Below are 57,671 nucleotides of genomic sequence, written 5' to 3'. Positions count from 1 at the left end.
CGGCCGCCATGTCCGCCTCACTCTTTGGCGGGTTTCAGGGCGTGTCGCCCGGCGATGCCGACCCGGTTCAGCCTCACGAACCCCTGGCTTGCGGGTCCGCGCTTGAAATAGCCCATTAGTATGAGTAAACCCAGAATCATATATGATCGCTGACGACGGCGACGCAGGAGGGACACAGCGATGCTGAAGACGTTTGGACGCTGTATGGTCGTCGCAGCCGCCCTGTTGAGCGCGGCCCCGGGCGGCGCCGCGGAAGACGCTCCCGGCGCGCAGATGACCCTTCACGCCGATCGCCCCGGCCCGGTCATCGATCGCCGCATCTTCGGGCAATTCGCCGAGCATCTCGGCACCGGCATCTACGGCGGGGTCTGGGTCGGCCCGGATTCGCGCATTCCCAATGTGCGCGGCATCCGCAAGGATGTCGTCGCGGCGCTCCGCAATCTGCAGGTGCCCGTCGTCCGCTGGCCCGGCGGCTGCTTCGCCGACGAATATCATTGGCGCGAGGGCATCGGCCCGCGCAACAAGCGCCCGGTCAAGGTCAACACCCATTGGGGCGGCGTCACCGAGCCGAACAGCTTCGGCACCCATGAATTCATGGACTTCGCCGAGCAGATCGGCGCGGATGCCTATATCTCCGGCAATGTCGGCAGCGGCTCGCCGCAGGAAATGGCGGAATGGGTCGAATATATCACCGCGCCGGCCGGCAGCCTCGCGGACGAGCGCGCGCGCAACGGCCGCAAGGCGCCGTGGAAGCTGCCTTATTTCGGCATCGGCAACGAGCTGTGGGGCTGCGGCGGCAACATGCTGATCGATTATGCCGCCGACGTCACCCGCCGTTACGCGACCTTCATCAAGGTGCCCGCCGGCACCCGCACGATGAAGCTGGCCAGCGGCGCGACGGCCAATGACAGCGCCGAAAAGAACCTCGTCTGGACCGAGGGGATGATGCGCAAGGCCGGCGACGTGATCGACGGCTTCGGGCTTCATTACTACACCTTCCCCGACGGCATGCGGAACAAGCAGTCGGCGACCGAATTCGACGAAGCATCCTGGGCGCGGACGATCGGCACCGCCCTCAAGATCGACGACTATCTCAAGCAGCACATCGCGATCATGGACAAATATGACCCGGCGCGGCGGGTCGAGCTGGCGGTCGACGAATGGGGCACCTGGTTCGCGCCGACACCGGGGAGCAATCCCGGCTTCCTCCAGCAGCAGAATACGATGCGCGACGCGGTCGTCGCGGCGGTGACGCTCGACGTCTTCACCAAATATGGCGACCGGGTGAAGATGGCCAATATCGCCCAGATGGTGAACGTCCTCCAGGCGATGATCCTCACGGACGGGCCGAAGATGGTGCTCACGCCCACCTATCATGTCTTCGAGATGTACAAGCCCTTCCAGGACGCGACCCGACTGGCGCTCGATGTGAAATCCAGCTGGTACGCCAAGGACGGCTGGTCGATCCCGGCGGTCAGCGCCACCGCGGCGCGCGCCAAGGACGGAATGATCTATGTCGCGCTCACCAATGTCGATCCGAACCAGCCGGCGCCGGTCACGGTGAGCCTCGCCGGCGCCACGGCCACGACGGTGACCGGCCGCGTGCTCACCGCGCCGACGATGCAGTCCTATAACGACTTCGATCGGCCGCAGCAGGTGGCGCCGGCCCCTTTCACCGGCGCCACCGTCGCCAACGGCACGCTGACGGCGACACTGCCGCCGCATTCGGTGGTCGTCCTGTCGCTGCGCTGAGGAGCTGAGCGTGAAAAGGCAACATGTCCGACCCGTCCTCGCCTGCCTCCTGATGGCGACGATGGGGACACCGGCGGGCGCGCAGGCGGTGACCAACAGCCCGCCGGCCGTACCCGGCGCGCCGGCGGTGACGCTGGAACATATCAAGGTCCACGCGCCGAGCATCGAGGGCAATCTCGAAGGCGAGGCGGCGGATCGCGACGTGATCGTAGCGCTCCCGCCGAGCTATCGCACCAGCCCGGGGCGCCGCTACCCGGTCCTCTATGCGCTCCACGGCTACTCGATCGGCGCGGCCCAGTGGTTGCAGGAGATCCACGCCCCGCAGACGATCGCCAACGCCTTCGCCAAGGGCGCGCACGAGATGATCGTCGTGTTCCCGGATGCCAAGACCATCCACAACGGCTCGATGTATTCCAGCTCGCCCACCACGGGCGACTTCGAGACATTCGTGGCGCGTGATCTGGTGCGCTTCATCGACGGCCATTACCGCACCATCGCTGATCGGATGAGCCGCGGCCTCGCCGGCCATTCGATGGGCGGCTACGGCACCAGCCGCATCGGCATGAAGCATGCCGACATGTTCGGCGCCATCTACATGATGAGCCCCTGCTGCCTGTCGCCACGCGACCCCCGCCAGCTCGACCCGGCGGCGCTGGCGCCGTTGGCGCAGGTCAGGTCGGCGGCGGATTCGGCGGCGCTGCCGTTCGGGCTGCGCGCGCAGCTGGCGAGCGCGGCCGCCTGGTCGCCCAATCCGAAGAACCCGCCCCTCTATCTCGACCTGCCCGTGACGGACGGCGCGGTGCGGGCGGATGTGGTGGCCAAATGGGCGGCCAACGCGCCGCTGTCCTTCGTCGACCAGTATATCGGGGCGCTGCGTCGCTATCGGGCGATCGCCATCGACGTCGGCGACGAGGACGGGCTCAAGGTCGATGCCGGCAAGCTGCACGCCGTGCTCGATTCCTACGGCATCGCCAACCGGTTCGAAATCTACCCCGGGACGCATGTCAGCAACGTCGCCTTCCGCTTCCAGGACCACGTGCTGCCCTTCTTCAGCCAGCATCTCGCTTTCCCGAACGGCCGCTAGCGCCGACGGCGCTTCAACAGGGGATTATCGCAATGCCCGGATCAGCAGGCAGGACTATTCGCATGATGGCGCTGGCCGGCGCCGCTCTCATCCTGGCGCAGCCCCTGCCCGCCGCAGACACGGCGCCGCGCGCGGCGGCCGACGCGCTCGCCGCCGGCATCGTCGCCAGGATGACCGAGGACGAGAAGGTCAACCAGCTCGTCAATGTCGCCCCGGCCATCCCGCGGCTCGGCATTCCGGCCTATAACTGGTGGACGGAATCGCTGCACGGCGCGATCGGCGTGGTGCCGACCACCAACTTCCCCGAGCCGATCGGGCTCGCCGCGACATTCGACGCGCCGCTGGTGCATGAGGTGGCCGGGGTCATCAGCGTCGAGGTCGCCGCCCTGCACACGCTCGGCCGGCAGACCGGCAAGCTCGGCAAGATCGGCACCGGGCTCGACACCTGGTCCCCGAACATCAACATCTTCCGCGATCCGCGCTGGGGGCGTGGCCAGGAAACCTATGGCGAGGACCCCTATCTGACGGCGCGGCTCGGCGTCGCCTTCGTCACCGGCATGCAGGGCCCCGATCCCGAGCACCCGGCAGTGATCGCCACGCCCAAGCACTTCGCAGTGCACAGCGGGCCGGAGCCGAGCCGCCATGTCGACGACATCTGGATCTCGGACCATGACCTCGAGGATACCTATCTTCCGGCGTTCCGCGCGGCCATCGTCGAGGGCAAGGCCGGCTCGATCATGTGCGCCTATAATCGCGTCGCCGGACAGCCGGCCTGCGTCAGCGACGTGCTGCTCCGCCAGCATCTGCGCGGCGCGTGGGGCTTCACCGGCTATGTCGTGTCGGACTGCGACGCGGTGGTCGATATCTACGATCATCATCGCTATGCCCCGGATGCCGCGACGGGCGTCGCGGTGGCGCTGAAATCCGGCGTCGACAATGAATGCAATACCAGGACGCTCGGGGGCGCGACCAATCTCGGCGACCGCTACAAGGAAGCGCTGCAACGCGGCCTGATCACCCAGACCGATCTCGACCGCGCGCTCGTCCGCCTGTTCTCGGCGCGGCTGCGCAACGGCGATCTGCCCGGCGTACGCCCGGTCAGTGCCGTGCCGGTCGCCGCCATCGGCACCCCCGATCACCAGGCGCGCGCGCTTCAGGCCGCTGCCGAGAGCCTGGTGCTGCTCAAGAATGACGGCGTGTTGCCGCTGAAGACCGGGGCGAAGGTGGCGCTGGTCGGGCCGCTCGCCGACGCGACGCGGGTGCTGCGCGGCAACTATTCCTCGACCCAGTCAGCGCCGCCGGTCTCGGCGCTGGAGGGCCTGCGTCAGCGTCTCGGCGCCGGCCGCCTCATCCATGTGCCGTTCGGCACCTCGATCACCGATGGCGACCCGGTGCCCGGTTCCGCCTTCCGCACGCCTGACGGCAAGCCCGGCCTCAAGGCGGAATATTATTCGATGCGCGGCGCAGCGCCGACCGCGCCGGGCATGAGCGCCAGCTATGATCCGCAGCCGACGGTGACCCGCGTCGAGCAGGCGATGATCTCCACTGCCGCGCGCGGCGCTCAGCTCAGCGAGGAGAACAAGGTCGTCTGGAGCGGTTTCCTCGTGCCGCCGGAAACCGGCACCTATCGGATTGCGGTCACCGGGGTGAAGGGCGAGCTGACGGTCGACGGCCGTGCCGCGATCGCTGCCACCGACTATGCGCGTCGGGACGGACCATTGCAGATGACCGAGGTCCGGCTGATCAAGGGGCAGCGTTATCCGCTTCGCTTCCAGTCGGAAGGCAGCCGCGCACAGGCGGGCATCTTCTGGAAGCGCGTGTCCACCGATCCCGATCGCGACCTCGCCGCCGGCGTGGCCAAGGCGGATGTGGTGGTCGCCGTGGTCGGCCTCACCTCGGACCTCGAGGGCGAGGAGATGCCGGTCAAGGTGGAGGGGTTCGCGGGCGGCGACAAGACTTCGCTCGATCTCCCCGCAGACCAGCGCGCCCTGCTGGAAAAGGCCAGGGCGCTCGGCAAGCCGCTCATCGTCGTCGTCATGAATGGCAGCCCGGTGAACCTCGCCTGGGCCAAGGCCAACGCCTCGGCGATCGTCGAGGCGTGGTACCCGGGCCAAGCGGGCGGCCTCGCCATTGCCGACGCGCTCACCGGGCGCAGCGATTTCGGCGGGCGGCTGCCGCTGACCTTCTATGGCAGCATCGACGATCTGCCGCCCTTCAACGATTACACGATGAAGGGGCGCACCTATCGCTATTTCACCGGCACGCCGGTCTACCCGTTCGGCTATGGCCTCAGCTATACCAGCTTCGGCTATGCGCCGCTCAGGCTCGAGCCGGCGGCGAGCGGGCCGGAACAGGGGCTTCGCGTGACGACCGAGATCACCAACACCGGGCAGCGCGCGGGCAGTGAAGTGGCGCAGCTCTACCTGAACTTCCCCGACGAGCCCGGCGTGCCCCGCGTGGCATTGCGCGGCTTCCAGCGGCTGTCGCTGAAGCCGGGCGAGCGCCGCACCGTGACGTTCGATCTGTCTCCGCGCGATCTGAGCAGCGTCGCGCCGGATGGCACGCGGCGGGTGGCGGTCGGACGCTATCGGGTGACGGTCGGCTCGGGTCAGCCGGAGAGCGGCGTCGCCGGGCAATCGGCCAACTTCACGACCGCCGCCGCCGTGGTGCTGCCCAAATAGCCGCGTCCGGCTGGTCGGACTATTTTGACCAGCCGGCGCCCGGACGCATGCCGTTGTGCGTCGTTGACATCGCCTGGGGGAGTTGCGATCCACTCAGACAATAGGATGCGGGGTGGATCCGATGGCGTGCCGCAACGGCAACGGCCTCATGCCCGCGATTGACCAGCGACGAGCAAGAGGAGCGAGGCATGCGGCCGGGCTGGAAGTGGGTCTCAGTGGCGCTGCTGACGGGCACCGCGATCGCCCAGGCGCCGCCACCGCCCACAGGCAATCACGATCTCGGCTTCACCGACACGCCGATGCAGCCGGGTGGCAAGTGGCACGTCCACGATCCCGCCCGCCCCGCGCCGGCCGTGGTGACGCCCGGCGCCACCGCTGCCTCGCCGCCCTCCGACGCGATCGTCCTGTTCGACGGACGATCCGCCGACAAGTGGAAGCCCCTCGGCAAGCCCTGGCTGGTCGCCAACGGCGCGCTCACCGTCCCGCCGCGCGACGGTGGCAAGGGCGGCAACGACCTCGCCACGGTGCAGGCCTTCGGCGACGTGCAGCTGCATCTCGAGTTCCGGTCGCCATACCCGCCGCAGCGCAGCTCGCAGAATCGCGGCAACAGCGGCATCCAGTTCATGCAACGCTACGAGCTGCAGGTGCTGGACGGCTATCAGAACCCGACCTACGCCGACGGCACGCTCGGCAGCGTCTATGGCTGGAAGCCGGCGCTCGCCAATGCCGCGCGCAAGCCGGGCGAATGGCAGACCTATGACGTCGTCTTCGAGCGGCCGCGCTTCAACGCCGACGGCTCGCTGAAACGCCCTGCCTACATCACCGCCATCCTCAACGGCGTGCTGGTGCAGAACCATCAGGCGATGCTGGGCACGACGGCGTGGCGGCAGGTATCGACCTACACCGCCCACGAGGACGCGCTGCCGATCCAGCTGCAGGATCATGATTCCCCGGTGTCGTTCCGCAACATCTGGGTACGGCCCCTGCCCGCGGCGGCGATCGAACAGGATCTCACTGGAGAAAAGCCATGATCGACCGGCGCGGCGCGCTCCTCACCATGGCGGCGTTGTTCGGGTCGCAGCTGTTCGCGCCGCTGGCGCGCGCGGCCGGTTTCGTGCCGGGCGTGCGGACGCCGATCAACACCGGCCCGGTGTCGCCGCCGGTGTTCACGCCTGACCAGCGCGCGCTGGTCACCGCGCTCTGCGAGCGGGTGATGCCGACCACGGACACGCCCGGCGCGATCGCCGCCGGCGTTCCCGACTATATCGAGCACATGCTGTCCGACTGGGCGGTCGACGACGATCGCGCGACGATCCTCGACGGGCTCGCCGCGATCGAGGCGCGCAGCCGGCGCGATTATCGCGCCGGCGCCGCCAGCGCCTCGCCCGAACAGCAGGACGCGCTGCTCACGCTGGCGATGAACGGCGCGCTGCCCGGCGGCGCCGCTTTCTTCGAGAATTTCCGCCAGCTGGTGGTCACCGGCTATTTCACCTCGGAGATCGGCATCACGCAGGAACGCGAATATCTGCCGGTGCCGGGCCGCTATGACGGCGCCTATCCCTATTCCAGCGTCAACAAGGTGTTTTCGGCATGATCGCGACCCGCCGCACTTTCCTGTCCGCGAGCCTCGGCCTCGCGTCCCTCGCCGGCCTCGGCCCGCTCGTCGGCCGCGCATCGGCGGCGAAGGTCGATCGCATCGGCCTGCAACTCTACACCGTACGCCAGATCTTCCAGAGCGATCCGGTGGGCACGCTCGAAAAGGTGCGCAAGGCCGGCTACACCCAGGTCGAATTCGGGGGCGGCGGCTTTGACGCGATGGACCCGGCGATGCTGCGCAAGGCGATGGATCGCTTTGGGCTGACCGCGCCTTCGCTCCACGTCGCCTACGACCTCCTGCTCAATGATTTCGACAAGGCGCTGGCGATGATCCGGACACTCGGCGCCGAGACGGCGGTGCTGCCGCATCTCGGCGAGCCGTTCCGCAACGCACCCGCCTGGACCGAGGCGGTCGCCAATTTCAATCGCTTCGCGGAGAAGCTCAAAAAGGCCGGCATCGGCTTTGCCTATCATAATCATGATTTCGAATTCCTGGTGAAGCCGGACGGCGTCTCGCTGTGGGATCGGCTGGTCAAGGATCGCGACGCGGCGCTCGTCCGCTTCGAGCTGGACCTCTACTGGGCGATCAAGGCCGGGCAGGATCCGAAGGCGATGATCAGGACGCTCGGCGGGCAGATCTATTCCTACCACGTCAAGGACATGACCCCGGACGGCCGCATGGCCGCGGTGGGCACCGGCACCATCGATTTCGCCAGCATCTTCAAGCTGGACAGCGTGGCAGGCGTGCAGCGTTATTATGTCGAGAATGATCAGGCGCCCGCGCCCTACATCCCCGACATTACCACCAGCTTCCGGAACCTGCGCACGCTGCTGGCGAGCGGCTGAGGGGCAGGACATGGCATCGACCGACCGTTTCGACGCGATCGTCATCGGCTCCGGCGTCAGCGGCGGCTTCGCCGCCAAGGAGCTGACCGAAAAGGGCCTGCGCGTGCTGATGCTCGACCGTGGTTTCATGGTCGAGCATGGCGAGGGCTACACCTATGACGGCAAGCCCCCCTATGAGATCCCGGCGCGGGACACGATGCCGCGCGCGCTGGTCGAGAATGAATATTTCATCGCCAGAAACGGCTATCCGTCGCCGAGCAACCTCGCTTTCTACAATAACGACAAGATCAACCCCTATGATTACGATGCGCCGAACAAATTCTATTGGGTCCGCCCGGCGGCGGTGGGCGGCAAATCCCTGATCTGGGGTCGCTGGTGCTTCCGCTGGAGCCCCGCGGATTTCGAAGCGAACAAGCGCGAGGGCGTCGGCATCGACTGGCCGATCCGCTATGAGGATCTGGCGCCCTGGTACAGCTATGTCGAGAATTATATCGGCGTTTCGGGCTCGCGGGAAAACCTGCCCTATCTGCCGGACAGCGAATTCCAGCCGCCGATGCCGATGAACGTCGCGGAGAAATGGCTGAAGGCGCGGCTGGAAGCAGAGTTCCCCGGCCGCAAGCTGATCAACACCCGGCTCAGCAACATGACCGAGGACAAGCCGGCGCAGAACCGCAGCAAATGCCAGATGCGTAACCAGTGCAGCCGCGGCTGCCAGTTCGGCGCCTATTTCTCGACCCAGGCGGTGACGCTGCCGGCGGCGCGGGCGACCGGGCGGCTGACGTTGCGGCCGGATTCGGTGGTCAGCAATCTCGAATATGACAGCGCGACGAAGCGGGTCACCGGCGTGCGGGTCGTCGATGCCAAAACCGGGCTGGCGGAAGTGATCCCGGCGCGGCTGGTCTTCCTCTGCGCGTCGGCCATGGCGTCGAACCAGATCCTGCTCAACTCGCGTCCTGCGGGCAGCGGCCGGAGCCATTTCGACAGCAGCGGCAGGCTCGGACGCGCGGTGATGGACCACATTCTGCGCGTCAGCGTGTCGGGCGATATCCCCGGCATGGAGGAATATATCGAATATGGCCGCCGGCCGGGCGGGGTCTATGTGCCGCGATTCCGCAATATCGACGGTGACGAGGGCCTCGGCTTCAGGCGCGGCTACGGCTTTCAGGGCGCGGCGCGGCGCGATCCGGCCAGGCCGGTCGGCTTCGGCGCGTCGATGAAGGAAGGAATGCGCCGCTATGGTCCGTGGCGCTTCGGGATGAGCGCGTTTGGCGAATGCCTGCCTTATGACGACAACACCGTCTCGCTTTCCCCCGACAAGCTCGATCGCTACGGCATTCCGCTGGTGCGCTTCGACGTCCGCTTCCGTGACAACGAGATCCGGATGATGGACGACGCGCAGGAGCAGGGTATGGAGATGCTGCGCAGGGCCGGCCTCACCAACGTCACCAGCAGCCGGCGCGAGCATGTGCCGGGCGACTGCATCCACGAGATGGGTGGCGCCGGCATGGGCCATGATCCGCGCAACTCGGTGCTCAACAAATGGAGCCAGGCGCATGATGCCGCCAATCTGTTCGTTACCGACGGCGCGCAGATGCAGTCCGTGTCCAACGTCAACCCGTCGCTCACTTTCATGGCGCTGACGTCGCGTGCGGCGGACACCGCGGTGAAGCAGTTCAGGGCCGGCGCGATCTGAGCCGGCCAGGGAGGTTGAACATGGCGGAACGACCCTTGCGGCTGGGCATGGCCGGCGGCGGCCCAGGTGCCTTTATCGGCCCGGTCCACCGCATGGCGGCGCGGCTCGACGACCGCTTCGCTGTCGTCGCCGGCGCGCTCAGCCGGTCGATCGGCAAATCCCGCGAACAGGGCGCCAGATGGGGCATCGCCGCCGATCGCCTCTATGCCAGCGCCGAGGAGATGATCGCCGCCGAGGCGGCGCGCGACGACGGCATCGAGGCGATCGCGATTACCACCCCCAATGCCAGCCACGCGGCGATCACCATCGCGGCGCTGCGCGCGGGAATCGCCGTGATCTGCGACAAGCCGATGACCGCCACGCTTGCCGAGGCCGAGGCGGTCGCCGCCGTCGTCGCCCAAACCGGCGTGCCGTTCGCGTTGACCCATGCCTATACCGGCTATGCGATGGTCCGCGAGGCGCGGGCGCGGATCGCCGCCGGGGCGATCGGCCCGGTGCGCAAGGTCGTCGCCGAATATCCGCAGGGCTGGCTGTCCGAGCCGATCGAGGGGACGAACGCGCAGGCCGGCTGGCGCACCGATCCGGCCCTCGCCGGCGCGGGCGGTGCGATCGGCGACATCGGCGTGCATGCGCTGCAAATGGCCGAATATGTCAGCGGGCTGCGCGTCACCGAGCTCTGCGCTGCGCTCTCGCGCGTGGTGCCGGGGCGGCGGCTCGACGATGATTGCAACGTGCTGCTGCGCTTCGGCAGAGGCGTGCCCGGCGTGCTGATGGCCTCGCAAATCTCCGCCGGTGAGCGCAACGGCATCCGCGTCCGCGTTTATGGCGAACGCGGCGGGTTCGAATGGGCGCAGGAAGTGCCCGATCGGCTGATCCTGCGCGACGCAGACAATTCGCTGCGCATTCTCCATGACGGCGCGCCGGGCCTGAGCGACGCAGCCCGCGCCGCCACCCGGCTGCCGCCGGGGCATCCCGAGGGGCTGATCGAGGCCTTCGCCACCCTCTACCGCGACTTCGCCGACGCGATCGGCGGCGTGCCCGGTATCCTCGATGGCCGCCTTCCGGGCATCACCGACGGCCTGCGGGCAATGCGGTTCATCGAGCTTGCCGTGCGCTCCAGCGAGACGCGGCGCTGGCTCTCGTTCGACGGAGAGACGCTGTGAAGACGATCAAGGGCCCGGCGATCTTCCTCGCCCAGTTCGCCGGCGACGACGCGCCGTTCAATTCGCTGCCGGCGATCGCCGATTGGGCGGCGGGGCTGGGTTATCGCGGCGTGCAGATCCCGAGCTGGGACGCACGCCTGTTCGATCTCGCGCGCGCCGCCGAGAGCCAGGATTATTGCGACGAGGTGCTCGGCATCCTCGGCGAGCGCGGCCTCGCCCTCACCGAGCTTTCCACCCATTTGCAGGGCCAGCTTGTCGCCGTGCACCCGGCCTATGATGCGCCGTTCGACGGCTTCGCCGCGCCCGAGGTACGCGGCAATCCGGAGGCGCGGCAGCATTGGGCGGTACAGCAGATGCGCCACGCCGCGCGCGCCAGCCGGCGCCTGGGCCTGATGGCGCACGCCACCTTTTCCGGCGCGCTCGCCTGGCCATATTTCTATCCCTGGCCACAGCGGCCGGCCGGGCTGGTCGACGAGGCCTTTGCCGAGCTGGCACGGCGCTGGCGCCCGATCCTCGACGCATTTGACGAGCAGGGCGTTGATGTCGCCTACGAGATCCATCCGGGCGAGGATCTGCACGACGGCGCCACCTTCGAGCGTTTCCTCGCGCTGGTCGACGATCATCCGCGCTGCAACATGCTGTTCGATCCCAGCCATTTCGTGCTTCAGCAGCTCGATTATCTCGCCTTTCTCGATATTTACCACGAGCGGGTGAAGTGCTTTCACGTCAAGGACGCGGAGTTCCGGCCAAATGGGCGGAGCGGCGTCTATGGCGGCTATCAGAGCTGGGTCGATCGGCCCGGCCGCTTCCGCTCGCTCGGCGACGGGCAGGTCGACTTCAAGGCAATCTTCTCGAAGATGGCGGCCTATGATTTCCCCGGTTGGGCGGTGCTCGAATGGGAATGCGCGCTGAAGCATCCCGAGGATGGCGCGCGCGAGGGCGCCCCGTTCATCCGCGATCACATCATCCGTGTCACCGAGCATGCCTTCGACGACTTCGCCGCTGGCGGCGCGGACGAAGCGGCAAATCGGCGAATGCTCGGGCTCTAGCGCCCGGGCCTCAATTGCCCGGGGCGAACGGCAGCGTGATCGACTGATAATGTTCGAGCGGGTGGGCCGGCGCAGGCACGCCGGCCGGCAGGGGGCGCCTGGACAGGCTGCTCCAATAAGCGAGGCTGGCGTCACGCCACCATTCCGCGTCATGCTGCTCCCTGGTCAGGAATGCGGCCGTCTTGGCGAAGCGCTCCTCGTCGACATAGGGGCGCAGCGCCGCCCATTGCCGCCGCATCGCCGCGACCTCAGCGACGCCATGCTGATAGCGCAGCGCCAGCTCGTCCCACAGGATACGGCCGGAGCGCATCCGGTAATCCCAGGGCAGATGGTGGAACCACAGCAGCTCCTCGTCCGGCGTCGTCTTCGGATCGGCATAAAAGGCAGCGACCGGCGGAGCATATTGGGCCACCGCGTTGCTGCCGCTGGCGGTGCGATTGAAGCCGATGCCGCTCGCATCCGCCCTGGCGTAATAGACCGGGTTCCATTCGGGCCGGGCCAGGGCATGCACCCACGGCGCCGGGCCGTAATGATAGCCGGTGGCCATCTGGTGGTGCAGGCCGAGAGGGGTCATGTAATCCACCACCGCCTCGCGCGAGCGCTGCATCATCGCCACCGCCGGGGTGACGAAGCGCGGGTCCGGCGTGAACGTCATCGCCGCCCATTCGCGGGCGATCGCGGCCGATGAGGCGTCGGGATCCCACGCGAAGCGGCCGAATGCGTACCAGTTGGCCTGGTTGAACGTGGAGCCGCTCCAGTCCCGGTCGACGCCGATATTGGCGACACCGGCGATGCCGGTGATCCGATAGGGATCGACCTTCCCCTGCACCACGCGGCTGACCGTGTCGCCGCGCCCGTGGGCCATGGTGTCGGCGCGCAGCACCTCCTCGAACAATGGCCCGAGATAGGCTAGCGAGAAGTTCTGGCCGAGATATTCCTTGGTGATCTGGAATTCCAGCATCAGCGGCGTGCGCGGCATCGCGCCGAACAGCGGGTGGAACGGCTCGCGCGGCTGAAAATCAATCGCGCCGTTCTTCACCTGGACGATGACATTGTCGTCGAACCTGCCGTCGAGCGGCTTGAAATCGGCATAGGCCTGCTTGGCGCGATCGTCGGGGTTCGCCTCCGAGTAGACGAAGGCGCGGTACATGACGATGCCGCCATGCCGCCGCACCGCCTGCGCCAGTACATTGGCGCCGTCGGCATGGGTGCGGTGATAATCCTGGGGACCGGGCTGGCCCTCGCTATTGGCCTTGACGAGGAACCCGCCGAAATCGGGGATTGCCTTGTAGATTTCGTCGGCCTTGGCCCGCCACCACGCCTGCACCGCGGGATCGAGCGGGTCGGCGGTGTTCAGCTTGCCAATCTCGATCGGCGCCGAGAAGCGCGCCGAGAGATAGATCTTGATCCCCCATGGCCGCATCACGTCGGCCAGCGCGGCGGCCTTGGCGATGAACGGCGCGGTGAGGCTTTCCGGCCGGGCATTGACGTTGTTGAGGACGGCGCCATTGATGCCCAGCGACGCATTGGCCCGCGCATAATCGGTATAGCGCGGCCCCTTCCAGTCCGGCAGCGACCACCAGTCCCAGATCGACTGACCGGCATAGCCGCGCTCCACCGTACGATCGAGATTGTCCCAATGGTTCAGCACGCGCAGCTGCACCTTGGGCGCGGAACGCTCGTCCAGCCGCGCCGGCCAGTCCGCCATCTGCGCACGGCGGAGCAGCGCGAAACTGCCATAGAGCAGACCCGCTTCGCCATTGGCTGCGATCAGGGTGACCGGCACGCCGGCGATGGTGGCGCTGCGGATCACATAGCCTTCGCGCCCGAGGCCCTCTAGCGGCAGCGCCTGCCCATCCAGCAAGCGCGATCCGGCGACGGCAAGCACGATCGCGCCGGCGGCCGGCCGGTCCGCCATCACCGGTGCCACGCCGGTCATCCCCGCAAAGCCGCGGCGCAGCTCGCCGACGGCGGAGGCGAGCAGCGGCGACCGGCCGGGCGCGACGATGCTGGTCGCCCGCGCGTGCAGCGCCGCCCGCTGCGGCGCGGGCGCAAGCGTGTAGCGCAGCCAGAGGTCGTAGCCGTCATCCGCCGCGGCCGGCTCGGCAAGCATCAGCACGGCGAGCAACCCGGCGATCATGCTGCGCAGCATTCTCATGGCTGTGGCTCCGTCCAGTCCCGTCGGGGGACGAAGCGACCGGTGCGCCTGATCTCGTCCAGCACCTCGCGCGAGCGGCGGTAATAATCGCCTTCCTTCTGCGGCGTGATGTGGTTGTGATCGCTCTCGATCATCGCCACCGGCTCCTTGGCGCCGGGAATCTGGGCGAGCGCGGTGAAGATGCCGACCGGGGGCGACACTTCGTCGAGAAAACCGACGCCGGCCAGCACCGGCGCGCGAATCCTCGACGCGAAATTAACCGGGTCGAAATAGAGCGCGGCGCGGGCGATCGCCGGATTGCTGACGTCCCAGTTGGGATAGCCCGCCTTCGCCCCGTGCAGATCCCCGTTGGTAAGCGCCCCCGACGGCACGTTGACGAGCACGGCCGTCACGCGATCGGGGTTGAGCCCGGCGGTGACGAGGCTCTGCTGCCCGCCCATGCTGGTGCCCATCAGCACGATCGTCCGCCCGTCCCAGTCGGGCCGGCTGCGGATATAATCGAGCGCGCGCGTGTCGCGCAGGTACATGTTCAGGAAGTAGGAGGTCTCGCGGCTCTCCGCGCCGACCTGGGCGTAATTGCGCGGGGCGGTCGCCTCGGTCGGCGCCATGTCGTGCGAATCGACGTTGAAGGTCAGCCAGCCTTCGGCGGCGCGCGCCGTCGCCGTTTCCGGCACCAGCGGATAGACGCCGGCATATTGGAAGATCACCAGCGCCGGATATTTGCCCGCTTTGGTCGGTGCCGCGAGATAGCCGCGGACATGGCCGCCGACGCTGTCGAGCGTCACCGTCGACAGCGCCACTCCCGGCTCGGCGGTGACGGCGGGCTCCAGCACCGGGTTGATCGGGATGCGGCCGAGTTCGGCCAGCTTGCCCGCCCAGAACGCATCGAAATCGACCGGTCGCGCAGCGCCGGGTTTGAGCGAGAGCGGCGCGACGGCGGCGGCGACGGTCAGCCGGTCCCGCTCCTGCGCGGTGAGCTGCGACGTATCGATCGGCTCGCCGCCCTCCAGCGGAGTCAGGCGCACCGACAGCATTCCCGGGTGATCAAGCCGGCTCCGGATGGTGCCGACGCCGCTCTTCAGGTCGATGGTGCCGGTGTCGAGCACGGCCATGTTGTTCTCGCGGATCACATAGCGGAAGCGCTGCGGACCAAGGCCGAGCGGCGCGCGCAACGTCCAGCCGACCGTTTCGCCGGCGGCATAGACCCCGCTCCTGTGAAACGGCTCGAAGGTGACGGCGGGATTGTAGCTGACGGGCGGCGTCTGTGCCGACGCCGCGACGGCGAGCGTCACGGCAAGCACCGCTGCAACAGCGCGGCTCATGCTCAGCGCGACCATGGCTTCGGCGTCCAATAAGGTTCGGGCTGGGCGAGGAACTCCACCGGCACTTCCGGCACCAGCGTTGTCAGCCACTCGGCGCATGCCCTCATCCCGCCCTCCACCGACTTCGCGTGCCCGAGAAGGATCAGCCCCTTCTTCAGTCCGGTCGCGATCATGTCCTGCGCATATTCGACTGCTTCCCATTCGCGCGTATAGCCGCACAGCACGACATCGACCTCGCTGTTGAACAGCCTGATCGTCGGCAGTTGCGCGGCGTTGCCCCAGCTTGCCGCGACACGGGAGACGGCGAGCTGCGGGTCACCGACCACGCGCAGCGTTCGATCGTCCAGCCGACCGGCAAGCTCGCGGGCAAGACCGAGCAGCGTCGTCGGCGGCAGCACGAAGCGATCGGCCTCGCAGCCGGGGGCGCGCCGGTCTTCCCAGCCGAGCGTGCGGGCCATGCCGAGCGAGATGACGTCCGGCACGCGATCGCGGAGATGCTCGCGCAGATGCAGTACCACCATGTCTTTGGCGCGCAGGAAATCCCGCTTCGCGGCAAAGCCTGGATAGCGGGTCATCCGCTCCAGATCGTCCGTCTCGGACCAGAAGGGGCCATCATAGGCAACGACCAGATTGCGCCCGGCCGCGGCCGCGGCGCGCAGTCCGTCCAGCGAGGCGATGGCCATCGTCGCCACGCCGGTGACGAATGTCGTCGGATCGCCGGCGACGATCCGGTCGATCGTCCGCGGCCGCGCCGCCACGCCGCCGTCGGCGAGGATGCGGTCGACAATCTCGAGCGCGGTCGGCGGACCGGCGGCGCGGATCGGCGATTGAGGCATCAGGCAAGCCTCGTGTCGATCTCGAACACCGGCCGGTCGATGTTCCAATAAGGTTCGACGATCGGCAGGTATCGCACCGGAACTTCAGGAACGAAGCCTTTCAGCCACTCGGCGCACGCCTTCATCCCCCATTGCTCCGAAAGCACATGGCCGAGCACGATCAGCGCCTTTTTGCGGCCGGAGGCGACCGCGTCCTGCGCATAGGCGATGAGGTCCCAATCCTGGGTCTCGCCGATCACCAGCACCTGCGCCTCGCTCTCGAGGAAGTCGATCCCGGGAATGGCCGAGCAGAAGCCCCAGCTCTCATAAACCGTCGACACCACCAGCGCGGGGTCGCCGACGATCCGCAACGTGCGTGTGCCCATCCGTTGCTGGAATGCCTGGGCAAGCGCCAGCAGGGTGGTTGGCGGGATGGTGAACATGCGCTGGTTATCGGCATGTCGATAGCGCGACCAGCCCATGAGCTGCATCGTGCCGAGATTGATCCCGTCGACCGGCTTCAGCGCATGCCAGTGATCGTGAAGATGATAGGCGACCATGTCATGCGCGGCGAGAAAGTCGCGCTTGCGGCGATAGAGCGGATCGTCCTCAAGATCGGTCAACCTGTCCTGGTGCGACCAGTAGGTGGATTCGTGGGTGATGACGAGGTTCAGCCCGTGGCGCCGCGCCGCCTTCAGCGCGTCGAAGGTCGCCATCATCGTCGTGGCGATGCCGGTGACCACTGTCTCCGCCGAGCCGGACTTGTAGCCGTCGACGCCGCCCTCCCGCCACGGCCCGCCGACATGCTGCTTCATCCGCTCCACCACCGCGCCCGCGGTGAGCCGCGGCGCGGCAAGCGCGACCCGGCCGCTGGCGACGAACCCGGCCGTTGCCCCGCCCGCCAATACGCCCCGGCGCGAGACGCCATGGTCCTCGTGCCGCGTCATCTGTCGAAATACCTCGCCGCGAACGCAATAAAGGACGGCCAGTTCGGCGCCGGCGTATGGCCCCATTCATGCTGGCGGAAGGCGATGTCGCCATCGTCCACCAGCGTCTTCATCGGCGGGAACGTGTCGGTGCCGAGGCCCTTGCGGCCGAGCAGCGCCCAGGCCGGGCTGGCGGCCGCGGCGGCCATGAACATCCCCCGCGCATCCTGCCAGGCGTCACCGGGCATGAAGCGGGGGTCGGTGAGCAGCGCGCCGCCGCCGATGAACACCGGGCGCGGCGCCAGCAGGGCGATGAATTCATGGCTGTCGACCGGCAGCTCGTCGCGCGTGTGGCCGACCACGGCATATTTGAGGAAATTTCCTGCAAACCAGTGGAATTCGTTGGCTGCGGCGAGATTGGCGACCGTCTCGCCATAATTGCGGCGGTAAAGCGTCGCGCCCCCCGCGCCAGAACTGCTGATGAAGCCGATGGCGATACGGGGATCGTCAGCCATCGCGACCAGTGCCGCCTTGCCCCCGCGAGAATGGCCGAACACGCCGATCTTCTTCGGATCGACATGGCCGTCGGTCACCAGATAATCGACCGCCCGGGCCTGCGCCCATGCCCAGGCCCGCAGCACGCCCCAATCGTTCAGCGCGCGCGGCCTGCCCTTGTTGACGAGGCCGATGATTCCCTTGTCGAGCCCGGCGCCATTGTCCGCCTGAACGTCGCTGGTGTTGATCCAGACGAAGCCCCAGCCTTTCTCGAGCAGGAGCTTCGCGCTGTCCGGCGGATCCGCCGGCGCAGCGAGTTCGCGCACGATCTGGCCGGGGGCCGGCGCGGGCCGCACGAAATTCGGCCGCGGCCGCACCGATCCGCCGCCGATGATCACCGGCACGCGACGCGCCTGCGCCGCCGCCGGGGTGACCACGTCGAGCTCGATGTCGACGGCGATCGCCGGATAGGCCGAATTGTCGACATGGCCGACGACATGCCGGACCACGGCGTCCGTTCCCGCGACCGTCCGGCGCTCGGTGCCGACGACGCGCCAGCTAACCGCCGGGATATGGGCGGGGTAGCGGCCATAGACCTGATCGTCGAACAGCGCCTTGATCTCGGCGCGCCGCCGGGGCCAGCTCGCGCGCGTCACGCTGGTCCCATCGGCCATGACGAGCAGCGGCGGCAGCTTCGGATAGGGATTGGCGCGCGCCTCGTCATAATTGGCGTTGCACGGCTTGTCGGGCTCATAGGCGCCGACCGGCGGCTGCATGGCGGCGATGCCCAGCAGCCGCATCTCGCGCGTACGCTCGGCGGCGGACGCGGCTGCAAGCGGATTGGCCGGCTGAGCGGCGGGACAGGCCTCGACGCTGGTGCCGGGCGACTGCCCCTGCGCGCTGCCGACGATGATGCCCGCCGCGAGGGCCACGCTCCACCCCAGAGCCGTCCGCATCGGCATCCTCTCCACGCCCCGCCGTCCGCGGCTGATCATATATGATATGAAGCTGCTCGCCCCGCCTCGCGATGTCAAGCGCCCGATCGGCGATGGCGTAGACAAGCCCGGCCGTTTCGTCGTACCCGACCGGCCGCCCCGATCCTTGGCGTGCATGGCCGCCGGCGTTTTTTCGGAGAGACAGGAGTGATCAGGTGAACAGCAGGATAGCGTTGCTCGGCGCCGCGGCCATTCTGGCCATGTCGCTGGCCATGGCCGGGTCGGCCCAGCCCGCAGCTTCGACCGCGCCGGCGCCGGACGACGCGCCAGCCAAGGCGCTGATGACGGAGACCTGCACCCATTGCCACGATCTCGACGTGATCACCTCCCAGCCGCGCAAGCATGCGGAATGGCCGGGGATCCTCGATCGGATGAAGGCCAATGGCGCGATCATCCCGGACGAGGATTACAAGGTGCTGCTCGACTATCTCGGCCGTGCCTATTCGACCGACAAGCCCCAGTAGAATTCGGCTGCAATCGTTTCCCCGGCTGCGGCGATACCGTCGCTCGCCGGGCGTGCAGCCCTCTCGGAAGACGGCACATGAAAACGAATGCATTGGTGCTTGCCACGTCGCTGGTCATGCGGCCATCCTGTCCATTGCGCGCGAGAGAGTAGACCGCCGGGACGGCCGGCGACCGCGACGCCGAGGACGGCAGAGGATGCACGAGGTAGAGGATCGAAGCGGAGCGATCCGCGAACTGGCGGGCACGCGCCGCGGGGTGTTGCAGGCGATCGGCGCCGGCCTCGCCCTCGGCGCGGCGCCCGCGCTGGCGCAACCCGTGCCCAGCCCGGATCGTGACGCGCCGGATGCGCCGGCGGTGCGCATCAGCAATGGCATCGCCAGCGCGGTGCTGCTCATGCCCGACGCCGCGCGCGGCTATTATCGCGCCACTCGTTTCGACTGGTCCGGCGCGATCGCCGATCTGCAGGTCGGCGGCCATTCCTATTTCGGGCGCTGGTTCGCCAAATATGATCCCAGGACGCACGACGCCATCATGGGCCCGGTGCAGGAGTATGTGACCGGCCAGGGCTTCGACGCGGCCGCGGTCGGCGGTCCGTTCGTCAAGATCGGCGTCGGCGTGCTGCGCAAGCCGGCCGAGCCGATCCGCGGCTTCCCGACGCTGGAAATCATCGACGGCGGCAAATGGGCGACGCGCGTGCGGCCGAACGCCATCGACTTCACCCACGAGGTGTCGGACCCGGTCTCGGGCTATGGCTATCGCTATTCGAAGACGGTGGCGCTGACCCCCGGCAAGCCGCAGCTGACGCTCACCCAGCGCATCGAGGCGACCGGCGCCCATCCGATCGATACCGAGATGTACGATCATAATTTCTTCGTGCTGGACGGCCAGCCGAGCGGACCCGATATCGAGGTACGCTTCCCGTTCACGCTCGAGCCGTTCAACGTGCGCGGCGATGCCGTGGCGGTGACCGAGAACCGGCTCAACTATCTGCGGCCGATCGACACGCCGGTGCGCATGCAGCTCAAGGGCTTCGGCCCGTCGGCCTCGGATTACGACATCCGCGTCGAGAACCGGAAGACGCGGGCCGGCGTGCGCGTCACCGCCGATCGCCCGCTGTCGGACCTCGTCTTCTGGACATCGCCGCGAACGACCTGTCCGGAGGCCTATATCCATGTCCATGCCGAACGCGGCCGGCCGATGGAATGGAAGATCGTCTATGATTTCTACGAGCTGCCGGCCCGGCGGCAGGGTTGACGCCCGCCGGGCGAAGCGGGCGGGCCGGCGACCGGCCCGCCCCCCTTATTTGGGCAGCTTGAAGGCAATGAGGCTCGCGCCCTTTGGCCCCTTGATGTTGCGGCCGCCGCTGGCGGCGATGACGACATATTGCTCCCCGCCGGCGACGTAGGTGGCCGGGCTGGCATTGCCGGCGAACGGCAGATCGGCCTCCCACAATAGCTTGCCGGTGGCGGTGTCAAAGGCGCGCATTTTCTGATCGTAGATGGTCGCGCCGATGAACAGCAGGCCGCTGGCGGTGACCAGCGGTCCGCCATAGCTCTCGGTGCCGGTGTCCTTCATCCCCTTCGCGGCAAGCTCGGGATAATAGCCGAACGGAATCTTCCACTTGTACTGGCCGGTGTTCATGTCGATGGCGCTGAGCGTGCCCCAGGGCGGCAGCGTCGCCGGATAGCCATCGGCATCGCGGAATTTATTGTAGCCGGAGAAATTCATCTTCGAGCGCCCGGCGCCCGGCCGGTTCTGATCGATGATCGAGGTGTACCAGGCGATATCCTCGCTGTTGGCATAGAGGATGCCTTTCGGGTCGGCGGCCATGCCGCCCCATTCCACGCCGCCGCTGAAGCCCGGAATGACGATCGTGTCCTTGTCCTTGGCGATCGGCGTGAACACGCCGCCATATTTCATCGTCGCCAGCTTCTCACGCGCGGCAGCATTGGCCTCCGGCGTGCGGTTGGTGAGCAGTTCGGGACCGATCTTCTGGAGACCGAGCGGCGCCGGCAGCACCGGAATGGGCTGGGTCTTTGAGGCGACCTCGCCTTCCACATCGGACGGCGGGAATGGCGTTTCCTTGACATCGAACAGCGGCTTTCCGCTGCGCCGGTCGAAGATATAGATGAAGCCGGCCTTGTTGGTGACGGCGACCGCCTCGATCCGGCGGCCGTTGCGGCGCACCGTCATCAGGATCGGCTGGGCGGCGAAATCCGCGTCCCACATGTCGTGATGCACGGTCTGGAAATGCCATAGGCGCTTGCCGGTGGTGGCGTCGATGGCGACGAGGCTGTTGCCGAACAGATTGTCGCCGAGCCGCTCGCCACCCCAGAAATCGTCTGCAGGCGAGCCGAGGGCGGCGAAGACGATGCCGTGCTTCTGATCGACGATCGTGCCCTGCCAGGCATTGACGCCGCCGGCGGTCTTCCACGCATCTTGGGGCCAGGTTTCGTAACCGACCTCGCCCGGGTGGGGGATGGCGTGGAAGCTCCACAGCAGCTTGCCGGTGCGTACGTCCCAGCCGCGGATGTCGCCGGGTGCGGACGGCGACACTTCCGGCACGCCGCCGGCGGTGATGAAAACGTCCTTGTACAGGCTCGGCGGCGTGCCGATGCTGACCATGTTCTTCTGCGGATCGTCGCCGCGCAGCTGGAGACGAAGATTGACCTTGCCGCCATCGCCGAACGAGGAGACGAGCTGCCCGTCATCGGCATTGAGCGCATAGACGAAGCCGCCCGCCGGCACGAGCAGGCGGCGATCATTGCCGGATCGCCAGAAGGTGAGGCCGCGCCCACGCCCGCCGCCGACGCCCGGATAGGAGACGCTCCACCGCGTCTTGCCGGTGGCGGCGTCGATGGCCATTGCCGCGCCGTTGGTGGTGGTGGTGTAGAGGATGCCGTCGACCACGATCGGCTGCACCTCCAGCGCGCCGGCCGGCATGTCGACTCGCCACGCCTGGGTCAGGCCGGCCACGTTGGACCTGGTGATCTTCTTGAGCGTCGAATAGCGTGTGCCGCCTTGATCGCCGCCATAACTGTCATAATTGGCGCCCGAGCCGCCGCGCGCACCCGCCGCGCCGGACATGGCGACCCCGGCAACGAGGAGAAGCGCCAGCGGCAGGCGCCGGCGACGGGGCGGTACAGGCATCTTGATCTCCTCGAACTCCGCTCGGGCGGGTTATGCTATCGATTGCATAACCTTATGCCGGCGGGGGGAGATTGATCAAGCCAAGTTAGAAATGCGCGCGCAGGCCCGCCTTCCAGCGACGCGGCGAACCGGGGCCGAGACTGCGCGGATCTTCGGCGTGCGGCGCTTCCGACAGATAGACCTCACCGGTCTCGCTGAACGTGCCGAAGCTGGCATAGCGGCGATCGAGCAGATTGGTGACTTCGCCGAACAGCGCGATCGGCCCCGCCACCCGCACGCTGCCGCGCAGGTTGATCACCGCGAACGCGCGCGTGCGCGGCTGTAGATTGGCCTCGTCGCCGAACAGATACTGGCCCGACTGGGCCTGCACGTCGCCGCCGAGCGTGACCCGCCCGGTCTCATAGTCGGCGGACAGGGTGGCGCGGTGACGCGGCACGCCCGGCATGCGGTTGCCGGGCACCACCGCGATGCGGCCATCCCCGTCGGCCTCGGGATTGTCCGGGCTGTGGAGGATCAGCGGGCTACGGAAGGTCGCGTCGGTGAACGCATAGCCCGCGCGCAGCGTCAGCCCGCCGCGCGTCGCCGAGACTCCGAGGTCCGCGCCCTGCCGGCGCGTCTCGCCGACATTCTGGAAATAGGCCCGGCCGCGCACATCGGCGGCGACGAACTGGATATCGTCATGATTGGAGGCGCGCCATGCGGACAGTTGCCAGCGCAGCGCCCAGCCATGGGCCTGGATCTCGCCGGAGCCAGCAGCCGACCACGTCCTGGCGACGACCTGCTTCAATGGCGGATCACCGACGAAGAAGTTGGTCAGGCTGCACGGGTCGTCCGGCCCTGCACAGGAGAGTTCGGCCGGGGTCGGCGCGCGGTTCGTCTCGGCATAGCCCGCCCGCACGGTCAGCGCAGGCGAGACGCGATAGGCGAGCGCCGCGCCGGGATTGAGCCGCGTGAAGCGATGCCGTCCGTCGAGCGCCGTGCCGATGCGGTCGTCGAGCAGCACGCGCGCGATGTTGAAGCGCAGGCCGAGATCGAGCGACAGGCGCTCACCCAGCGGCAGCGTGTCGGCGGCGAACAGCCCGGTATAGCGGGTGCGCGCGGTGAGGCTGACCGGCGCGATTGACCCGTCCGGCTGGTCGATGACCGGGCCGAGGCCCGCGACGCCGCGCTCTTCGGTCAGCACGCCGAGTTCCGTCTCGGATCGGAAATGGGTGCGGCTGCGATCATGGCTGACGCCGAGGCGGAGCAGATTATCGCCCCCCAGCAACGGGCGACGGTCGACGAGCTGGACCAGCGCGCCGCCGGCCGTGGTGCGCGTGCGCGAGCGGTTGAACACGCCATAAGCGCCGTCGTCGCCGAGCAGGTCGACAATCGGCGCCCCGCTGCGGTCGCGGAGCATGCTGTCGTCGTCATCGTCGGCGGATTCGAGGCAGAGCAGGCCGGCCGCGTCGTCGTCATCGCAGGCCTCGATATCGGCGTTGTCGCCGTTGGCGGTGCGCTGGCGCAACTGCTGGAGATAGGCGCTGGCCTCGATCCGGGTCCGCTCGGACAGCGCAACCCAGGGATGCACGCTGACCCGGCCGAAGCGGTTGCGGGTGTTGTCCGGCCAGGTGAACACGGCGCGCCGGTTGGCGGCGAGCAACTCCACCGGCGCCGAGCCGTTGCCGGTCAGGTCGCTGTCGGCGCCGACCAGCTTGACGTGCGCCCCGGCGCCCGGCCCGTCATAGCCGAGATCGGCATAGCCATTGTAGAGCCGCGACGGCGAGTGGCGCCGCCAGCCTCCATCATGGCTTTCCTGCACGGCAGCGTAGGCGCTCCACGCGCCTCGCGACCAGCCGGCCTCGGCGCCGCCTTCCGCCCAGCGATAGCTGCCGCCTGCACCCCATAAGGTGAGGCCCGGGGCGGTGCGCCCGGTCTTGGTGGCGACCACCATCGCGCCGCCCAGCGCATTGAGGCCGTAGACCGGGTTGGTGGCCTCGATGGTGATGCGGTCGATCGCCGCCTCGGGCAGCAGGTCGAAGTCGACGGTGTCGCCGAACGGCTGGTTGAAACGGCCGCCATCAAGATAGACGGCGAGGCCCTGGGCACTGCCCTGCAAGGGCGAGATGCTGTAGCCGTGATAGACGAGGTTCGGCTGGAACGGGTTGTTCTGCGCATCCGACAGCGACACCCCGGCGAGGTTGCGGGCGAGGCCACCGAGCAGGTCCGGGGTGCCGCCGAGCGCCAAGTCGACGCCGGTCACCGCCGGGGCCGGCGTCTCGCTGGCCAGTCCGGGGGCGGTGACGATGATCTGCTGCTCGGAACGCGCCGGCTGGGACGCCACGGGCAGGGCACATCCGAAGGCTATCCAAATCGGTACGCGCATCCCGCCCCTCTCAATCGCGACTGACTCGCGACTAGCAGGGCGGCGCGGACCGCGCCATCGGCACGCTTGCGCCATTCTGCGTAAAATGCAATCTGCGTGAAGAATCAATTCAGATGAACAGCCATTCTGATTCGAGATTGTCACGTGGGAGGGATGGATGCTGAAGATCGCGGTCCTCGCGTCCACCATGCTGGCGGCGCTGGTGGCGTGCGATAAGCCGGCGACGGGCAGCGCCAGCGAACCCGGCGCCGTCGAGGCGGCGGTCGACAACGCGATCGCCGCCGGCAACGAAGCGCGCAGGGCCGCGAATGCGACGGAGGAAGTCGGCGCCTTCAGCAATTCCGACGACCGATAGGCCGGGTTGAAATCTGTTCAGGGCGGCTGCGATGCCGGCGTCAGCGCCGGCCCGGCATGCCCCGGGGGCGGCAGCACAGGAGGGGATGGAAGCGGCAGTATAGCCGCGCTGCCGCCCTTGTCATTCTTCGGGTTGGCCATGCTACCCGGCCCCGATCGGCGCGTCGCCACGCGCCGGTGACGAGCCTCAGCCCGGGGCGGGGCGAGAAGCACGGGGCGATCCCTCCCGCTTGCCGACCCAGGGCGCACCGCCGCCGGTAAGTCGAGACCGCGGCACATGCCGTTCCACCAGCGGCCCGCCCCCTCCCCCTCCCGTGTCGCGTGGCGCATGCCAGTGAAAGCGGGGTCGGGATATCGGAACCTCGGTCGGCCCCCATTGGCCGCCACGAACCGTTGGTTCACTCGTCGCGACTATGCGGGCAACCAATCTGCGTCCATCGGAGTGGCCATGACGGATTATCGGATCATCGAGGCGGCGGGCCGGAGCATCCTGGGGGAAGGCCCGCTATGGTCGCCGTCCACCAACGCCCTATTCTGGGTGGATATCATGGCGCCTGCGCTGAGTCGGCTGTCGCTGGCGGACGGCGCGGTGGCGCGCTGGGCGATGCCCGAGCGCATCGGCTGGATCATCGAGCGCGCCGGTCGCGACGATTTCATGATCGGCCTGAAGAGCGGCTTCGCGACGCTGTCGCTCGATCCGTTCGCGATCACCGCGATCGGTGCCCCGGAGCCCGACAGGCCTCACAACCGGCTGAACGACGCCAAGGCCGACGCCGCCGGCCGTATCTGGGCCGGCAGCAAGGATGATCGCGACGCGGAGGCGTCCGGCGCACTCTATCGCCTAGACCCGGACCTTCGCTGGTCGCGCCATGACGACGGCTATCAGGTCGCCAACGGCCCGGCCTTCAGCCCGGATGGCCGCATCCTCTATCACACCGACAGCGGTGCGCGGACCATCTACGCCTTCGCCATGGGCGCCGACGGCAACCTCGCCGAGAAACGGGTTTTCCTCCGCTTTGCGGAGGATTGGGGCTATCCCGACGGCATGACGACGGATGCGGAGGGCGGTCTCTGGGTGGCGCACTGGGGCGGCGGACGGATCAGCCGCTTCGGGCCCGACGCCACGCTCGACCGCTCGATCGCGCTGCCGGCCACCAATATCACCAGCATCACCTTCGCCGGCGATGGGCTGGAGCGGATGTTCGTGACCTCGGCCGCGCTCGACACCGGTCGCGGCCCGGCCGACGGCGCGCTGTTCGAGCTGTCCCCCGGCGCGCGCGGCCTGCCGACCAACCGGTTCGCCGGATGAACGCGGCGATGATCGGTGTCGACTGGGGCACCAGCAACATGCGCGGCTGGGCGTTCGACGACGCCGGCGAGATCGTCGCCCAGGCCGCGCGGCCGAGCGGCATCAACGCGGTGACCGACGGCGATTTCGCCGCGGTGCTGCGCGAGATGGTCGGCGGCTGGACGGATGGCGGCACGCCGATCGTGATGGGCGGCATGATCGGCAGCCGGCAGGGCTGGCGCGAGGCACCCTATCTCCCCTGCCCCGTCCGGCCCGAGGCGCTGGCGGCGGCGGCGATGCCGATCGATACCGGCACCGGTCCCGGCTGGATCGTCCCCGGCGTCTCGCGCGTCGATGCGGAAGGGGTAGCGGACGTGATGCGCGGCGAGGAGGTGCAGCTGCTCGGCGCCGGGATCGCGGACGGACTGGTGCTGCTGCCCGGCACGCACGGCAAGTGGGTGCGGATTGAAGGCGGCGCGATCATCACCTTCCGCACCTTCATGACTGGCGAGCTGTTCGCGCTGCTCAAGGATCGGTCGCTGCTCGGCCGGCTGATGGCGCCCGGGCGTACCGACTGGGATGCGTTCGATCGGGGCGTGGATCGTGCCCTTCACGATCCGGCGCTCACCGCCCTGTTGTTCACCGTGCGCACCGAGGGGCTGTCCGGCCGCACCGCCCCGGAGGCGCTGGCCGATTATCTCTCGGGCCTGCTGATCGGGGCGGAGATCGCCGGCGGTGGCGGCACGCCCGGCGAGCGGATCAGCGTCATCGCCACCGGCAAGCTGGCGGAACGCTATGCCCGCGCCTTGCCACATGCCGGGTGGCCGGCGCCGGAGCTGATCGCCGGCGAGGCGGCATCGATCGCCGGCCTGCGGCGCGTCGGGCAGGCGATCCTCAAGACGGCCGGCCGGGGCTGACCCCGAACCGCAGCCGCGTCTCGGAACGCAGCGTTTCGCCGGGCCGGAGCAGGGTCGTCGGATAATCGGGCCGATTGGGGCTGTCTGGGAAATGCTGGGTCTCCAGCGCCAGCGCCTGCCGGCGGACGAGCGGCCCGCCGGCATCGTCCACCACGCTGCCGTCGAAGCCGTTGCCGGTATAGAGCTGCATGCCGGGCTCGCTGGTGAAAATCTCGAGCATGCGCCCGCTTGCCGGATCGCGGAGCGACGCGGCGGGCCCGTCGCCGCCGGTCAGCACGAAATTATGGTCGAAACCGTCGGCGACGCGGAGTTGCGGATGGTCGCCGGCAAGCGCCTCACCGACGCGGACCTCGCGACGCAGGTCGAACGGCGTGCCGGCGACGGCGAGCGGCGGCCCCGGCAGCGGGATCGCGGATTTGTCGATCGGCAGGACATGATCGGCGGCGATGGCCAGGCGGTGATCCTCGATGCTGCGCGCGCCGCGACCGGCGAGGTTGAAATAACCGTGGCTGGTCAGGCTGACATGGGTCGGCGCATCCGTCTCCGCCGCATAGCGGAGCGCGATCTCGCCGGGCGCGACAACCACGATGTCGGCAATGACGCGCAGCGTGCCGGGAAAGCCCTGATCGCCGGCCGGGCTGACATGGCTGAAGCGGACGCCGGCGGCCAGCACCTCGGTCCGCCAGACGGCGCGATCGAAGCCGGGCGCGCCGCCGTGGAGCTGGTTCGCGCCCTCATTGGCGACAAGCGGATAGCGCGTGCCGTCGATGGTGAAGGCGGCGCCGGCAATACGATTGGCGTAACGGCCGACGGTGCAGCCGAGATAGGGCCGCGCGCGCTCCATCGCCGGGGAGAGGTAGCCGGCGAGCGTATCGAAGCCGAGGAGGACATGATCGGACCGCCCGTCGCGATCGGGGGAACGGATCGCCACCAGCCGCGCGCCATAGTCGCTGGCCTCGACCTCAAGCCCATGCCCGTCACCGAAGCGGAACAGGCGCACCGCCTCGCCCGTCGGCAAATGTCCCCAATCGCGGCTTTCGACCATCATCGTCCCCATCACTCGAACAAGTCGCCCTTCCTCGAACCGGTAGACTGGCGCGCGGAAACATGGAAAGCCTCCGGCCATGATCATCTCATCGCCGGAGGATTTCCGCGAGGCGGCGCGGCGCCGTCTGCCGCCCTTCCTCTTCCACTATATGGACGGCGGCGCGGGCGCGGAGCTGACCCTCGAGCGCAACCGCACCGATCTTGCCGAGGTGGCGCTGCGTCAGCGGGTGCTCGCCAACGTCGCCGACATCCGGCTCGACACCGTATTGTTCGGCCGCAGCCACGCGCTGCCGGTGGCGCTGGCGCCGATCGGGCTTGGCGGCATGTATGCCCGGCGCGGCGAGGTGCAGGCGGCGCGCGCGGCGAAGGCGAAGGGGGTGTCCTTCTGCCTGTCTACCGTGTCGCTGTGCGGCTTCGACGAGGTGGCCGGCGGGGCCGGGGCGCCGCCCTGGCTCCAGCTCTACGTGATCCGCGACCGCGCTTTCATGGGCGACCTGCTCGATCGCGCGCGCGAGGCCGGGAGCGAGGCGTTGCTGTTCACCGTCGACATGCCGGTGCCCGGCGTCCGCTACCGCGACGCGCATGCCGGCATGTCCGGCCCTTATGCGCCGCTTCGCCGCATGATCCAGGCGCTGTGCCACCCGCGCTGGGCGTGGGATGTCGGCCTGCACGGCCGGCCGCACCGGCTCGGCAATCTCGCGCCCGTGCTGGGGCGGGCGAGCGGGATGAACGATTATATCGGCTGGCTCGCCGCCAATTTCGATCCGTCGATCGCGTGGAAGGATCTCGACTGGATCCGCGCCCGCTGGACGGGTCCGCTGATCATCAAGGGCATATTGGACCCGGCCGACGCGCGGGAGGCCGCCGCGATCGGCGCCGATGGCGTCGTCGTTTCCAATCATGGCGGGCGGCAGCTGGACGGGGTGCGCTCAACCGCCCGGGCGCTGCCGGCAGTGGCGGAGGCGGTCGGCGATCGGCTGACCGTGCTCGCCGATGGCGGCGTGCGTACCGGGCTCGACGTGGTGCGGATGCTGGCGCTCGGCGCCGACGGTGTGCTGCTTGGCCGCGCCTGGCTCTATGCGCTGGCCACCGCCGGCGAGGCCGGCGTCGCTCGCCTGCTCGACATGATCGCGAAAGAGATGCGCGTCGCCATGGCGCTGTCCGGCGTGACGCGGATCGGCCAGATCGGCCCGGCGATCATCGACTCCTGAGGCTGGCCAGCCGCGCAACGCCCTCCGCCAGCATCGCATCCTGCTTGGCGAAACAGAGGCGGATGATGCCGGTCTCCGGCGCCTCGTGGTAGAAGGCCGAGACCGGAATCGCCACCACGCCCGCCTCATGCACGGCGCGCATGCAGAAAGCGCGGTCGGCCTCCGCGAAACCGGAGGCGGCAAGGTCGGCGCACAGGAAATAGGTGCCCTCGCTCGGCAGCACCCGGAACCCGGCCCGCGTGAGCCCCTCCGCCAGCACGTCGCGCGAGCGCTGGTAGCCGAGCCGCGCCTCGCGGAAATGCGCCTCGTCCTTGGCGAGGCCATAGGCGACGCCGATCTGGAGTGCGGGTGGCGTCGTGAAGGTGAGGAACTGGTGCGCCCGCGCGATCGGCTGGAGCAGCGCCGGGTCGGCGATGACGAAACCGACCTTCCACCCCGTCATCGAGAAGATCTTGCCGGCCGAGCCGATCTTCACCGCCTGCGCCGCCATTCCGGGCTCGCCGATCAGCGGCCGATGCTCGCGCCCGTCGAACAGCACATGCTCCCACACCTCGTCGCATAGCGCGATGGTGCCGTGCCGGCGGCAGGCGGCGGCGAGCAACGCGATCTCGCCCGCATCGAAGGCCCGCGCGGCGGGATTGAGCGGATCGTTGAAGATCACCAGCTTCGGCCCGCCGGCAAAGGCCGCGTCGACCTCCGCTGCCGTCAGCCGCCAATGCGGCGGGCGCAGGCTGAGATAGCGGGGCACGCCGCCGGCGCGCAGCACGAGCGGGCGATAGGCGTCATACATCGGCTGGATCAGCAGCACCTCGTCGCCCTCGTCGACCAGCGCCAGGATGGCGGCGGCGAGGGCCTCCGTCGCGCCCGAGGTGACGAGGACATGCTCCGGGGTGATCGCCAGCCCCTGCAGCCGGTTATAATGCTCGGCCACGGCCTCGCGCAGTTCGGGCAGGCCGGCCATCGGCGGATATTGGTTGGAGCGCGTCATCAGCGCGTCCGCCGCCGCCCGGCGGACATCTTCCGGCCCGTCCCCGTCCGGAAACCCCTGGCCGAGATTGAGCGCGCCGTGCTGGCGGGCGAGGCCGGACATCTCCTCGAAGATCGTCGTGCCGAGGCCGGCAAAGAGGGGGTGCATCGTTCCTCCGGGGGCGTGTGTCCGCCTTCACTGCACCGCTCCGGGCCGGAGGGCCAGCCCGCCCGATGCACGCCGCTAGATCCGCTCAACTGGCGAGAGGCGGCTGCGCCCGGCCTTCCCGGAACCCCTCCGCGCTCTACTTTCGTGAAAAAAGCGGGCAGATTCGCCGTTTTTACGGCTATCGTGGAGCGTTTGACGCTTGGCCAGTCGTAAGGATGTTGTCAGGATAGCGTCGCAACAGCATCAAAGAGCCGGGGGGTAAGCAGGCCATGCGCTGCCCAAGTGCGATCGAGGACGAAGACGGCAGGCTGCGGACGCTGGCCGATTACGGCCTGTCGCCCGACAAGCCGTTGCCCAGCCTCGATCCGATCGTCGAGATCGCCGCCCGCCTGTTCGACGTGCCCGCCGCGGCGGTGAACATGATCGGCCGCGACGAGGTATTCTTCGCGGCGAGCACCGGTATCGGCGCGTGCGACATGCGCCGTGACGTGTCATTCTGTGCGCATGCCATCACCCAGGATGATGTGATGGTGGTGGAGGATGCGCTCGCCGATCCGCGCTTCCACGACAATCCGCTGGTCGCCGGCGCGCTGATCCGCTTCTACGCGGGCATCCCGCTGCGCGCGCCGAGCGGTCATGCGCTGGGCGCGCTGTGCATCGTCGACTCGCAGCCACGTTCCCACTTCACCGCCGAGGATCGCACCCGGCTGAAGGAGCTGGCACGGATGGCCGCCGACAAGCTGGAACTGCGCCGGCTGGAGGTGGCGGCGGACGCGCTGCCGTCTCGCCTCGCCGCCAGCGCGAGCAACTCGCCGGACGCGGTTTTCTGCTTCGATGGCGCCTGCCGCATCACCGTCTGGAACGACATGGCGGCCACCCTGTTCGGCCACGCCGCCGCGGACGCCTGCGCCGGCGGCATCGACATGCTCGTCGCGGCGATGGACCGCGAGAGGCTGAACTCGGCGGCGCGCAAGATGCTGGAGGGCGGCCATTCCGGACCGGAAACGCTCACCGGCGCGCGCAAGGACGGCTCGCTGTTCCTCGCCGAATTCACCTGGTTGCGGTGGAAAGAAGGCGGCGCGGTCAATTTCGGCGCGGTGGTGCGCGATGCCACCTATCAGCTCAATCATTCGGAGACTTTGTACCGCCTCGCCAATTATGACAGCCTGACCGGCCTGCCCAACCGCAACCTGCTGCACGCCCGCGCCGCGGCTGCCTTGCGGACGGAAGCGCCGGGCCTGATCATGATCGACCTGGACGGTTTCAAGGACGTCAACGACACGCTCGGCCACGCCGTCGGCGATGCCATCCTGCATGAGGTGGCGGCGCGGCTTGCCTCGGCGATCGGGCCGGAGGATGTCGCCGCGCGCATCGGCGGGGACGAATTCGCCATCCTGCTCGTCGGCCCAGACATGGCGGCGCGCGCCAGCGAACTCGCCGACACCGTCATCGCCGCGATCGCCTGCCCGATCCGCATCGACGGGCATGAGGTGCGCGTCGCCGGCAGTTGCGGCCTCGCCATCGCCCCGGACCATGGCGGCACCGTCGACGAGCTGCTGTCGAGCGCCGACCTCGCGCTGTTCCAGGCCAAGACCGACGGGCGCGGCCGCTCCTTCCTCTACGTGCCGGCGCTGCGGTCAGAGGCATTCGCGCGGCGCATGTACGATGCCGAACTGCATCGCGCCGTCGAGCGCGGCGAGTTCGTGCTGCATTACCAGCCGCAATGCCGGCTGGCCGACGGCGCGCTGACCGGCGCCGAGGCACTGATCCGCTGGCGCCATCCGGTGCGCGGCCTGTTGCAGCCGGCGGCTTTCCTCCCGGCGCTGGAAGGCGGCTCGCTCGCCGCGACGGTGGGGGCGTGGATTCTGGAGACAGCCTCCGCGCAGGTCGCCCAATGGCTGCCGGCGCAGCCCGACTTCCGGATGAGCGTCAACCTGTTCGCCGCCCAGTTCCGCACCGATCTGCCAGCCCAGATCGATCGACTGCTTGTCCGCCACGATCTGCCGCCCGGCGCACTGGAGGTGGAGATCACCGAGAATATCGTGCTCGACCGCGAGGATCTCGTGCTGCCCCAGCTGCGCGCGCTGCGCGCCCGCGGCGTGGCGCTCGCCTTCGACGATTTCGGCACCGGCTATGCCTCGCTCAACCTGCTGAAAAGCTATCCGATCAGCCACATCAAGATCGACAAGAGCTTCATCCAGGCGATGCAGGAATCCGAGCATGACCGGGCGATCGTGCTGTCGCTGATCACCCTAAGCCATCAACTCGACCTCTCCGTGATCGCCGAGGGCGTCGAGACGGAGGCGCAGCATCTGCTTCTGCGGGAGCAGGATTGCGAGGAAGGGCAGGGCTATCTGTTCGGCCGGCCGGTGCCGGCGGAGCTGTTTGCGGAGAAATTCGGCCTCGTGCGCGCCTCGCTTACCGCCTAGGGCGCGCAGCAGACCTCGGCGGCCCGGCGGTCGTCGAGCGCGGAGACGCCGAGCATCGCCAGCCCGGCCAGCGCCAGCAGGCACCCGACCCAGCCGGTCGACGTCCAGGCATAGCCGGCAGCGATCGCCAGGCCGCCCAGCCAGGGTCCGAGCGCATTGGCGATGTTGAAGGCGCTGTGGTGGAGGGCCGCGGCGAGCGTCTGCGCCTCACCCGCGACGTCCATCAGCCGGGTCTGCAGCACCGTGCCGAGCCCGCCGCCGCAGCCGATCAGGAAGATCGCCGCCGACAGCGTCCAGATATTGCCCGCCGCGAAGGGAAAGATCGCCAGCGACAGCGCGCTCCACAGCAGCATCCCGGCCGCCGTCGGCATCAGCGCCCGGTCCGCCGCCCACGCCGCGCCGAGATTGCCCGCCGTCAGCCCCAGCCCGAAAATGCCGAGCACCAGCGGCACCAGAGCCGGCGAGACATGGGTCACCTCCAGCATCGTCGAGGCGACATAGGTGTAGACGGCGAACAATCCGCCAAAGCCGATCGCGCCCGTGGCCAGCGTCAGCCACACCTGCCGCCGACCGAGCGCCTGCAATTCACGCAACGGGCTCGCGCCCTCGGCCACGCGATCATGCGGGGCGAAGCGCCAGACGAGCAACGCAGTGATCAGCGCGAGGACGGCGACGATGCCGAAGCCCCAGCGCCAGCCGAGCAGCTGCCCCAGTCCGTTGGCAGCCGGCACGCCGATGATCGTCGCCACCGTCAGCCCGGCCATCACCCGCGAGACCGCCTGCGCGCGCCGGTTGGCTGGCACCAGCCCCGCCGCGACCAGCGCCGCCACGCCGAAATAGGCGCCATGTGGCAATCCGCTCAGGAAACGGAAGGCGAGCATCCAGCCATAGGTCGGCGCCAGCGCGCTCAGGCCGTTGGCGAGGGCGAACATGATCATCAGCCCGATCAGCAGCGTCCGCCGCGGCACGCGCGCGCCGAGCACGGCGATCACCGGCGCGCCCGTCACCACGCCGAGGGCATAGGCGCTGATGACATGGCCGGCGGTCGGCGCGTCGATATTCAGCCCGGCGGAGAAATAGGGGAGCAGGCTCATCGCCGCGAACTCGGTGGTGCCGATCGCGAAGCCGCCCATTGCGAGCGCTATCATGACAAGGCCGGGGTGAACGGCGCGCGCGATCTGGGTCATCGGCCTGGTCCTTGCTGCGATGCGGGATGCGGTGGGCGCAGATAAGGGAGCCGGCGGGCGGTTCGCAATAGGTGCGGTGCGAGAAAGATCAGCGCGCGCCGCCTCCCGCAATCCACCGCGCGGCGGCGATGCCGCTCGCCCAGGCGCCGTGGACGGTGGAGAAATCCTGCGCCGAACAGGCCTCGCCGGCAAAGGCCAGCCGCTCGCTTGCCGGCCGCGCCAGCACGGCACGGGCAGCGGCATGGCCGGGCAGGGCGTGGCTGTACGAGCCGAAGATGCCGGGTTCCGCGGCCCAGCGCGTCACGGCGATCGGGGCAAGCCCGCGCGCGAAGCTGGCGCCGAGCAGGCTCCCCAGCTCCTCGATCGCAAAGGCGGCGGCGTCCTGCTCCTCCAGCGCGCGGGCATGCGCGCCGCCGAGGAAGCATTCGACGACAGGGCGGCCGAACGGGCGCAGATAATAGCTGCCGGTCGCCGCGTCGTCGAAACGGCCGAGCAGGTGCGATTCGGCCGGCACCGCCTCCGGCTCCGCGATCGACAGGAACAGCTTGTCGGCGAGGCCGAGCGGCAGCTGGGCGGCAGCGTGGAGGTGATCGTCGACCGCCGGGTCGAAGCGGATCGTGCCGCGCGCCAGTGCGCCGGTGGAGAGGGTGACGATCGCCGCCCCGGCGCGGATCGTGCCGCGAGCGGTGTCGACGCGGACGCCCCCCGCCTCCTCGGCGATGGCCTCGACCCGCGTGCCGAGCGCCACCGGCAACCCGTCCGCCAGCGAGACGATGAATGCGCCATAGCCGGACGGCAGGCGCCAGTTGGTTTCGCTCGCCGCTGTGTCATAGGCGGTGAAGTCGCGAGCGGAGAGCTGGTCCGTCTCGACGCCGTTGATGAAGCTGCTGAGCGCGTCGATGAACGGGCGCCACGGCTCGCCGGCAAGCGCATCGCCGGCCCGGTCCCCCGGGGGCGGATCGCTGGCGAGGCTCTCGACAAAGCGCTCATAGGCAGCCCACGCGGCATGCTGGTCGCCGGCCGGCGCGCCGATGTTGCGCAGCTGGCGCCCCCAGGCAGCCTCGCTGCGATCGACCTTCAGCCCTTTCGCCTCGGCAAGGGAGACGAGCGGATTACGCTCGGCGGAGTGCAGCCAGCCGCAACCGAGATCCAGCGGCAGGCCGGCGAGATCGACGGTGTGCGCCCGGCCGCCCAGGCGTGCCCCGGCCTCGACGATGAGCGCCGTCCGCCCCTGCCCCGACAGATGCCGCGCGGCGGCGATTCCGGCGGCCCCGCCTCCGATGATCGCGACGTCGACCCGTTCCGTCATGCCAATCCTCCCGTGATCCGCTTCATAGGGGAACCTCCCGTCATCGCGGAACGTATCGCGGGCGGCTTGCCTTCCCCGGCCGATCGTAAAAAGGCACGCCGTCGCCGTTGCCGTCCGGCCCGGCGCCCGCTCGGAACCATCCCGGCCAACGAACCTTGTTGGATCGGGGTGGACGGGCCAGAAGCGATCGAAACAATCACCGCGATGGCCCTGCTACGCACATAAAGAACGAAGAGACCTCATGACCGCCAGCAACACCGCCGCCACGGCCAGCAGCAACAGCATAGCCACGTCGCAGCAACGGCTTGAAGGCTTTCAGCATCAGGCGCAGGAAATGTGGGTCTCGACCACCGCATGGCTTTATCTGCACTGGCTGCAGGTTCTGATCGCCGGCGTGATCGGACTCGCCATCGCGTCTGCTCTCTACGCGCTACGTGGGCTCGGCAACAAATTGTGCCGGCCCGATCGCCCGCGCACGGACTGGTTGACGATTCTCGGCCGCGCGGTGAGCAAGACCACCAGCTTCTTCATCATCATGACCGCAGTTCGCCTCGTCGACGGCTATGCGGCGCCCCCGCCCGCGCTCGATCGGGCGATCACCTTCCTGTTCACGGTCGCCGCGGTGTTTCAGGCCGCGATCTGGGCACGAGAGCTGATCATCGGTTCGATCGAGCATCGCACCTCGGCGGAAGGCTATCAGGGCGAGGCCGTGCTCAACGCGATGGGGCTGATCCGCCTGCTGGTCAGCGCGGTGGTGTTTGCCATTGCGCTGGTGGTGATGCTCGACAATCTCGGCGTCAACGTCACCGGCCTGGTCGCCGGCCTCGGCGTCGGCGGCATCGCCATCGGCCTGGCCGCGCAGGGCATCTTTGCCGACCTGTTCGCGGCCCTGGCGATCATCTTCGACCGGCCCTTCTCGCGCGGCGATGCGATCAGCTTCGGCAACAGCTCGGGCACGATCGAGGCAATCGGGCTCAAGTCCACCCGCATCCGCGCCTATACCGGCGAGTTGCGGGTGATCGCCAACAAGGCGTTGCTCGACAAGGAAATCCTGAACGTTTCCGAGCGCGACCATATCCGCCTGTCGTTCATGATCGGCGTCGCCTACGAAACGCCCCCCGAAACGCTCGCCCGCCTGCCCCGGATCCTGACCGAGCTTATCGAGGCGGAAGGCGGCAAGGCGGCCCGCGCCGGTTTCGAATCGTTTGGCCCCAGCAGCCTCGACTTTGCGGTTCTGGTCGACGTGCCCGGCAACGACTGGTCGATCGCCCATCCGATGCGCGACCGGCTGCTCGTCTCGATCATGAAGCGCTTCGCCGCCGAGGGCATTTCCATCCCGTATCCGACGCAGACCACCTTCACCGCCGCTCCCGACGGTGCACTGATCATGCCCTATCCGGAGAGGCGGCCGGTCGAGCCCGGCGGCGTCACCGATGACGAGAAGCAGCAGGCGGGCCGATCGAACGGCAGCGCGGGCAACCGGGCCTGACCGCCGCTCGAAAGCGAAGCGGCGGCGCGGCGGGGACAGGGATTATCGCCGCTAATCAGCACTCAAAATGAAAAGGAGGGCGCAAGCGCCCCCCTCCCCACATCGGAAATTGCGTCAGGCGAGCGTGGCGATCACCCGCCGCCCACGCATGCCGTAGCCGACGAAGCCGAAGCCCACGAGCATCATGGCCCACGTGGCGGGCTCCGGCACGGCCGGGGCTGCCGGCGTCTCGGTGAGGCGGATCTGGCGAACGTCGCCAACGCCGGTGCCGTTGAAGCTCAGCGAGACGCTGGCAATGCTCTCGCCGTCGATGCCCTGAAAGCCGAACCTGTTCTGGCCGTTGCCGAGCGCCTGAACGAAGTTGAACACCTCGCCCTGGTTGTCGGTCAGCGCGAACGTGACTGCAGTTGCGCCCTCGCCGAAGAGGTTGAACTCCAGGTCGTTGAAGGTGCCGCCGCCGACCAGCGCGAAGTTCAGCGAGCTCAGCGCCAACGTGTCGTTCGGGTTGCGGGTCGCGGTGTTCAGTGCACCTTCGAGCCGGGCCTGACCGCCCTGGGCACGAATGATGTTTCCGCCTCCAACGGTCGAACCCGTGAAAGCGATGGCGTTGCCGCCGAGAGTGGAGCCGGTAACGGTGGTGCCGGTCTGCACGCCCGTATTGAACAGGACATTGTCGCCCTGGATCGAGCTCGCATCGACAAGAACGATGGTGGCAGAGGCCGGAGCAGCGGCCGCGACTGCGGCGATGCCCACGGTAGTCAAAAGCATACTAATTCTGGTCATGGTTAATCCTTCCGCGACCCGATTAGCAAGAGCCGTGCCACCTACGAAAATCCGCGGGAGCAAGACGTTTTCCGGGATCGCATTCCGATTACTTGCGCCAGCATCGTCAGCAGGCCCGACACTATGGAACTTAGTGGCGAGATCGTGCCGGCGAGCCAAGCCTCTCACGGCCTCGTCAGACTTGGTTCCATGGATTGAGCGCATTTTTCACGCCAATTGCCGCGCCGGCGTCGTTCCCGAAACGATTAAGCCGCGAGCGTTGTTTTTGCGTCGCAACAACATTGTAAGAATTCTCGACAGGATAGGGGGCGCCGTGCGGCTCCGATCCGTGCGGGCCGGCATGCGGCCCAGCATCACGCGCAAAAGCTTGGGGCGGGTGATGACCTCACCGCGCGGGGACCGCATCGCAGCCTGGCGTCCGACGCCCCCCCGGGAGGGGGCGCGCCGGTCGCCCTCAGGCCGCAGCGAGGCCCACCCGACGCCGCCGCATTGAGGCGCCGACAAGGCCGAAGCCGCCGATCATCATCGCCCAGGTGGCCGGCTCCGGCACAGCGCCCGGGACCTGCACCGAGCCGGGTGTCCCGGATCCGAAGATCGTGTGAGTCGTGAACAGGCTTTGCTCGCCAGCGCCGATGGAAAACCCGTTGATGAGGCCCAGCGCGACGTCATAGCCGCCTCCAGCGTCGATGAATCCGTCGCCATTGCCGTCGCCGTTTACGAGGTTGTTCAGCGAACTGCCTCCGCCGATGCGCGGGCGGAGCGACCCGTAATGATCGACATCGAAACCGAGCGCCTCGCCGCCCTCATTGTAGATGCCGATGAACGTCGCCAGATCGTTACGGCCGGTCGCGGCGTCCGTCTCGAACAGCACTGTCTGACCGCCGGAGACGAGCTTTCCGCCCCCGTCATTGCCGTTGCCGCCCGCGCCGAAATTGAGGTCGCCATCGAGATAGCGGCCGAAGCTCAGCGCCTGGGACTCCCCGGAAAGGTTGGTGAAGCTGTAGGCCTGGGTCAGCATCGTGCCGGTCTGCACGCCGTCGCTGATCAGGTCCGAGAGCGTCTGGGTGAGGGTGAAGCTGAGCGAGCCGAGCGTAAAGACGCTGGTGCGCTGTCGCTGGTCGCCAGTCACGAAGTTGGCGCGAATGCCGCTCAGGCTGGTCACGCCGCTGGACGTGCGCAGATAAAGGTCGGACGCATACACTGCGTCGGCCGCTCCCGCCGCCCCGAGCGGGTTGTAGATGGCGGTGCTGAATGCCCCATTGTCGTCGAGTTCGATCGAAACCTGCCCGTCGCCATTGCCGTTGGTCATCGTTGCCGCGTACGCGGAGTTGCTGGCAACAAACGCCAGCGCGAGCGCGCCGGCAGTCAGGCCGCGCCGGTAGGTCGTGAAGTCCGTCATGTCGTGTCCCTCTGTTCGACCGGTGCGAGGACGCATCGCGCGCCCTCGCACCGACAGCATGGCGGTCCCCGCGCCGCTGCTGTGGTGGCCGCGATCCGGAGCGTCGTCACAACCGCCCGGCCTCGCGTTGGGGGCGGTGTAGTCGGCCGGGTCGTCGCCCGCAGCGCGGTTGCGTTCCGCAGCCGCGAAGTTGCGACGGCGGGGCGCACCGTGCGACGAACGGCGTCATCGCGATGACCAGCGTCACGCGATGTTGGTGAAACGGAAAGCTTCTCCTATCAGGGCGCCGGGATGAGCGAGCTTTCAATCTTGGTGGCCGACGACGAGCCGCTGGCGATCCGGCGACTGCGATTCCTCATCGAGCGGTACGAGGGCGTGCGGCTGATCACCACTGCGCGCGATGGCGATGAGGCGCTTGTCGCGATCCGCGCCCAGCGGCCGGATGTGGTGCTGCTCGACGTCGAGATGCCGGGGCTGGGCGGCTTCGAGGTGGTTGAGCGGCTGGAGAGTGACGAGCAGCCCATTATCATCTTCGTCACCGCGTTCGATCATTATGCCGGCCGCGCCTTCGATGCGAGGGCGGTGGATTATCTCGTGAAGCCGGTCGAGGCGTCGCGGCTCTACACCGCGCTGGACCGCGCCCGCGAGCACCGCGACCGCGCCGAAGCGGCGACGAGGCTGGAGGAGATGCGCGAGATCATCGCCAACCTCCGCCGCAACGCCGCGCCCGTGCCGCAACCGCGCTATGAGCGGGAAATCTGGGTGAGGAGCACCACCGAGACGGTGCGCGTCCCCCTGGATGCGGTCGATCTTATCGAGGCGGAGCGCGATTATGTGCGACTGCGCATAGGGACGCGGACCGTTCTTTACCGCGAGCCGCTGAGCAGCCTGGAGAAGCGGCTCGACCCGGAGGTGTTCATTCGGGTTCACCGGTCCGTCATCGTCCGGCGCGATTGCGTGGTGGCGATCAGCCGCTCGGCATCTCGCGCGCCGGTGCTGCGGCTGCGGGCGGGCGACCGGATCTCGGTCGGGCGCAGCTATGCGGCCCGGATTGCGGCGCTGCGCACCTAGCGCAGCGGGATGCGGATTTCGCTCACGAAGCCGGACTCCGTGGCGTGGGCGGTGACGCTGGCCTGCGGCCCGTAGTGCACGGCGAGGCGCTCTCGAACATTGCCGATGGCGATCCCTATGCCTGGCCCTGGCGACGCGCTCTCCTGGGTCGCGGCATCGTCCTCGACGCGCAGGATCAGGACCCCGTCTTCGCGGTGCGCCGACACCCTCACCTCCACGGGCCGGCGGGAGCGCGCAACACCATATTTGACGGCGTTCTCAGCCAGCGGTTGCAGGAGAAACGGGAGGACCTCTTGCTGGGCAAGGTCGTCCGGAAGGTCGAGCGTGAAAATCAGCCGTTCCTCGAAGCGGGTTTCCTCGATCTCCATATAGGAGGCAACGGCGCCCATCTCTTCGCTGAGCGGGATCGGCACCGTCGGATCGGCGCTGAGCGAGCGGCGCAGGAAATCGGCGAGACGGCCGACCATGGCGTCGGCCGCCGCCGTTTCACCCAGGATGATCAGGCTCGACACGCTGTTCAGCGCGTTGAACAGGAAATGCGGGTTCATCTGCAGGCTGAGCGCTGCCATCCGCGCATCGGCCGCTATGCGTTCGGCACGAAGCCGCTGGAGCCTCTGCAATTCCGTCCGGCGGGTTTCGATCAGGAAGATGAACAATGCGCCGGTCGCAATGCACATGTACAGATGCGACAGAAAGTTGCGTCCGAAGCGCTGGCGAATAAGCGGCAGGTGCGCAGCTTCAAGTGCCGGGATAACGCCGAGCATCCAGTTCTCGAGCATGTTTACGATCGACTGCGCAAAGGCGATAGCGACGGCGGCGGCGAGCATCGCCGCCCACCGTCTCACCGGGGAGCGGGCCTCCTGCGCCACCGCCACCGGATAGAGGCCGAAGGCGAGCAACGCGACGGCCAGCACCGCCGGCAAGTCCAGGGGCAGATCGCGGACAAAACCCGTGCGCCCCGCGATCAGCTCGGACACCGCATATGCGCCGTAAGAGGTGACCAGCCAGATGAGCGCCGTCAGCACCAAGGCCTGCCGCGCGGTCGTGCTGATGCGCTTATCACGAGCCGGTTGCTGCCGATCGTTCAACAGGCTCATGGCGGACGATTGGCAGAGGGACGCGGGGGCGTCAACGCCGCTTTCCCGGGCAATCAGCGCACCGCGATGAGGAAGCCGTTCATGCGACACAGCCGCAGACGTCCGCGCCTGAGGGAGAAGGGGGATGGGATGCCTGAGTGAGGGCCCGGCCGCGTCCGATCGCAAAGCCCCGGGCGCGGGCGGTACCGGCCGGTGATCACGCAATCACACGGCATGCCGGAGGCGCGTGATCAGCCGGCGACAGCCGCCTGCCAGGTCGCGTCATAATCACCCTGCTGCGGCCACCGCCGGGCGAAGGGCACGACATGCTCCGTCTTCTCGGCGATGTAGAGGAGCGAATGCTTGTCCGGGGTGAGGCCGATCTCCCCGCGCGCGCCATCCGCGCCCGCATCCTGCTGGGGCCGGAGCGGCGCGTCGCTGAGCGTGCCGTAATAGACGGCGTGGAGACGAAAGCCGTTTGCCGGGGTGAACACCCGGAACGGCATCTCGGCGCTGAACTGGTAGAAGCCATGGCCCAGCCAGTTGTTCGCCGGCACGCAGGCGATCAGCCGCCCGCCGACCCGAACGAGGTTCATGAGGTTGGTCAGCGACTGGGCGATGTTGAAGATATGCTCCGTCGATCCGAAGTCGATCACCGTGTCGAAGCTCTGATGCAGGTCGTCGGGCAGCGGCTGGTTGAAATCGTGGACGATCGCCGCCCCCTCATAGGGCGAGGCATCGGCGGCGACGCTGCGCGTCACGCCGAAACGCGAGAGCAGCGCCATATCGGCGAAGTGATGCCCGCCGGAGGCCTCGGCCAGACTTTCGCCGAGCCCCGCCGTCTGCAGCCAGCCATCCGCGGCCGAGGAGACGACATACAGGCCCTGCCGCCCGAGCTGGAGGGTTTCGCCAAAAGGACCAAAGCGTTGATACGCGTCGATCATCAACCGGAGGCTGTCGACATCTATTCCCATGGCCGGACGGGTCGCAGGAAATGCGCGGCATGCCAAGCCCCCTCGTCACCGGGGCCGCTCAACCGGCTGGCCGACTGTGTCACCCATGGCTGGGACCGGCTCGACCGGAAAGGCCGTTCGAAACCGACGTCGCCGATCATCTTGACCCTGACCAATAACATGGTTGCCAAATAGCACGATCGTTCGTACTAAATCGGCATGAAAGCCGAGAGAACACGACATCGGGTTATCGAAGAGGGATTGCAGGCGATGAGCCGCGGCGGATTGTCGTCCGTCACGATCGGGCGTCTCGCCGAGGCGACCGGATTGTCGAAAAGCGGATTGTTCGCCCATTTTCAGTCGCGGGAAGCACTCGAGGTCGCGCTGATCGAGGAGACGGCACGCATCGCGCGGCGCCATATCGTCGAGCCGGCGATGCAGGTTCCGGAGGGACTGCCCAGACTGATGGCGCTGGTCGGCCGCTGGTTCGGCTGGTCGGCGCGAGCAGGGCTTTGCGGTGGCTGCCCTGCCGCCGCCGCCATGTTCGAGCTTGACGACATGGCGGGCGTGGTCCGCGACCGGCTGGTCGCGCTCGACGATGAGTGGCGTGAGCTGCTGCGTGCCAATGTCGGACGCGCGATGGAGCTGGGGCATCTGCGCGGGGAAACCGACGTCGAACAGATTGTGTGGGAGCTGTGGGGAATTTATCTCGGCCATCATAGCGCGATGCGCTTCCGCCGCGACCGGCAGGCCGACGAGCGCGCGCAGACGGCGCTGATCGCGCTCCTGCGGCGCAGCGGCGCTGATCCCTCCCATCTCTAAGGGCCGGAGACGAGCCATATGAACCGATCCGTCCACTTCGCGCCCACCGCCGACGATGTGGCAGATATCCGCCGCCTGCGCCTGGCGTCGTTCGCCGAGGCGACGACCCTGCTCGCGCTGTTGCTGGTGGCGGTGCCGCTCAAGCACGCGTTCGGCTATTCGGCGGGTGTCCGGATCATCGGTCCGGTCCATGGGGCCGCCTTCCTGGCCTATATCTGGACCCTGATCGCCGCATCCGCCGGAGGCGGCTGGACCAGAAGCGAGATCGCACGGATGAGCCTCGCCGCCTTCGTCCCGTTCGGCGGGTTTCTCAATGCCGGGCTGCTGCGCCGCAAACAGGCGTCGGTCGTCGCTTCGCTGAAGGAAAGACCGTGATCCCCTATCTCTGGATCAAGGCTATCCACGTCGCCGCCGTCCTCATCTTCATCGCCGGCTTGTTCGCGCAGAGCGTTGCCGTTGCGGCCGGCCGGCGCGGCGATAGAGGCACGGGTGCGCTCGTCAGCCATTGGGATCGCCGCGTGACGGTCCCCGCTATGCTCCTGGTCTGGCTGACCGGCGCGACGATCGCGGTGGACGGAGGCTGGTTCGCGAGCCCGTGGCTGTGGGGAAAGCTTGCCATCGTCGTGGCGTTGACGGCGCTGCACGGCGTGCAGTCCGGCCGGCTGCGGCGGATCAGGCGGGGCGAGCAGTTGCGGCTGCGCATCGCGCCGGAGCACACCGCCATCGGCATCGCCGTGGCGGCCGCGATCATCGCCATCCTCGTCGTGGCAAAGCCGGTCTAGGACGCGCGGCGCCGCCATGCATCACATCGGCTTCTTCATCTGTCCGGGATATTGGTTCCTCGATCTGGCCGGGCCGCTGTCGGTGTTCGAATCGGCCTCGATGGTGGCCGGGACCCAACTCTATCATCTCTCGGTGCTGTCGGAGGGCGGCGGCCTGGTGCCGGGACGAAGCGCGTCCGTCGACACCGTCCCTTACACCGAAGCCCGCGTCGACACGGTGATATTCGTCGGCGGGCAGACGGCGCCGATGGGGGAGCCCGGAGCGATCCGCGCTGCTACCCTGCTCGCCTCGCGGGCGCAGCGCATCGCCAGCGTCTGCACGGGCGCGATGCTGCTGGCGGCGACAGGATGGCTGGACGGCCGCCGTGCCACGACCCATTGGCGTTCCACGCGCGAACTGCAGACGCGTTATCCGGCCGTGCGCGTCCAGCCCGACCTGATCTATGTCGCCGACGGTCCGGTATGGACATCCGCAGGGGTGACGGCCGGCATCGATCTCGCGCTCGCCGTGCTGGAGGCAGATCACGGCATCGAGCTGTCGCGCGCCGTCGCGCGCGAACAGGTGGTCCATCATCGTCGGCCGGGCGGCCAGTCGCAATTCTCCGAGATGTCGCGAATGGAGCCGGAATCCGATCGTATCCGTCGGGCCCTCGGCTTTGCGCGTGCGAATCTGGACCAGCCGCTCCCGATCGAGCGTCTCGCCGAGGCGGCAAGCCTGAGCACGCGCCAGTTCGGCCGGGCGTTCCGGAGAGAAACCGGTGAGACGCCCGCCCGCGCCGTCGAGCGCCTGCGGGTCGAGGCCGCCCAGATCCGACTGCGAGACGGGGCCGAGCCGGTCGAGCAAATCGCGCGCGCTGTCGGCTTCAACGACCCCGAGCGCATGCGGCGGGCCTTTCTCAAGATCCATGGCCTGTCGCCACAGTCGATCCGGCGGATGAGCCGCGACGGCATCGAGGAGCGTCCCCGCCGCCCTCACCATGAATGACCGGTATCGAGGGATCTATGTCCTCCAAGCCATGTCCGGCTCGTGCGAATGCGGCGGCGAGGAGAGAGAGGATGTCGGTTGAGGAGCGCCAGGCAAGGGCTGACGGCCTTGAACAGCCGGTTCCCCCCGGATATCGCGGGACCGGCACGCCGCCTCGCCAGCGCATGCGCCGACAGGCTTGGCTGCTCATGCTCGTCGCCTTCTCGATGCTGCTGACCACCTTCGCTGTCCCCTTCGCCCTGCGCTATCTTCAGATCAGGCTGCCGTGACGGGCCGCTTCGACGCGATCGCGCAGTGGGTCGCCGGCCGCCGCCACCGGGTGCTGGTGGCAGCGGTGTTGCTGCTCGGCGCGGCAGAGTTCATGGCGGTGCGGCTCTATCCGGCGTCCCTCCCGCTCTGGATGCCTTACGAGTTTTCGTGGGGCGTGTTCCTCGCCACCAGCTTCGCAGCCCTCTGGTACCTTCGTGGCTTTGCCTCATGCCCCGATAGCCGCAAGCCGCGCCGGTGGCGGATCGCGGCCTATTTCGCTGGCCTGTTCCTGATCTACGCCGCGATGCAGACCCATATCGACTACGCCGCGCAGCACATGTTCTTCATCCATCGGCTCCAGCATCTCGTGCTGCATCATTCCGGGCCGTTTCTGATCGCGCTCGGCGATCCGGGCGGGGTGCTGGTACGCGGGATGCCCCGACGGCTTAAGCGGCTGCTCGACGCGACGTGGATCAGAGGCGCCATGGCAATGGTGCAGCAGCCCGCCGTGGCGACACTCTTGTTTGTGGGGTTGATCTATCTCTGGCCGGCGCCGCCCGTCCACTTCTACGCGATGCTGGACCCGCGGCTCTATACGCTGATGAACTGGAGCGTCACCATCGACGGCATCCTGTTTTGGGCGCTGATCCTCGATCCGCGGCCGGCGCCTGTCGCCCGCCTCGGCTATGGGCCGCGAGCCTTGCTTTGCCTGGCGATCATGCCGCCCCAGATCCTCCTCGGGGCGGCGGTCGCCTTCAGCACGCGCGACCATTTCCAGGTCTATGCGATCTGCGGGCGGATCATGCAGATGACAGGTCTTCAGGATCAGCAGCTTGCCGGTCTGATCCTGTGGATTCCACCCTCGATGATGAGCGTCGTCGGGGCGATCATTGTCCTTAACTTCCTCCGCCTGAACGATGAACGGGTGGAGGCCACGGCAATGAGCGGGAGCATGATCCGTGCCTAGAATCCTTCGGAACAGTCATGGGTGGCGACTGGCGGCGATCATCTTTTCGTCGCTCGCCCTGTCAGGTTGCGATCGCCCGGATCCGTGGCGCCTCGTGGAAATGGAGGATCGCCTGCCGCCGCTCGCCTTCGACATGACGAGCGTCCAGGACGGAAGGACCGTCACCGCAGAAACGTTTCGCGGCAAGATCGTCGTTCTGGAGTTCGGTTACACATTCTGTCCGGACATCTGCCCGACCACCCTGGCAACGCTTTCGCGAGTGCTACGTGATCTTGGTGGCCGCGCCGGCGATGTCCGCATCCTCTTCGTGACCGTCGATCCCGATCGCGACGCGGCGAAGGACCTCAAGCGATATGTCGAGAGCTTCGCGCCGCAGGTCGTCGGCTTGCGCGGAACGCCGAACCAGCTGGCAAGCCTCGCGCGCCGCTATCGCGTCGCTTATTCCGTCACGCCGGCGCCGGATCCCGCCGACATCGAGGTGATGCACACGCCCACCTTGTTCATCTTCGACCGCGACGGACGGATCCGGTTGCTGTCCCCCAGGATCGACGATCCGGGCAGCATCGAACACGACCTGCGCCGCCTGCTCGACGAGCCGCGCCATGGCGGCACGGAAACCTGATCCGCGGGCCGACGCGCACCGGACCGACGCCTGCGGACATCAACGTCCTGACGCCCGAGCGGACAAGAAGCCGATCTGTCCATCTTCGATACGCACCGCCGACAGCACCCCGGTCTCATAAGCGCCCGTGTCGATGCCGATCCGGTGCGGGCAGACGTCCGGCTCGTGGTCAATCCAGGAATGCCCGTGTATGACGATACGCTCCGCAGGCCGCTCGTTCTCGATCCACTCCTGACGGATCCAGAGCAGGTCCCGAGCCGCCTGCTTCTCCAGCGGCACGCCCGGACGCACGCCGGCATGGACGAACACATAGTCGCCGATGCCGACCATCAACTCAAGGCTCTCGAAAAACTTCAGGTGGGCGGCCGGCATGCTTTCGAGGAGATCATCACGGGCACGACAATGCTCGTCCGGATCGTCATATAGCTCGGGTGCGGCGACCCCATAGGAGCGCAACGTCTCCAGCCCGCCGAACTGCATCCAGCCGGCCGCTTCGGCCGGGTTGTCGAGATAATCGAGAAGTCCCTGCTCGTGATTGCCCTTGAGACAGTGGAGATCGAATGGCCCGTGGCGGGTCAGCCACCAGAGTGCATCCACGACCTCACGGGAGGCTGGTCCCCGATCGATATAGTCGCCACAGAAGATCAGGCTGACGGGGCGTCCGGCGGATCGCTCGCGGGCGTCGGCGGCGATCTTTTCCAGCAGATTCCGAAGCTCGTCATAACAGCCGTGGACATCGCCGACCGCGTAGATCAACCGTCCGTCAACACTGCCAACGGGTGCTCTTGAAGCTTGCCGATCAGTAGGCACCAGCAATCCGCCCCACGCTGCCATCGTCCGTGTCCGCGCCGAGCTCCTGCAGGTCGCGCGCCAGCTCCCGGAATCCACGCGCGACCCGATCCGGTTGCGTCAGCGCCTGGCCGCGGAGCCGCTCCCAACGATGCCGGTAACGGTTGAGCGTGCGGTTGGCGACGCCGGCACGTACTGCGTCCGCATAGGCGTCGCGGAGAAGGTCATCCGCCGCGACGACTTCGGGGTACATGCAACGCGCACGCTCCATCCGGATCGTGCCTTCGCAGTTGCGAGGAACCGGATGGTGGGTCACCTGGGCGACGCGTACTCTCCGGGCCGGGGCGGAGAGGCGGGATTTCTTGCGCTTTGCGCTTGCCGGCCTGGCGGTTGCCGGTCGGGGCGGTGCCGCGGTCGGCTCGACCATGGGCGCCGGAGGCTCAGGCTCTTGCGCCATGACCATCAGCGGCGGAGGCGTGATCGGTGACGCCGCTGTCGCAAGCCGTGCGGCGGGGGTGGCGGGCACCGCGCGCTCCAAGGGACGATCACGCCCGGTGGCCAGCATCGTGTTCGCGGCCAAGGCTGCGACAGCCACGATCGCTCCTATGGTCGACCAGCTCCGCCAGCGTCTGCGGGCTGGTCCCGAGGGATTGATCGGGCGAACTTCCGATGCGGACCGGCTTTGAGCGGCGCTCGCATCCAGCCCGGCGAAGATGCTTGCCATGTCCTGAGATACGAGAGACCCCGTGTCGGGCGAATGAGGCCGCTGCGAATCCTGCGCGATCAACGTATTAGGGCTCCGGGTGCCCCGCGGAATGAGGGCGCACCGCAGGAAAACTCGCGAGAGCGCCTGAAGGTCCTTCGTGCCGGCGGCACGCATCTGTCAGGGGTTGAAGGCGCGGGCGAGGAAGCGTGCCGCGCGGTCGAGCGCAGTGCGGCTGCTCTCGAGGTGGGCGACGTCGAGCTGGAAGACGTGGTGCAATCCTTCCCACATCTCCAGCTCGACAGGTACGCCGGCAGCCACCGCCCTGGCCGCGAACTGCCGCGAGTCATCGAGCAGGCGCTCGGCGGTGCCGACCTGGATCAGGAGAGGCGGCAGGCCGGCCAGATCACCGTGCAACGGCGAGGCGAGCGGGTCCGTGGCTGCATAGGCGCCGAGATATTTGGCTGCGCAGTCCTGCAGATAATCAAAGCTGATGAGCGCATCGACCTGTTCGGGATCCTTCATCGACCGGCCGGTGAAGGCGAGGTCCGTCCACGGCGAGAACATCACGCCCGCGATCGGCCTGGCGATCTCGGACTGCCGCGAGAGTTGCGCCAGGGTGACCAGGGACAGGCCGCCGCCCGCGGAGTCGCCGACGATCGCGATCCGGGTGAAGCCCTGCTCGATCAGAAACCTATAGGCAGCGAGCGCCGCGTCCGGCGCCGCCGGCAAGGAGGCCTCCGGCGCCAGCGGATAGTCGATCGCGAGCGCGGGGATGCCCGCCCGGCTGACGATCTGGCTGACGAAGCCGCGATAGGCCTTGGCGCTGCCCTGCACGTAGCCGCCGCCGTGGATGAACAGGATCGCCTGTTCCGGAGCGGGCGTACGCACCGGCCGCACCCACCAGCCATGCACCGCGCCCGTGGAGACTTGCTTGACGGTGATGCCGTCGACCGTCGGGCTCGCCGCGATGAACCTGTCATAGATGGCGCGGGGTGCGCCGGTGGCGGTGCCCCAGAAATCGGCGAAGTGGGCGAGGAGCGCAGCTTCGCGATCGCGCTCGGTTGCCGATAGCCATGGCACCCTGGTCTCGACAGGGCTCCGGACGGCGTTGAGGTTGGTCATCTCTCGATCTCCTCGAAATGGGGCAGGCAGGCGACAGCCTATGCTCGGCGAGCCGGTCGCGCCGTTGCCCGGTCAGGGTCCTGGGGCGTGGAGGGCGGATTGCGATCAGGCCGGGATGCGCCCGAACTTGCCGCCGGCGAAATCGGCGAGCGTGCGGCGCACGTCGTCTGCGGTCGACATGACCAGCGGCCCGTGCTTGACGAACGTCTCGCGGATCGGCCTGCCGGCCATCAGCACGAAGTGGGCCGGCGCGGCAGCCTCAACCGCGACGCTGGCCGGCAGACCGGCCTCGATCGTGGTCGCCATGCCAGCGGCCAGCACGCGCCCGTCACCGTCAAGGGTGGCCGTGACCGTGCCGGATACGGCGTAGATCCAGGCCTGCCGGCCTTCGGGCAGCTCGTGACTGAAGCGGCCGCCAGCGGCCAGGAAGCCATCGAGCATCGTCATCTCCTCGGGCGTGCCGGTTTCGCCAGTGACGTCGCCGCTCGCACCCAGGACAACGCGCACGCGATGGCCGTCGCCTGCGATGATCGGCACGTCGCCGGCGCTGACGTGGAGCGAGCGGGCCGGGCATTTCTTCAACCGCTCCGGCAGGTTCACGAACAGCTGCAAGGCATGGATGCGCGAGTTCGGGGCCGGTTTCTCCTCATGCGCGGCCCCGCTCGCCGCCGCCAGCCAGTAGAGGTCGCCACCCTTCAGTTCGATGGCATGGCCCAGCGTATCGCGATTGAGGAAGGCGCCCTCCGAGTCCTCGAACATGGCGGTGACCGCCGAGATGCCGGCGTGCAGGTGCGGCTCGAAGGTCGGCGCGGTCATGATGAAATGGTCGACCATCAGCAGCGGGTCCATCGCGCCGGAGAACATCTCCTCCGAGAAGTGCCTGGCCGAGAAGCCAGTGCCGATGTTGTGCGGCACCCCGGCAACGACCCGCCCGAGACGCCCGGCAAGCCCCCTCGCCTGCTCGATCTTTCCGACGCTGCCCATTACGCTCCACTCCTAAACGGCCTGTTCGATAAGGCTGATTATGAAGTCGCCGCGCTGTTCGAGAAGTCGATGAGTTTGAAACCTAGCGTCCAATCCACTGGACGCTGGATAAGGCAGTGCAGCGCTTTCGCGGCGATGAGGTGATACGCCGCTACATCAGTACCCGCCTGGGGAACTCGGCAGCCAGATGGTCGAGGAATGCACGAACGGACGGCAGCAGGCCCTGGCGGTACGGGATCAGCGCGGTGAGCGTGGAATCGCCTGCCAGCCAGTCGGGCAGGATCCGCTCCAGCGCACCTGAATGAACTTCGGGGCGGCAGATGTAACCCGGCAGCGCGACCACCCCGAGGCCCCTGATGGCGGCCTGTTTCAATCCGACCATGTCGTCACCATGCAGCCGCGGTGTGAGCGGCATGATGATCTCGTCCCGCTTCTGACGGGCGTGGCGCAGTCGCCAGACCGGCGGCACGCCCGTGCGCATCATGAACAGCGAAGGATGCGCCCGCAGATCTTGCGGCGTCTTCGGAGCACCATGCTCCTTCACATAATCGCAGCCGGCGAACAGGAACCACGGCGCGGGCGCAAGCGTGCGCTGGACCAGGTTGGAATCCGGCAACGGGTCCGAATGCGCCCGCACCGCAATGTCATAATTCTCGCCGACGATATCCACGGTGCGATCCGCCGCATGGGCAACGACGTTGACCTTGGGGTGCTGCGTGAGGAAATCCGCGATGATGTCGGCGAGCGCGAACTGCATCGTCGCCGAGCCTGCCGTGCAGCGGACGGTGCCCACCGGCTCGGTGAGACGCCCGCGGATCGTCGTTTCGGCAAGTTCCGCCTCGCGCAGCATGGCCACCGCGTGCCGGTAGAAATCCTCCCCGGAGTCAGTCATCCCGAAGCGCCGCGAGGTCCGATTGAGCAGGCGCACGCCAAGCTGGGTCTCGAGTTGCTGAATACGGTGGCTCAACGTCGACTTCGGCATGCGCAAGGTCCGGCCGGCGGCGGTGAAGCCGCCCCGGTCCACCACCTGGACGAAGTAGAAGAAGTCGTTCAGGTCCAGCATCATCCTGCCTCATTGTCCATCAGCTTGGACGCTGGGTTGCGGTTTTGACGACTTCTGGGCCGCTCGTCCACCATCTAGCTTCCAGCTATCACGACCGATGATCGTGAGCCCCCATCGGACTTTTGGCTGGAGATGAAGATGACGACCCGTATCTATGAGCCGCTGACCAGGGACAATGCCGCCGTAATCCTCGTCGATCACCAGGTGAACCTGATGACCGGCGTGCGCGACTATGAGACCGGCGAGCTGAAGCACAATGTCGTGGCGCTCGCCCGCGCCGCCAAGGCGCTGGGCCTGCCGATCGTCGCCACCAGCACGGCCCGCGACAGCCTGTGGGGCCCGACCTTCCCGGAGCTGGTCGAGGCGCTGGACGGGATCGGGATCATCGACCGCGCCACCGTCAACGCCTATGACGATCCGCGCGTCGCCGCCGCCATCGAGGCTACGGGCCGCAGGAAGCTTATCTTCGCCGGCATTTCGCTCGAGGTCTGCGCCGGCTTTCCGGCGATGACGGCAGTAGCGAAGGGCTATGACGCCTATGTCGCCGTCGACGCCTCGGGCACGTTCAGCAAGACCAAGCATGACGTTAACCTGCTCCGTCTGCAGCAGGCCGGAGTCATCCTCTCGGATTATGCCACCTTCATGGTCGAAATCCTGCGCGACAACGGCGCGCCGGAAGCGGCTGCCGTCTACGACGCGCTCGACATGCCCTGGGCGAAGCTCGTCGGCCAGATCGTCGCGAACTACACCAGATAAGGGCGGCGCCGCGCGGCCGTCCTTATGAAAAGCCCTCCTCCCGATGGAGGGCCCGGGGCGGCGCGCGCGGCTCGACCGGCCCTGACATCGCGCGATGGAAGGTCGCAGAATGGGCATGAAGGACTGGAACGGCTGGCGGCCAGGGCCATGTCCTTCCTCGCAATGCCAGTGGACAATGGACAAATAATGAATGTCAGTAGCATATATCCGCGGCAAAATGCGCAGCTCGTCTTCGCGGAATCCGTCATGCCGGGCTGGCATCGGTCTATTTTCCAGAAAAATTCCACTATACAGGATCGATAAAGCGGAATCTGCTTGACAGTGGCAATCCGTGTCGCAGGATGTCTGCCATTATATCCGTGTATCTTCTTGCTGGATGCGGTCGCGACCTGTTTTAGGACGCGATGTCCCGTACATTTTCGGCAAGATCATGACTGGATCGGCAACTTCGTGCTCTCTGTTCAGATGCTTCGCTCGGCGGATCGGTCCGATGGAATAGTCCAGGAGCGGGCGTCCTGATCAAGACGACATAGGCATTGGAAAAGCGGGGAGCCGGCATGCGCATGAGAACTTGTCTTTTAAGCGGGGTGGCGGCTGGCCTGCTGGCCTCGGTCTGCCCGGTTTCCGTGGTCGCGCAGCAGCCGGTATCCTTCGGCTCGCTCAAATGGCGCAATATCGGCCCCAATCGCGGCGGCCGCTCGATCGGCGCGGCGGGCAGCCCGAACCGGCCGCTCGAATATTATTTCGGCGCGACCGGCGGCGGCCTGTGGAAGACGACGGACGGCGGCATCAGCTGGCAACCGGTGACGGACCAGAAGATCGCCAGTTCCTCGGTCGGCACCGTGGCCATCTCCGCCTCCAATCCGGACATCGTCTATATCGGCACGGGCGAAACGGAGCTGCGCGGCAACATCATCCAGGGCGACGGCGTCTACAAGACAAGCGACGGCGGCAAGACGTGGAAGAATGTCGGACTGAAGGACAGCCAGTCCATCGCCCGCATCCTGGTCGATCCGGCCAATCCCGACCTTGTCTATGCCGTGGTGCTCGGCCATCCCTATGATAAGAATGCCGAACGCGGCATCTTCCGCTCCCGCGATGGCGGCGCCAGCTGGCAGAAGATTCTGTACAAGAGCGACAGCGCCGGCGCCGTCGATCTGACGATTGACCCGCACAATCGCAACGTGATGTTCGCCGCGATCTGGGATGTGAACCGCAAGCCCTGGCAGCTGACCAGCGGCGGCCCGGAGTCCGGCCTCTACAAGTCGACCGATGGCGGCGACACGTGGAAGGAGATCACGCGCAATCGCGGCCTTCCCGCCGGCGTCATCGGCAAGATCGGCGTGTCCATCTCAGGGGCGGACGGCAATCGCGTCTACGCGATGATTGAGAACCGCGATGGCGGGGTCTTCCGCTCCGACGATGGCGGTGTGACGTGGGCCAAGACCAATGACGAGCGCAAGGTCCGCCAGCGCAATTTCTACTATACCCGTGTCTACGCCGACCCGAAGCGCAAGGACGTCGTCTATGCGATGAACACGTCCTTCTTTCGCTCGACTGACGGGGGCAAGACGTTCGCGGCGATTCCGACGCTGCACGGCGACAATCACGATCTGTGGATCGATCCCAATGATCCCGACCGCATGATCGAGGCCAATGACGGCGGCGCCAGCGTATCGGTCAATGGCGGCAAGAGCTGGACGTTGCAGAATTATCCCACGGCGCAGCTTTATCACGTCGCCACCACCGCCGACATTCCCTATCAGGTGTGCGGCGCGCAGCAGGACAATAGCACGCTCTGCGTGCCGAGCGATGCCGGCGTCAATTTCCGCAACCCGATGGGCAGCAAGCCGGGCGACTGGCTCTATGGTGTCGGCGGCGGCGAGAGCGGCTATATCGCGCCGGATCCGAAGAACCCGAACATATTTTATGCCGGCAGCCAGGGCGCGCTCCTCACCCGCTATGACCGGCGCACCGGCCGGTCGGACGATGTCGAGCCCTATCCTCTGTTCTTCTCCGGCATGCCAGCCAGCGACCTGAAGGAGCGCTGGCAGTGGACGTTCCCGATCGTGTTCGATCCGCATGACCCGAACCGGCTCTACACCTCCTCCCAGCATCTCTGGATGACCACCGACAAGGGGCAGAGCTGGACGCAGATCAGCCCGGACCTGACGCGAGGCGATCCGGCGACGCTCGGCGATTCCGGCGGGCCGATCACGCATGACCAGAACGGGCCTGAAATCTACGGCACAATCTTCGCGGTGGCGCCGTCGCCGATCACGGAAGGGTTGATCTGGACCGGGTCGGATGACGGCTATGTCCACATCACCCGTGACGGCGGCAAGAACTGGGCGAAGATCACGCCGCCCGACCTCAAGGATTTCGCGCGCGTCAGCATCATCGATGCCTCGCCGCACGATCCGGCCACGGCCTATCTCGCCGCCAACCGCTATCAGATGGGGGATCGCTCGCCCTATCTCTATCGCACGCACGATTACGGCAAGAGCTGGACCAAGATCGTCACCGGCATTCCCGGCGATGACTTCCCGCGCGTGATCCGCGAGGATCCGGTGCGCAAGGGCCTGCTCTATGCCGGCACCGAGCACGGCATATATTTCTCGCTCGACGATGGCGATCATTGGCAGTCATTGCGCCTGAACCTGCCGGATACCCAGGTCCCCGATCTCGTCATCAAGAATTCGGACGTGGTGATCGCGACCCACGGCCGCTCGCTCTACATCCTCGACGATGTCGACTGGCTGCGACAATATTCGGGTGAGACGGCGTCTGCGCCGTTGCATCTTTTCACGCCGCGGCCGATGACTTTGCAGGTCAACCAGGCGGTCATCGACTATAGCCTCGCCAGGCCTGCCAACAAGGTGACGATCGACATCCTGAAGGACGGCGCCGTCGTCAACAGCTTCGCCAGCGCGGCCAGGGGCGGCGCCGATGCCGGCGATGGCGACGATGATGAGGAGGAAGACGGCCGGCGCGGGCGGGCGCGTCCCCCGGCGACCGCCGCCGGGCTCAACCGCTTCACCTGGAACGGCCAATATGCCGGGCCCGCCACCTTCCCCGGGATGATCGTGTGGGGCGCGCAGGCGGCTCTGGGGCCGCGCGCGGTGCCGGGCGACTATCAGGTGCGCATCACCGCCGATGGCCAGTCGCAGACCCAGCCGCTCAAGCTGCTCATTGATCCGCGCTATCCCGAGGTCACCCAGGCCGACCTGCAGAAGCAGTTCGACCTCGCGACCAGAATCAATGCCGATTTCTCGACGGCGAACACGATCGTGCTCAACATCCGCAAGATCCGCGAGGCACTGGCGACGGATCCCGCGGTCAAGTCGGCGGCGGCGCCGTTCCTGGCGAAGCTGGCGGTGATCGAGGGCAATCTCTACCAGACCCGCAACCGCAGCGGTCAGGATCCGCTCAACTTCCCGATCAAGCTCAACAATCAGATCGCGGCGCTGGGGGCCAAGATGATGCGCGGCTACAGCGCGCCGCCGCAACAATTCTACACCATCTACGACCAGCTCCACCAACGTCTCGGCGTGGAGCAGGCCGCCTATGCCAAGGCCACGGCCGAGGGTTTCGCCAAGGTCAATCCGGTGCTGGCCCGGGCGAAGCGCCCGCCACTCTCCGAACAGGCGCTGGACAGCCTGCCTGAGCCGGCGGCGCCCAGGTAAAGGGCCGGTCGGCCACCCGCTGTTCGAACCCGCACATGATCGCGCGCCACGGAGAGGGGGGAACTGCCGCTCTCCGCGCCGGGTATCCAGTGGTCCGGGATCGGTTGGGGGGCGACGGGGATGTGGGGCAAAGCTGCCGATCACGCGTTCAAGGCGCTATGGATGACGTCGCATCGGTGCTGAGCAAATTCCGGGAAGATGCTGGCGATCCCGCCGGGGTGCGTTTGCGCAAGATGCTGGCGATCGTGCGCGCTCATCTCGGCATGGATGTCGGATTCGTCTCGGAATTCGCGGAAGGGCGGCGCGTGTTCCGGCTAGTGGATGCCGGAGTGGAGACGGCGGTCGTTGCCGGCGCGTCCGATCCCCTGGAGGAAAGCTATTGCCAGCGCATTGTCGACGGCCGGCTTCCAGAAATCATTCACGACGCAGGCGCCACAACCGCAACGGCGAAGCTGCCGGTCACCAGGGCGCTGTCGATCGGCGCGTATATCGGTGTGCCGATGCGCCTGCGCGATGGCTGCGTTTACGGCACATTGTGCTGCTTCGCGCGCCAGCCCGACCGCACCCTCGGCAGGCGCGATCTGGCGACGCTGCGGGCCTTTGCCGACTTGATGGCCGAAATAATCTACGGGGACATTGAGGCCCAACGTACGCAGGACGAATGCAGGGCCCGCATCACCGGCACGATCACCCGGTCCGAGTTCACGACCGTCTATCAGCCGATCTATGATCTTCGGGACAATCGGCTGACCGGCTTCGAGGCGCTCACCCACTTCGCCGCGGAGCCCCACCGGGCTCCCGATCTATGGTTCGCCGAGGCATTGCATGCGGGCTTGGGGGGCGACCTTGAGATCGCAGCATTACGTCAGGCCTGCGCCGGGCTGGCAAGGCTGCCGAGAGGCACGTCGCTCTCGGTCAATCTCTCTCCTTCGGTGATCACCGAGCCCGGTTTTACCACGCTGTTCGACGGATTGCCGGCCGATCGGCTGATCCTCGAAGTGACCGAACATGCCAAAGTCGCCGACTATGCCGCCCTCGCGGCCGCGCTTCAGCCCATGCGCGCGCGTGGCCTGCGTCTGGCGGTGGATGATGCCGGCGCGGGCCATGCGAGCTTTCGCCACGTCCTCGATCTCAACCCCGACATCATCAAGCTCGACATGAGCTTGACCCGCGACGTTGATCGAGACCCGGCCCGGCGCGCGCTGGCGCTGGCGCTGACCGCCTTCGGCCTGGCGATCGGCAGCGAGATCGTGGCCGAGGGTGTGGAAACCGGCGCGGAGCTGGCGGCCCTGCGCGACATCGGGGTGACCAAGGTTCAAGGGTTCCTGCTGGGAAGGCCATTGTCTCTGGACGAGGCGAGCGCCCTGCCGGCTTCATTGACTGAGCGGACTGACTGAAAGGCCGGTCCCTGGCGGCGAGGTCCTCAGGCGCCGCGCGACCGGTTTCCACGGAGCCTGTAGGGACCCGCGTTCAACGGTGATCCCGTCTCCGCCACCTCCACTGCCAGCTAAGCGCGGCGTGCCCGCCGCGGGCTGGTGGCAAGCCAATGCCCGCCGCCGGTCCACCTCATGTGCACTTAGTCATCGGCGCCACTTGCGCGCCGGCCACGCAAATTATCCGGATACCAGAGCGGATATCCGATTGAGAACGACGAATGCTTAACTTCCCATCGCTATGGTGCCATCCGGGAGGCCGGATGCATCGAGAGCAACATCACGACGGGAGCGAGGCGGGTTCCACTGCGCGGGACCCGGCTGGCCGTCGTTACGAGCAGATGCTGGCGAATTCGGGAACCGCGGCTGTCTGCGCCGGCGCGGATAATTTGATTGTGTCGTGGAACACTGGAGCCGAGGAGCTTTTCGGCCACAGGGCGGAGGACGCGATCGGCAAGTCCCTCTCGATCATCATTCCTGCGAGGCTTCAGGCCTCGCATGA

General features: G+C 67.6%; 47 protein-coding genes and 1 pseudogene (1 of these 48 only partly in view). 28 read left to right on the top strand and 20 right to left on the bottom strand.

Annotated features, from left to right (window positions below; all coding sequences use genetic code 11):
• The first annotated feature begins 180 nt into the window (after window positions 1-180).
• From KOF26_RS05795 to KOF26_RS05755, 9 genes are all read left to right on the top strand, one after another.
• Window positions 181-1,752 (top strand): alpha-N-arabinofuranosidase, encoded by a 1,572-nt coding sequence (locus KOF26_RS05795; RefSeq protein WP_216321479.1) that lies wholly within the window; start codon window positions 181-183, stop codon window positions 1,750-1,752.
• Window positions 1,753-1,762: 10 nt separating this feature from the next.
• On the top strand, window positions 1,763-2,836 hold the full coding sequence (locus tag KOF26_RS05790) for an alpha/beta hydrolase (RefSeq protein ID WP_363181891.1): 1,074 nt from the start codon (window positions 1,763-1,765) through the stop codon (window positions 2,834-2,836).
• 62 nt (window positions 2,837-2,898) lie between these two features.
• A complete protein-coding gene (locus KOF26_RS05785) occupies window positions 2,899-5,517 on the top strand; it encodes a glycoside hydrolase family 3 C-terminal domain-containing protein (protein WP_216321476.1) in 2,619 nt (872 codons plus the stop codon).
• Window positions 5,518-5,705: 188 nt separating this feature from the next.
• A complete protein-coding gene (locus tag KOF26_RS05780; protein ID WP_216321473.1) occupies window positions 5,706-6,548 on the top strand; it encodes a 3-keto-disaccharide hydrolase in 843 nt (280 codons plus the stop codon).
• On the top strand, window positions 6,545-7,111 hold the full coding sequence (locus KOF26_RS05775; protein WP_216321469.1) for a gluconate 2-dehydrogenase subunit 3 family protein: 567 nt from the start codon (window positions 6,545-6,547) through the stop codon (window positions 7,109-7,111). The genes KOF26_RS05780 and KOF26_RS05775 overlap by 4 nt, the downstream gene beginning before the upstream one ends.
• Window positions 7,108-7,959: a sugar phosphate isomerase/epimerase family protein gene (locus KOF26_RS05770; protein WP_216321466.1), complete on the top strand. Its 852-nt coding sequence runs from the start codon at window positions 7,108-7,110 to the stop codon at window positions 7,957-7,959. Before KOF26_RS05775 ends, KOF26_RS05770 begins: the two co-directional genes overlap by 4 nt.
• Window positions 7,960-7,969: 10 nt before the next feature.
• Window positions 7,970-9,652, top strand: coding sequence for a GMC oxidoreductase (locus tag KOF26_RS05765; RefSeq protein WP_216321463.1), 1,683 nt, complete (start codon window positions 7,970-7,972; stop codon window positions 9,650-9,652).
• A gap of 20 nt (window positions 9,653-9,672) precedes the next feature.
• The gene (locus KOF26_RS05760) at window positions 9,673-10,815 is read left to right on the top strand and encodes a Gfo/Idh/MocA family protein (protein WP_216321461.1); all 1,143 of its coding nucleotides are present in this window, start codon (window positions 9,673-9,675) and stop codon (window positions 10,813-10,815) included.
• Window positions 10,812-11,864, top strand: coding sequence for a sugar phosphate isomerase/epimerase family protein (locus KOF26_RS05755; RefSeq protein WP_216321458.1), 1,053 nt, complete (start codon window positions 10,812-10,814; stop codon window positions 11,862-11,864). Before KOF26_RS05760 ends, KOF26_RS05755 begins: the two co-directional genes overlap by 4 nt.
• Window positions 11,865-11,874: 10 nt before the next feature.
• Here the strand turns inward: KOF26_RS05755 and KOF26_RS05750 are convergent, their stop codons facing one another.
• The 5 genes from KOF26_RS05750 to KOF26_RS05730 are packed head-to-tail and all read right to left on the bottom strand — an operon-like array spanning window position 11,875 to window position 18,536.
• Window positions 11,875-14,016 carry an alpha-glucuronidase family glycosyl hydrolase gene (locus tag KOF26_RS05750; protein WP_216321785.1) on the bottom strand — a complete coding sequence of 714 codons (2,142 nt, stop codon included), beginning with the start codon at window positions 14,014-14,016 and terminating at the stop codon, window positions 11,875-11,877.
• Window positions 14,017-14,018: 2 nt separating this feature from the next.
• The gene (locus KOF26_RS05745; protein WP_216321457.1) at window positions 14,019-15,344 is read right to left on the bottom strand and encodes an acetylxylan esterase; all 1,326 of its coding nucleotides are present in this window, start codon (window positions 15,342-15,344) and stop codon (window positions 14,019-14,021) included.
• 2 nt (window positions 15,345-15,346) lie between these two features.
• A complete protein-coding gene (locus KOF26_RS05740) occupies window positions 15,347-16,180 on the bottom strand; it encodes a Nif3-like dinuclear metal center hexameric protein (RefSeq protein WP_216321455.1) in 834 nt (277 codons plus the stop codon).
• Entirely contained in the window at window positions 16,180-17,106 is a 927-nt protein-coding gene (locus tag KOF26_RS05735; RefSeq protein WP_216321453.1) for a Nif3-like dinuclear metal center hexameric protein, read from the bottom strand. The genes KOF26_RS05740 and KOF26_RS05735 overlap by 1 nt, the downstream gene beginning before the upstream one ends.
• Complete coding sequence (locus KOF26_RS05730; protein WP_216321451.1) at window positions 17,103-18,536, bottom strand: alpha/beta hydrolase family protein; 1,434 nt, start codon at window positions 18,534-18,536, stop codon at window positions 17,103-17,105. Before KOF26_RS05730 ends, KOF26_RS05735 begins: the two co-directional genes overlap by 4 nt.
• A gap of 194 nt (window positions 18,537-18,730) precedes the next feature.
• On the opposite strand from KOF26_RS05730, the gene KOF26_RS05725 reads away from it, so the two are divergent.
• Together KOF26_RS05725 and KOF26_RS05720 are read left to right on the top strand one after the other, a co-directional pair.
• Window positions 18,731-19,039 carry a hypothetical protein gene (locus KOF26_RS05725; protein WP_216321449.1) on the top strand — a complete coding sequence of 103 codons (309 nt, stop codon included), beginning with the start codon at window positions 18,731-18,733 and terminating at the stop codon, window positions 19,037-19,039.
• 196 nt (window positions 19,040-19,235) lie between these two features.
• A complete protein-coding gene (locus KOF26_RS05720) occupies window positions 19,236-20,294 on the top strand; it encodes a hypothetical protein (RefSeq protein ID WP_216321447.1) in 1,059 nt (352 codons plus the stop codon).
• Window positions 20,295-20,339: 45 nt separating this feature from the next.
• On the opposite strand, the gene KOF26_RS05715 is transcribed toward KOF26_RS05720, so the two are convergent.
• Window positions 20,340-22,190 (bottom strand): pyrroloquinoline quinone-dependent dehydrogenase, encoded by a 1,851-nt coding sequence (locus tag KOF26_RS05715; RefSeq protein WP_216321445.1) that lies wholly within the window; start codon window positions 22,188-22,190, stop codon window positions 20,340-20,342.
• 85 nt (window positions 22,191-22,275) lie between these two features.
• The gene (locus KOF26_RS05710) at window positions 22,276-24,555 is read right to left on the bottom strand and encodes a TonB-dependent receptor (protein ID WP_216321443.1); all 2,280 of its coding nucleotides are present in this window, start codon (window positions 24,553-24,555) and stop codon (window positions 22,276-22,278) included.
• A 157-nt stretch (window positions 24,556-24,712) separates the two neighbouring features.
• Here KOF26_RS05710 and KOF26_RS05705 point away from each other — a divergent pair, with 157 nt between their 5' ends.
• From KOF26_RS05705 to KOF26_RS05695, 3 genes are all read left to right on the top strand, one after another.
• Window positions 24,713-24,910, top strand: a complete 198-nt coding sequence (locus tag KOF26_RS05705) for a hypothetical protein (protein WP_216321441.1) — start codon at window positions 24,713-24,715, stop codon at window positions 24,908-24,910.
• 447 nt (window positions 24,911-25,357) lie between these two features.
• Window positions 25,358-26,218, top strand: coding sequence for an SMP-30/gluconolactonase/LRE family protein (locus tag KOF26_RS05700; protein WP_216321439.1), 861 nt, complete (start codon window positions 25,358-25,360; stop codon window positions 26,216-26,218).
• Window positions 26,215-27,114: a 2-dehydro-3-deoxygalactonokinase gene (locus KOF26_RS05695; RefSeq protein WP_216321437.1), complete on the top strand. Its 900-nt coding sequence runs from the start codon at window positions 26,215-26,217 to the stop codon at window positions 27,112-27,114. The genes KOF26_RS05700 and KOF26_RS05695 overlap by 4 nt, the downstream gene beginning before the upstream one ends.
• On the opposite strand, the gene KOF26_RS05690 is transcribed toward KOF26_RS05695, so the two are convergent.
• Window positions 27,092-28,240: an aldose epimerase family protein gene (locus KOF26_RS05690; RefSeq protein ID WP_253201116.1), complete on the bottom strand. Its 1,149-nt coding sequence runs from the start codon at window positions 28,238-28,240 to the stop codon at window positions 27,092-27,094. The genes KOF26_RS05695 and KOF26_RS05690 overlap by 23 nt on opposite strands.
• Here KOF26_RS05690 and lldD point away from each other — a divergent pair.
• Entirely contained in the window at window positions 28,239-29,372 is a 1,134-nt protein-coding gene (lldD, locus tag KOF26_RS05685) for an FMN-dependent L-lactate dehydrogenase LldD (protein WP_216321436.1), read from the top strand. The genes KOF26_RS05690 and lldD overlap by 2 nt on opposite strands.
• Here the strand turns inward: lldD and KOF26_RS05680 are convergent.
• The gene (locus tag KOF26_RS05680; RefSeq protein WP_216321433.1) at window positions 29,359-30,507 is read right to left on the bottom strand and encodes an aminotransferase; all 1,149 of its coding nucleotides are present in this window, start codon (window positions 30,505-30,507) and stop codon (window positions 29,359-29,361) included. The two genes, lldD and KOF26_RS05680, sit on opposite strands and share 14 nt — an antisense overlap.
• A gap of 269 nt (window positions 30,508-30,776) precedes the next feature.
• On the opposite strand from KOF26_RS05680, the gene KOF26_RS05675 reads away from it, so the two are divergent.
• Window positions 30,777-32,936, top strand: coding sequence for a putative bifunctional diguanylate cyclase/phosphodiesterase (locus KOF26_RS05675; protein WP_216321430.1), 2,160 nt, complete (start codon window positions 30,777-30,779; stop codon window positions 32,934-32,936).
• Here KOF26_RS05675 and KOF26_RS05670 read toward each other — a convergent pair.
• Together KOF26_RS05670 and KOF26_RS05665 are read right to left on the bottom strand one after the other, a co-directional pair.
• Window positions 32,933-34,123: an MFS transporter gene (locus KOF26_RS05670; RefSeq protein WP_216321427.1), complete on the bottom strand. Its 1,191-nt coding sequence runs from the start codon at window positions 34,121-34,123 to the stop codon at window positions 32,933-32,935. The genes KOF26_RS05675 and KOF26_RS05670 overlap by 4 nt on opposite strands.
• 88 nt (window positions 34,124-34,211) lie before the next feature.
• Window positions 34,212-35,432 (bottom strand): flavin monoamine oxidase family protein, encoded by a 1,221-nt coding sequence (locus KOF26_RS05665; protein ID WP_216321424.1) that lies wholly within the window; start codon window positions 35,430-35,432, stop codon window positions 34,212-34,214.
• A gap of 334 nt (window positions 35,433-35,766) precedes the next feature.
• On the opposite strand from KOF26_RS05665, the gene KOF26_RS05660 reads away from it, so the two are divergent.
• Entirely contained in the window at window positions 35,767-36,921 is a 1,155-nt protein-coding gene (locus tag KOF26_RS05660) for a mechanosensitive ion channel family protein (protein ID WP_253201180.1), read from the top strand.
• Between the two features lie 114 nt (window positions 36,922-37,035).
• Here KOF26_RS05660 and KOF26_RS05655 read toward each other — a convergent pair whose 3' ends face one another.
• Window positions 37,036-37,704, bottom strand: coding sequence for a PEPxxWA-CTERM sorting domain-containing protein (locus KOF26_RS05655; RefSeq protein ID WP_253201115.1), 669 nt, complete (start codon window positions 37,702-37,704; stop codon window positions 37,036-37,038).
• A gap of 454 nt (window positions 37,705-38,158) precedes the next feature.
• Window positions 38,159-38,311, bottom strand: a pseudogene (locus KOF26_RS17465) (PEPxxWA-CTERM sorting domain-containing protein); the annotation flags it as partial.
• 1,083 nt (window positions 38,312-39,394) lie between these two features.
• Between KOF26_RS17465 and KOF26_RS05645 the strand changes: the two are divergent.
• Window positions 39,395-40,174 (top strand): LytR/AlgR family response regulator transcription factor, encoded by a 780-nt coding sequence (locus tag KOF26_RS05645; RefSeq protein ID WP_216321418.1) that lies wholly within the window; start codon window positions 39,395-39,397, stop codon window positions 40,172-40,174.
• On the opposite strand, the gene KOF26_RS05640 is transcribed toward KOF26_RS05645, so the two are convergent.
• Both KOF26_RS05640 and KOF26_RS05635 read right to left on the bottom strand, forming a co-directional pair.
• Window positions 40,171-41,271: a sensor histidine kinase gene (locus KOF26_RS05640; protein ID WP_216321415.1), complete on the bottom strand. Its 1,101-nt coding sequence runs from the start codon at window positions 41,269-41,271 to the stop codon at window positions 40,171-40,173. The two genes, KOF26_RS05645 and KOF26_RS05640, sit on opposite strands and share 4 nt — an antisense overlap.
• Before the next feature lie 230 nt (window positions 41,272-41,501).
• Window positions 41,502-42,194 carry a class I SAM-dependent methyltransferase gene (locus KOF26_RS05635; protein WP_216321411.1) on the bottom strand — a complete coding sequence of 231 codons (693 nt, stop codon included), beginning with the start codon at window positions 42,192-42,194 and terminating at the stop codon, window positions 41,502-41,504.
• 228 nt (window positions 42,195-42,422) lie between these two features.
• On the opposite strand from KOF26_RS05635, the gene KOF26_RS05630 reads away from it, so the two are divergent.
• The 6 genes from KOF26_RS05630 to KOF26_RS05605 all read left to right on the top strand — a co-directional run bounded on the left by KOF26_RS05630 (window position 42,423) and on the right by KOF26_RS05605 (window position 46,630).
• Window positions 42,423-43,025 carry a TetR/AcrR family transcriptional regulator gene (locus tag KOF26_RS05630; protein WP_301183111.1) on the top strand — a complete coding sequence of 201 codons (603 nt, stop codon included), beginning with the start codon at window positions 42,423-42,425 and terminating at the stop codon, window positions 43,023-43,025.
• Window positions 43,026-43,082: 57 nt separating this feature from the next.
• Window positions 43,083-43,400, top strand: coding sequence for a DUF3817 domain-containing protein (locus KOF26_RS05625; protein WP_216321406.1), 318 nt, complete (start codon window positions 43,083-43,085; stop codon window positions 43,398-43,400).
• A complete protein-coding gene (locus tag KOF26_RS05620) occupies window positions 43,397-43,807 on the top strand; it encodes a CopD family protein (RefSeq protein WP_216321402.1) in 411 nt (136 codons plus the stop codon). Before KOF26_RS05625 ends, KOF26_RS05620 begins: the two co-directional genes overlap by 4 nt.
• A 16-nt stretch (window positions 43,808-43,823) precedes the next feature.
• The gene (locus KOF26_RS05615; RefSeq protein WP_216321399.1) at window positions 43,824-44,792 is read left to right on the top strand and encodes a GlxA family transcriptional regulator; all 969 of its coding nucleotides are present in this window, start codon (window positions 43,824-43,826) and stop codon (window positions 44,790-44,792) included.
• Between the two features lie 265 nt (window positions 44,793-45,057).
• Complete coding sequence (locus KOF26_RS05610) at window positions 45,058-46,008, top strand: cytochrome c oxidase assembly protein (RefSeq protein ID WP_216321396.1); 951 nt, start codon at window positions 45,058-45,060, stop codon at window positions 46,006-46,008.
• On the top strand, window positions 46,001-46,630 hold the full coding sequence (locus KOF26_RS05605) for an SCO family protein (RefSeq protein ID WP_216321393.1): 630 nt from the start codon (window positions 46,001-46,003) through the stop codon (window positions 46,628-46,630). The genes KOF26_RS05610 and KOF26_RS05605 overlap by 8 nt, the downstream gene beginning before the upstream one ends.
• 39 nt (window positions 46,631-46,669) lie before the next feature.
• On the opposite strand, the gene KOF26_RS05600 is transcribed toward KOF26_RS05605, so the two are convergent.
• From KOF26_RS05600 to KOF26_RS05580, 5 genes are all read right to left on the bottom strand, one after another.
• Window positions 46,670-47,386 (bottom strand): metallophosphoesterase family protein, encoded by a 717-nt coding sequence (locus KOF26_RS05600; RefSeq protein ID WP_253201112.1) that lies wholly within the window; start codon window positions 47,384-47,386, stop codon window positions 46,670-46,672.
• A 43-nt stretch (window positions 47,387-47,429) separates the two neighbouring features.
• Complete coding sequence (locus KOF26_RS05595) at window positions 47,430-48,143, bottom strand: hypothetical protein (RefSeq protein ID WP_216321387.1); 714 nt, start codon at window positions 48,141-48,143, stop codon at window positions 47,430-47,432.
• Between the two features lie 159 nt (window positions 48,144-48,302).
• The gene (locus KOF26_RS05590; protein ID WP_216321384.1) at window positions 48,303-49,247 is read right to left on the bottom strand and encodes an alpha/beta hydrolase; all 945 of its coding nucleotides are present in this window, start codon (window positions 49,245-49,247) and stop codon (window positions 48,303-48,305) included.
• 105 nt (window positions 49,248-49,352) lie between these two features.
• The gene (locus KOF26_RS05585) at window positions 49,353-50,231 is read right to left on the bottom strand and encodes a pirin family protein (protein ID WP_216321381.1); all 879 of its coding nucleotides are present in this window, start codon (window positions 50,229-50,231) and stop codon (window positions 49,353-49,355) included.
• Between the two features lie 151 nt (window positions 50,232-50,382).
• Window positions 50,383-51,297: a LysR substrate-binding domain-containing protein gene (locus KOF26_RS05580; protein ID WP_216321378.1), complete on the bottom strand. Its 915-nt coding sequence runs from the start codon at window positions 51,295-51,297 to the stop codon at window positions 50,383-50,385.
• A gap of 135 nt (window positions 51,298-51,432) precedes the next feature.
• Between KOF26_RS05580 and KOF26_RS05575 the strand changes: the two genes are divergently transcribed.
• The 4 genes from KOF26_RS05575 to KOF26_RS05560 form a co-directional block, all read left to right on the top strand.
• Window positions 51,433-52,050: an isochorismatase family protein gene (locus KOF26_RS05575; protein WP_216321375.1), complete on the top strand. Its 618-nt coding sequence runs from the start codon at window positions 51,433-51,435 to the stop codon at window positions 52,048-52,050.
• 587 nt (window positions 52,051-52,637) lie between these two features.
• On the top strand, window positions 52,638-55,736 hold the full coding sequence (locus KOF26_RS05570; protein ID WP_216321372.1) for a VPS10 domain-containing protein: 3,099 nt from the start codon (window positions 52,638-52,640) through the stop codon (window positions 55,734-55,736).
• 158 nt (window positions 55,737-55,894) lie between these two features.
• Window positions 55,895-57,133 carry a sensor domain-containing phosphodiesterase gene (locus KOF26_RS05565; RefSeq protein WP_216321370.1) on the top strand — a complete coding sequence of 413 codons (1,239 nt, stop codon included), beginning with the start codon at window positions 55,895-55,897 and terminating at the stop codon, window positions 57,131-57,133.
• Window positions 57,134-57,432: 299 nt separating this feature from the next.
• Window positions 57,433-57,671 carry the beginning of a putative bifunctional diguanylate cyclase/phosphodiesterase gene (locus KOF26_RS05560; protein ID WP_216321365.1) on the top strand. It continues 1,498 nt past the right edge of the window, so only the first 239 of its 1,737 coding nucleotides appear in the window; it begins with the start codon at window positions 57,433-57,435; the stop codon falls past the right edge of the window.

It is taken from the genome of Sphingomonas quercus (assembly GCF_018863195.1).
GTDB classification, from domain to species: domain Bacteria; phylum Pseudomonadota; class Alphaproteobacteria; order Sphingomonadales; family Sphingomonadaceae; genus Solisphingomonas; species Solisphingomonas quercus.
Note: the sequence above shows the minus strand (reverse complement) of the source record. Positions and strands in the feature narration are given on the sequence as shown.

Excerpts from the sequence above, each read along its gene's own strand:
- KOF26_RS05710 (WP_216321443.1), bottom strand. The coding sequence starts at position 24,555 with ATGCGCGTACCGATTTGGATAGCCTTCGGATGTGCCCTGCCCGTGGCG.
- KOF26_RS05780 (WP_216321473.1), top strand. The coding sequence starts at position 5,706 with ATGCGGCCGGGCTGGAAGTGGGTCTCAGTGGCGCTGCTGACGGGCACC.
- KOF26_RS05565 (WP_216321370.1), top strand. The coding sequence starts at position 55,895 with ATGGATGACGTCGCATCGGTGCTGAGCAAATTCCGGGAAGATGCTGGC.
- KOF26_RS05655 (WP_253201115.1), bottom strand. The coding sequence starts at position 37,704 with ATGACCAGAATTAGTATGCTTTTGACTACCGTGGGCATCGCCGCAGTC.
- KOF26_RS05680 (WP_216321433.1), bottom strand. The coding sequence starts at position 30,507 with ATGCACCCCCTCTTTGCCGGCCTCGGCACGACGATCTTCGAGGAGATG.
- KOF26_RS05775 (WP_216321469.1), top strand. The coding sequence starts at position 6,545 with ATGATCGACCGGCGCGGCGCGCTCCTCACCATGGCGGCGTTGTTCGGG.
- KOF26_RS05645 (WP_216321418.1), top strand. The coding sequence starts at position 39,395 with ATGAGCGAGCTTTCAATCTTGGTGGCCGACGACGAGCCGCTGGCGATC.
- KOF26_RS05630 (WP_301183111.1), top strand. The coding sequence starts at position 42,423 with ATGAAAGCCGAGAGAACACGACATCGGGTTATCGAAGAGGGATTGCAG.
- KOF26_RS05745 (WP_216321457.1), bottom strand. The coding sequence starts at position 15,344 with ATGAGCCGCGCTGTTGCAGCGGTGCTTGCCGTGACGCTCGCCGTCGCG.
- KOF26_RS05705 (WP_216321441.1), top strand. The coding sequence starts at position 24,713 with ATGCTGAAGATCGCGGTCCTCGCGTCCACCATGCTGGCGGCGCTGGTG.
- KOF26_RS05580 (WP_216321378.1), bottom strand. The coding sequence starts at position 51,297 with ATGATGCTGGACCTGAACGACTTCTTCTACTTCGTCCAGGTGGTGGAC.
- KOF26_RS05740 (WP_216321455.1), bottom strand. The coding sequence starts at position 16,180 with ATGCCTCAATCGCCGATCCGCGCCGCCGGTCCGCCGACCGCGCTCGAG.
- KOF26_RS05735 (WP_216321453.1), bottom strand. The coding sequence starts at position 17,106 with ATGACGCGGCACGAGGACCATGGCGTCTCGCGCCGGGGCGTATTGGCG.
- KOF26_RS05635 (WP_216321411.1), bottom strand. The coding sequence starts at position 42,194 with ATGATCGACGCGTATCAACGCTTTGGTCCTTTTGGCGAAACCCTCCAG.
- KOF26_RS05585 (WP_216321381.1), bottom strand. The coding sequence starts at position 50,231 with ATGGGCAGCGTCGGAAAGATCGAGCAGGCGAGGGGGCTTGCCGGGCGT.
- KOF26_RS05785 (WP_216321476.1), top strand. The coding sequence starts at position 2,899 with ATGATGGCGCTGGCCGGCGCCGCTCTCATCCTGGCGCAGCCCCTGCCC.
- lldD (WP_216321436.1), top strand. The coding sequence starts at position 28,239 with ATGATCATCTCATCGCCGGAGGATTTCCGCGAGGCGGCGCGGCGCCGT.
- KOF26_RS05720 (WP_216321447.1), top strand. The coding sequence starts at position 19,236 with ATGCACGAGGTAGAGGATCGAAGCGGAGCGATCCGCGAACTGGCGGGC.
- KOF26_RS05675 (WP_216321430.1), top strand. The coding sequence starts at position 30,777 with ATGCGCTGCCCAAGTGCGATCGAGGACGAAGACGGCAGGCTGCGGACG.
- KOF26_RS05715 (WP_216321445.1), bottom strand. The coding sequence starts at position 22,190 with ATGCCTGTACCGCCCCGTCGCCGGCGCCTGCCGCTGGCGCTTCTCCTC.
- KOF26_RS05700 (WP_216321439.1), top strand. The coding sequence starts at position 25,358 with ATGACGGATTATCGGATCATCGAGGCGGCGGGCCGGAGCATCCTGGGG.
- KOF26_RS05795 (WP_216321479.1), top strand. The coding sequence starts at position 181 with ATGCTGAAGACGTTTGGACGCTGTATGGTCGTCGCAGCCGCCCTGTTG.
- KOF26_RS05690 (WP_253201116.1), bottom strand. The coding sequence starts at position 28,240 with ATGGCCGGAGGCTTTCCATGTTTCCGCGCGCCAGTCTACCGGTTCGAG.
- KOF26_RS05640 (WP_216321415.1), bottom strand. The coding sequence starts at position 41,271 with ATGAGCCTGTTGAACGATCGGCAGCAACCGGCTCGTGATAAGCGCATC.
- KOF26_RS05750 (WP_216321785.1), bottom strand. The coding sequence starts at position 14,016 with ATGCTGCGCAGCATGATCGCCGGGTTGCTCGCCGTGCTGATGCTTGCC.
- KOF26_RS05730 (WP_216321451.1), bottom strand. The coding sequence starts at position 18,536 with ATGCGGACGGCTCTGGGGTGGAGCGTGGCCCTCGCGGCGGGCATCATC.
- KOF26_RS05765 (WP_216321463.1), top strand. The coding sequence starts at position 7,970 with ATGGCATCGACCGACCGTTTCGACGCGATCGTCATCGGCTCCGGCGTC.
- KOF26_RS05760 (WP_216321461.1), top strand. The coding sequence starts at position 9,673 with ATGGCGGAACGACCCTTGCGGCTGGGCATGGCCGGCGGCGGCCCAGGT.
- KOF26_RS05695 (WP_216321437.1), top strand. The coding sequence starts at position 26,215 with ATGAACGCGGCGATGATCGGTGTCGACTGGGGCACCAGCAACATGCGC.
- KOF26_RS05590 (WP_216321384.1), bottom strand. The coding sequence starts at position 49,247 with ATGACCAACCTCAACGCCGTCCGGAGCCCTGTCGAGACCAGGGTGCCA.
- KOF26_RS05670 (WP_216321427.1), bottom strand. The coding sequence starts at position 34,123 with ATGACCCAGATCGCGCGCGCCGTTCACCCCGGCCTTGTCATGATAGCG.
- KOF26_RS05595 (WP_216321387.1), bottom strand. The coding sequence starts at position 48,143 with ATGGCAAGCATCTTCGCCGGGCTGGATGCGAGCGCCGCTCAAAGCCGG.
- KOF26_RS05615 (WP_216321399.1), top strand. The coding sequence starts at position 43,824 with ATGCATCACATCGGCTTCTTCATCTGTCCGGGATATTGGTTCCTCGAT.
- KOF26_RS05660 (WP_253201180.1), top strand. The coding sequence starts at position 35,767 with ATGTGGGTCTCGACCACCGCATGGCTTTATCTGCACTGGCTGCAGGTT.
- KOF26_RS05575 (WP_216321375.1), top strand. The coding sequence starts at position 51,433 with ATGACGACCCGTATCTATGAGCCGCTGACCAGGGACAATGCCGCCGTA.
- KOF26_RS05665 (WP_216321424.1), bottom strand. The coding sequence starts at position 35,432 with ATGACGGAACGGGTCGACGTCGCGATCATCGGAGGCGGGGCCGCCGGA.
- KOF26_RS05770 (WP_216321466.1), top strand. The coding sequence starts at position 7,108 with ATGATCGCGACCCGCCGCACTTTCCTGTCCGCGAGCCTCGGCCTCGCG.